The organism is Bacteroides sp. An269, from assembly GCF_002159755.1.
In the GTDB taxonomy this organism is placed as follows: Bacteria; Bacteroidota; Bacteroidia; order Bacteroidales; family Bacteroidaceae; genus Phocaeicola; species Phocaeicola intestinalis.
Window position 1 is genome coordinate 1 of record NZ_NFJG01000023.1, and the last position, 43712, is coordinate 43712.

At 44.3% G+C, this 43712-nt stretch carries 40 protein-coding genes; 31 read left to right on the forward strand and 9 right to left on the reverse strand.

Translation table 11 applies throughout. The features are described 5' to 3' along the window. The 6 genes from B5F71_RS06665 to tssD (B5F71_RS06690) all read right to left on the reverse strand — a co-directional run. A partial coding sequence (locus B5F71_RS06665) for a hypothetical protein (RefSeq protein ID WP_143269857.1) occupies positions 1-210 on the reverse strand: 210 nt, incomplete at its 3' end. 81 nt (positions 211-291) lie between these two features. Next, the gene (locus tag B5F71_RS06670; RefSeq protein WP_174490712.1) at positions 292-1668 is read right to left on the reverse strand and encodes a DUF5458 family protein; all 1377 of its coding nucleotides are present in this window, start codon (positions 1666-1668) and stop codon (positions 292-294) included. Further along, positions 1665-2138: a hypothetical protein gene (locus B5F71_RS06675; RefSeq protein ID WP_087208649.1), complete on the reverse strand. Its 474-nt coding sequence runs from the start codon at positions 2136-2138 to the stop codon at positions 1665-1667. The genes B5F71_RS06670 and B5F71_RS06675 overlap by 4 nt, the downstream gene beginning before the upstream one ends. 45 nt (positions 2139-2183) lie before the next feature. Beyond that, positions 2184-3542 (reverse strand): hypothetical protein, encoded by a 1359-nt coding sequence (locus tag B5F71_RS06680; protein ID WP_087208651.1) that lies wholly within the window; start codon positions 3540-3542, stop codon positions 2184-2186. 11 nt (positions 3543-3553) lie between these two features. Then, entirely contained in the window at positions 3554-5365 is a 1812-nt protein-coding gene (locus B5F71_RS06685; RefSeq protein WP_087208652.1) for a phage baseplate assembly protein V, read from the reverse strand. 119 nt (positions 5366-5484) lie between these two features. Then, entirely contained in the window at positions 5485-5883 is a 399-nt protein-coding gene (gene tssD, locus B5F71_RS06690; RefSeq protein WP_013617107.1) for a type VI secretion system tube protein TssD, read from the reverse strand. 263 nt (positions 5884-6146) lie between these two features. On the opposite strand from tssD (B5F71_RS06690), the gene B5F71_RS06695 reads away from it, so the two are divergent. From B5F71_RS06695 to B5F71_RS06825, 26 genes are all read left to right on the forward strand, one after another. Then, positions 6147-8627: an ATP-dependent Clp protease ATP-binding subunit gene (locus B5F71_RS06695; RefSeq protein WP_087208654.1), complete on the forward strand. Its 2481-nt coding sequence runs from the start codon at positions 6147-6149 to the stop codon at positions 8625-8627. A gap of 14 nt (positions 8628-8641) precedes the next feature. After that, a complete protein-coding gene (gene tssD, locus B5F71_RS06700) occupies positions 8642-9064 on the forward strand; it encodes a type VI secretion system tube protein TssD (RefSeq protein ID WP_013617109.1) in 423 nt (140 codons plus the stop codon). A 14-nt stretch (positions 9065-9078) separates the two neighbouring features. Then, the gene (gene tssD, locus B5F71_RS06705) at positions 9079-9492 is read left to right on the forward strand and encodes a type VI secretion system tube protein TssD (RefSeq protein WP_087208656.1); all 414 of its coding nucleotides are present in this window, start codon (positions 9079-9081) and stop codon (positions 9490-9492) included. Between the two features lie 12 nt (positions 9493-9504). Continuing rightward, a complete protein-coding gene (locus tag B5F71_RS06710) occupies positions 9505-10590 on the forward strand; it encodes a hypothetical protein (protein WP_087208658.1) in 1086 nt (361 codons plus the stop codon). Between the two features lie 401 nt (positions 10591-10991). After that, positions 10992-11285, forward strand: a complete 294-nt coding sequence (locus B5F71_RS06720; protein ID WP_087208661.1) for a hypothetical protein — start codon at positions 10992-10994, stop codon at positions 11283-11285. Between the two features lie 14 nt (positions 11286-11299). Continuing rightward, a complete protein-coding gene (gene tssD, locus B5F71_RS06725) occupies positions 11300-11704 on the forward strand; it encodes a type VI secretion system tube protein TssD (protein WP_087208663.1) in 405 nt (134 codons plus the stop codon). Beyond that, positions 11701-12141 (forward strand): type VI secretion system tube protein TssD, encoded by a 441-nt coding sequence (tssD, locus tag B5F71_RS06730; RefSeq protein ID WP_087208665.1) that lies wholly within the window; start codon positions 11701-11703, stop codon positions 12139-12141. The genes tssD (B5F71_RS06725) and tssD (B5F71_RS06730) overlap by 4 nt, the downstream gene beginning before the upstream one ends. A 5-nt stretch (positions 12142-12146) precedes the next feature. Next, complete coding sequence (locus B5F71_RS06735; RefSeq protein ID WP_241148570.1) at positions 12147-12596, forward strand: GPW/gp25 family protein; 450 nt, start codon at positions 12147-12149, stop codon at positions 12594-12596. Positions 12597-12604: 8 nt separating this feature from the next. Then, entirely contained in the window at positions 12605-14449 is a 1845-nt protein-coding gene (locus tag B5F71_RS06740; protein ID WP_087208668.1) for a type VI secretion system baseplate subunit TssF, read from the forward strand. A gap of 14 nt (positions 14450-14463) precedes the next feature. Then, positions 14464-15342 carry a TssN family type VI secretion system protein gene (locus tag B5F71_RS06745; RefSeq protein ID WP_087208670.1) on the forward strand — a complete coding sequence of 293 codons (879 nt, stop codon included), beginning with the start codon at positions 14464-14466 and terminating at the stop codon, positions 15340-15342. Positions 15343-15353: 11 nt separating this feature from the next. After that, positions 15354-16514, forward strand: coding sequence for a hypothetical protein (locus B5F71_RS06750; protein WP_013617119.1), 1161 nt, complete (start codon positions 15354-15356; stop codon positions 16512-16514). 19 nt (positions 16515-16533) lie between these two features. Then, complete coding sequence (locus B5F71_RS06755) at positions 16534-17496, forward strand: type VI secretion system baseplate subunit TssG (RefSeq protein WP_087208672.1); 963 nt, start codon at positions 16534-16536, stop codon at positions 17494-17496. Between the two features lie 21 nt (positions 17497-17517). Further along, positions 17518-18018: a type VI secretion system TssO gene (locus B5F71_RS06760; RefSeq protein WP_087208674.1), complete on the forward strand. Its 501-nt coding sequence runs from the start codon at positions 17518-17520 to the stop codon at positions 18016-18018. An 11-nt stretch (positions 18019-18029) separates the two neighbouring features. Then, on the forward strand, positions 18030-18539 hold the full coding sequence (locus B5F71_RS06765) for a type VI secretion system transmembrane protein TssO (protein WP_087208675.1): 510 nt from the start codon (positions 18030-18032) through the stop codon (positions 18537-18539). Between the two features lie 5 nt (positions 18540-18544). After that, positions 18545-19450, forward strand: coding sequence for a PKD domain-containing protein (locus B5F71_RS06770; protein ID WP_087208717.1), 906 nt, complete (start codon positions 18545-18547; stop codon positions 19448-19450). Between the two features lie 6 nt (positions 19451-19456). After that, on the forward strand, positions 19457-21946 hold the full coding sequence (gene tssR, locus B5F71_RS06775) for a type VI secretion system protein TssR domain-containing protein (RefSeq protein WP_087208677.1): 2490 nt from the start codon (positions 19457-19459) through the stop codon (positions 21944-21946). Between the two features lie 24 nt (positions 21947-21970). Next, positions 21971-22723, forward strand: a complete 753-nt coding sequence (gene tssD / locus B5F71_RS06780; RefSeq protein WP_087208679.1) for a type VI secretion system tube protein TssD — start codon at positions 21971-21973, stop codon at positions 22721-22723. Between the two features lies 1 nt (position 22724). Next, the gene (locus tag B5F71_RS06785) at positions 22725-23273 is read left to right on the forward strand and encodes a T6SS effector amidase Tae4 family protein (protein ID WP_087208682.1); all 549 of its coding nucleotides are present in this window, start codon (positions 22725-22727) and stop codon (positions 23271-23273) included. An 8-nt stretch (positions 23274-23281) separates the two neighbouring features. Beyond that, the gene (locus B5F71_RS06790; protein WP_143269858.1) at positions 23282-24043 is read left to right on the forward strand and encodes a hypothetical protein; all 762 of its coding nucleotides are present in this window, start codon (positions 23282-23284) and stop codon (positions 24041-24043) included. A 16-nt stretch (positions 24044-24059) separates the two neighbouring features. Further along, complete coding sequence (locus B5F71_RS06795) at positions 24060-24944, forward strand: translation initiation factor 2 (protein WP_087208687.1); 885 nt, start codon at positions 24060-24062, stop codon at positions 24942-24944. A gap of 12 nt (positions 24945-24956) precedes the next feature. Beyond that, the gene (locus B5F71_RS06800) at positions 24957-25337 is read left to right on the forward strand and encodes a hypothetical protein (RefSeq protein WP_087208719.1); all 381 of its coding nucleotides are present in this window, start codon (positions 24957-24959) and stop codon (positions 25335-25337) included. A 46-nt stretch (positions 25338-25383) separates the two neighbouring features. Continuing rightward, the gene (locus B5F71_RS06805; protein ID WP_087208689.1) at positions 25384-26256 is read left to right on the forward strand and encodes a hypothetical protein; all 873 of its coding nucleotides are present in this window, start codon (positions 25384-25386) and stop codon (positions 26254-26256) included. A gap of 415 nt (positions 26257-26671) precedes the next feature. Then, positions 26672-27601, forward strand: coding sequence for a hypothetical protein (locus B5F71_RS06810; protein WP_087208691.1), 930 nt, complete (start codon positions 26672-26674; stop codon positions 27599-27601). Between the two features lie 1192 nt (positions 27602-28793). After that, complete coding sequence (locus B5F71_RS06815) at positions 28794-33230, forward strand: ATP-binding protein (protein WP_241148571.1); 4437 nt, start codon at positions 28794-28796, stop codon at positions 33228-33230. A gap of 44 nt (positions 33231-33274) precedes the next feature. Next, on the forward strand, positions 33275-35452 hold the full coding sequence (locus B5F71_RS06820; RefSeq protein WP_087208694.1) for an AAA family ATPase: 2178 nt from the start codon (positions 33275-33277) through the stop codon (positions 35450-35452). After that, positions 35449-36555 (forward strand): hypothetical protein, encoded by a 1107-nt coding sequence (locus B5F71_RS06825; protein ID WP_087208695.1) that lies wholly within the window; start codon positions 35449-35451, stop codon positions 36553-36555. The genes B5F71_RS06820 and B5F71_RS06825 overlap by 4 nt, the downstream gene beginning before the upstream one ends. Positions 36556-36572: 17 nt before the next feature. On the opposite strand, the gene mobC is transcribed toward B5F71_RS06825, so the two are convergent. The 3 genes from mobC to mobA all read right to left on the reverse strand — a co-directional run bounded on the left by mobC (position 36573) and on the right by mobA (position 40396). Further along, positions 36573-38603: a conjugal transfer protein MobC gene (gene mobC, locus B5F71_RS06830; RefSeq protein WP_087208697.1), complete on the reverse strand. Its 2031-nt coding sequence runs from the start codon at positions 38601-38603 to the stop codon at positions 36573-36575. Positions 38604-38744: 141 nt separating this feature from the next. After that, positions 38745-39989 (reverse strand): conjugal transfer protein MobB, encoded by a 1245-nt coding sequence (gene mobB, locus B5F71_RS06835; protein WP_087208699.1) that lies wholly within the window; start codon positions 39987-39989, stop codon positions 38745-38747. Then, positions 39974-40396 (reverse strand): conjugal transfer protein MobA, encoded by a 423-nt coding sequence (gene mobA / locus B5F71_RS06840; protein ID WP_087208700.1) that lies wholly within the window; start codon positions 40394-40396, stop codon positions 39974-39976. The genes mobB and mobA overlap by 16 nt, the downstream gene beginning before the upstream one ends. Positions 40397-40657: 261 nt before the next feature. Between mobA and B5F71_RS19800 the strand changes: the two genes are divergently transcribed. The 5 genes from B5F71_RS19800 (at position 40658) to B5F71_RS06870 (ending at position 43552) form a co-directional block, all read left to right on the forward strand. Next, positions 40658-40957 (forward strand): hypothetical protein, encoded by a 300-nt coding sequence (locus B5F71_RS19800; protein WP_143269859.1) that lies wholly within the window; start codon positions 40658-40660, stop codon positions 40955-40957. Further along, on the forward strand, positions 40954-41316 hold the full coding sequence (locus B5F71_RS06855) for a DUF3408 domain-containing protein (RefSeq protein ID WP_087208706.1): 363 nt from the start codon (positions 40954-40956) through the stop codon (positions 41314-41316). The genes B5F71_RS19800 and B5F71_RS06855 overlap by 4 nt, the downstream gene beginning before the upstream one ends. A gap of 369 nt (positions 41317-41685) precedes the next feature. Continuing rightward, complete coding sequence (locus B5F71_RS06860; protein ID WP_087208708.1) at positions 41686-42456, forward strand: AAA family ATPase; 771 nt, start codon at positions 41686-41688, stop codon at positions 42454-42456. A 14-nt stretch (positions 42457-42470) separates the two neighbouring features. Further along, complete coding sequence (locus tag B5F71_RS06865) at positions 42471-42890, forward strand: DUF3408 domain-containing protein (protein WP_087208710.1); 420 nt, start codon at positions 42471-42473, stop codon at positions 42888-42890. Then, the gene (locus tag B5F71_RS06870) at positions 42878-43552 is read left to right on the forward strand and encodes a DUF4122 family protein (RefSeq protein ID WP_087208712.1); all 675 of its coding nucleotides are present in this window, start codon (positions 42878-42880) and stop codon (positions 43550-43552) included. The genes B5F71_RS06865 and B5F71_RS06870 overlap by 13 nt, the downstream gene beginning before the upstream one ends. The last annotated feature ends 160 nt before the right edge of the window (positions 43553-43712 follow it).

A 43712-nucleotide genomic window follows, 5' to 3' on the forward strand; every position in this document is an offset into this window, starting at 1 on the left:
AGGCGGCGTGACCGTGGGGTGCGTGTCGATGCCCACGGACAGGTCGCCGAACTTGGCCACAGGCATGCCCGGCACGGAAGGAAGAGCTCCTGCCAGACCTGACTGGAGCCTGTCCAGAGCCGCTTTCGAGGCCGTGAAAAGGTCGGAAAAGCCCCGTCTGACGCTGTTGCTATCAACGGCGTCAGCTATATTTTTGAATACATCTGACATAGTGAGAATTTTTTAGGATGTAAAAAGGAGAGTAGCTGAAGAGCCCCGCCGGACCCTTCAGTTACTTCTAAAAATACTCATTTATGCATCCTGTGCATAATCGCTGTTCCATTCATTTTCATCATCCCCCTTCGTTCCCTCCAGCTTGATGACAAAGCTCTTTGCCGGGAAATAGGGAGTCAGGTGAATGTCGAGGAAGATACGGTCCTTCTGCTTCGGGTCTCTCTCGAAGCGCAGGATCTTGAATTTTTCAATCAGGCGTCCGGGACCTTGTATGCTGTCCAGGAAATTGCTAATCTGCCCGCGCAAATCCCTTTCAGCCTTGCTGTTCCAATTTTCGAAGGCACGGCGGTTGAGAAAATCCATCAGGACCTTTGTCACCCAATCGAACACACGTACCACCGAGTAGGTCTGCAAGCCCAGATTGTCACCGTTGAACAAGGTCTTTGCCGAGAAAGCCATGACTTTGCCGTATTCCTTTACCATCGGTATCAGACCAATCTTTTCTATTTCGGAGATTTCGCTCTTCTTCAGGTTGAAAGCCACGCTGTCCACCTCGCTCATAGAGCCGTACTTCTTTCCGGCAGTGACCTGTGCCATCACGGTTTTGTACACACTGCCAGCCAGTGCAGCCGAAGGTGGAATCAGCAAGTCCTCGGTTTCTCCCAATTCGGTATAGCGTCCACGTCCTACCAGATAGTTGCATGTCATGCAGACATTGGACTTATAGACATCGCCACCTGTCAGATTGGAATCGAAGAACATCTCAATCACATCATCCGGTTTTTCAAGGTCTGCAAAATCAGTGAAAATCATAACCTTGTTGTCATGCGCTATTTTTGCCCATTTCTCCACCACCTTGTTGGAACCCAGGTATCCGGGGATTACCAGCAGTGAATAATTGGTACGTAAATCCAAACGGTCATAGTTGGCACGAAGCTCGTCGGCAATAGCATCGATAAAGAAAGAGTTGTCCAAATCGGTAAGCTGCGCCATGGAAGCGTTGACAATGGATACGTTCTTAATCTTGTCAGCATCCGTATTCTTGTAGAAAAGCATGACCGTGCGGTATGATTTTTCCAATTGTTTCACTTCTTCTACCGCCTTCAGCTGATTTTGAGAGAGCAGGTCAGAGACGGCAGCAGACTTTTTCTGGCACAAATCCACCATTTCGCTGATGGACTTGCCGTCTTTCAGCATATCTATCCACATCTCAATCCTTTTTCTCAGTTCCTTACGCTCGTTAGCCCGTTCCCGGTCAGTAAGGAATATATTCCGGCGTGCCTTACGTTCCGGATTCAAATTCTGTATGCCGTCCACCGAAGATTCCAAGACGTTGAAACCTCCGAACTTTGCCAAAGCCTGTAACTCCGCATTCAAGTTTTTGGTTTGTACCGCAGCCTGCTGTTGCTGTACTGCGGTTTCCTTCTGTGTGTTCTGTTCGCTCATGGTTCTCATTCATTTACAGGGTTAGAGTTCTCATTTTCCTTTAATTCGTCCAACATGATAGACAGTGTATTGACGAACGCCTTGCGTGTAGCCGGGTTTTCCAGAACCCGTTGCAGCACCTTGTTAGACCGTAACGACTTCTCCATCCTGTCAGCAAACTGTTTTTCCGCATTCAGCCCCGACAGGAAAGGACTCTGTTCCGTCATTTTCTTCACGGAGAAATCTCCCACATTGTGGAAACGGAAGTTCTCTTCAACAGGAGCCCCTTCCGCATCAGCGAACTCTATATCAATTTCCGGCTGGAAATGTGCAAAGACTTCGTCAATGCTAGTCAGACCGATGACCACTTCGGGAGCTACCGGTTCGTCCTTTGTCAATTGTTCAACCAATAATGTCCGGTTCTGTGGAATTTCCGCAATACCTTCGGAGGCATCCATTTTCACTTCATTTCCGCCTATTCCGTAATTTCCTAAATCCATACTTAATCTGTTTTATAATTAAAAAAATATGTTAGTAAATCTCACTCATCCGAAAATCTTACTTTTTCTTCTGGCTTTTGCCTGCTGCATGGCTGGACCCTCCACCAGTTGTTTCCAATCTTCTCCCAGCCATTCCTGAAGCTGCCCTTCCAAGACCTCCATATCAATCGGCGCACGTACCTGCCTGCCAGTGTGGAGCGCCAGATATGCCGCATAAGTAAACGTGGAGTTCCGTCTGATTTCTTCGGAAAGATAACTCCCGGCTGCCAAAGCAAGCAGAAAATACTCGAAAGCCTGATTCAGCTGGCCTTCCTCGTAGCGTAAAAAGCCACACATACGATAACCTTCCATGACATAGTAGGGATCTTTTTGTCCGATAGCTTTCTCCGCCAGTCCCTCATACAGTGCAATTGCTTCCTCCCGTTTTTTCTCTGCCGTCAGGACAGCCGCTTTCATGGAAGTTGCCATTTTCCAGTAGCTATATCCAGCCGCTTCGCCATTATCCATTGCCTTTTCCGCTTCCCTGATCGTATCGTCGCTGTACTTTATGCTATGTTTGTATTCCCGAATCGCATAACACGCTTCAGCGGCGATGAACAGAGCGGATGTCAATATATTCGTATCCTTCAACTCCCCGGCAACATCCAGCAGTTTCCGGATTTCCTTGTCCAACAATTTCCAATCCTGCTTTTGTGTGCAATCCATGACGGCACTCACCTGCTGTTTGAACCGGTTTTCGGGTGCAATCAGGTCATTGCCCGTATCGCTCCGTGCCATCCGGTTATGCAGGGCCGCCGCCATATCGAACTTTGGGCAGATATAAATTACAGCCGGCGATTCATCCAGATTGACACTTCTGTTTTTCTTCATGTCAATGGTCGTTAACCGGATTCCCTGCGGAATCCCTTCTTCCAAGACCTTCTTGAACCATTCGGTCCTGGAAAGCCCCCTTTCCTGTCCCGGAGGAAAATAGATGCAGAAACAGGCATTCTCCAATCCGGATATACATGCCTTGAAACGCAACATCTCTTTCCACAGATTGGCTGCCGTATGTTCGACAGACGTGTCCGGGACATATTCTTCTTTCAACAGCCCATCGTGCCGCAAGGCCTTGATGATGTCGTATTTTTCCTCCACTTCTTCTGAGAACCAGCCGGCATATTCCTGCCATAGCTGTTCGGTGTATTCATCCCCGCTTCCCTCATACGGCGTGTCAAACCGGAAGAAAATATCCTCGAACTGTCCGACAGGCGAGCGTTCGATTTCCAAGAACCTGTCAACCAAATCCACATCGTTCTGTCCGACAATCCATATAGCCAGTTTCCAGTCCTTCTTATCGGCAATATCCGCCCAATAATCGACCGCCTTAAAGTATTCCTGTACAACAGACGCAGATGCTCCCATATCCTGAGGTTTTATGAGTTGAACTTTATGATTCCTCCTGTTACCGCTACATCGGCTGTGCCTTCGATTGACAAGTTTGTACCTTTGACTGTGCCTTTCTGAGTACTCAAGTCATATCCTTTGGAAGCCTCCTGCTTGATATTGGTTCCACTGCTGCCGATTATCTTCTTTTCACCGCTGAGTATCATGTTCTCACCGCCTGACAACAGTGTAATGCTTTTCCTCCCTTCAATGGAAATCGTATCAGACTGCAAGCCGATAGACCTGCCATCCATGATAATAACCGACTCTTCTTCGTTGGTGACTGTCACCGTTTTCTTTGCCATGATATTAATCGTATCTTTCCCATCCAGAACAATAAGCTGTTTCCCAGTCTGGTCCATAATGGTGATACTTCCCGTTTCATCATCAAAAAGAATGGTGTTTCCACTTCGGGTGATGATACTTTTCAGTTTGTTGTCCTTGTCTCCGCCCTTTCCCGAGTCCTTGTGAAACATGGCTCCGGTTACATAAGGACGGTCCGGATTGCCGTGTTCATAACCGACCATCACCTGGTCCCCGACTTCCGGAACAAATACCCATCCCCGGTTTTTGGATACCGCATCGCTTGTTCCCGCATTAGGGCTCTGTACCCTGATCCAATTGGTCGTTTTTCCCTTTTTCTGCCAATCAAAGACAACCTTCACGCGTCCCTGTCCTTTTTCGTCATCGTTCTTCTCCACCGTTGCCAACTCAGGCAATGCCAACGGCATTTTCACATTGGGCATAGGGATATGTGTCATTTGATCCGGGATGCCGACAAAACTATTCATATAATGTCCGTCCCGATTCACCTCGTGGGTGATTTCAGTAATACGGAATTTCCCTAAAGGAGACAATTTCATCCTATCCGGAAAAGCCACGTCAATAACCTCTCCGATCCGGATCCGGCATGTTTTTCCGATCCCCTTTATATTCAAGAGACCGGCACCGGATGAATTCTTTACAATTTTCATTTGTTCGTCCAATCCCGCCTTGTCTGTGATATGCGGATTTGCCGCAGAAGTGGTGCGGGCGCTGTAAGCCTTTTCCGAACAGCCATGAGCAATGGACTGGAGGTCGTTCATTCCTTCCGGTTTAGCGGGCGTATCTGCCTTATGTATTTTGTTCTCCTGCGCTACATAATCGTATCTGGCAGATTTCCCCGGTACCAGATTGGCTACCAACCTTACTTCTTCCAAGTCCACGTCATACAAGATCTTCTTAGGGTCGTCCTCCTTGTCCGGCTTGCCAAAATAAGTTTTGGCGCCATCGTAATAAAACCATTCCCCATACAGGGCCGAAAGGCGATTCATAAAATCAAAGACACTTTCGTTGTATTGTGCCATGTAAGGGATAGGCAAATCATATTCAGGATTAGAGACCAGATTGACTTTTCCGTACTCCTGTGTCACTTCCTTTATAATGGCGGATAAGGTCTGATCCGTCCATGAGTCGAGTGTCTTGTTATTTTCATACAGTATAGTAGGGCTTGCTCCATGAATAGCCACTCCGCCCGTTTCGCCCACACTTCCAATCATTTCCACCTGATTGATAATCCCTTCGAAATCATAGCTTTCTCCGGTCTGCTTGTGGACGAATGAAATATTGGCAGTCTCCCCAATGTAATTGATGAATTTCTCCGGAGTCTGCTGAAAGGTGTTGTTAGGCGACAGATAGTTTACAATTATAGTAAACGTGTGATGCCGGTTGAAACCTTGATGAAGGCGTAAAGAAACGAATTTTTGTTCTTCCCCCTTCACGGTTACCTTGGTGGCTACCAAATTCAGAAAACTTGCTCCCATACTTATTAATATCTATTTAATTCCCACTTATTAATCCGACTGGTCGGTATGTTTTTGAGTGCCGAAATAACCGGAATTGGTATATTCCGGCACTCCAAGAATTTGACTAGAAACAACGGTTAGTTGTTTTCCGGCCAGTCTTGTACAAATGTAGCATCAGCCATCTTCACTGTTTGAGCAGAGATGGAGAATTTGATTGTCATTGGGTATGAGTTCGCTACATTCAGTGCCTCCTCGTACTTCACAATATACCCGTTCTCAAATACCAGTTCCTTCATCTTGGCATCCTCGTCTGCTTTCTTGAAGACGATGTTTCCGTTTACAGGCTGATACTGCTTGAACATTTTGTCCAGTACAATCGTATCCGGAGTTGATTCAACCTCGACATTAATTGTACCACCATAGATGTCAGATGCCGGACGACCCTTAGGATCCACATCACGGTTGAACTTGACATCCCATCTCAACACATCAAACTCTTTCGAGTCCGAGAACTTAAATGACGCTTTAAATGCCATATTCTCAATGTTTTAAGTTAATAAAAATGTTAATTCTGAAATTATCCCTCATCCATGACCGGTTGCCCCGTCATTTTTGACTTCTAATTTCGGTGCTCAATTTATGGCATTTTGCTGAAATAACAAAGCGTTTTAGGAAAAATTTTCGATTTTTCTCGAAAAAATGCCCTCAGGCATAAAAAAAACGCTCTAAAAGTAGCGGATTTTCGTTTTTTGCCTTATATTTGCGGTGTTCTCCTGCGCAATTTTAAATCTTATTGATTATGGATACAGGAGTTGGTTTCATTAATCTTGATGATTCTATAAAAATTGCGCTTAACATAGCACAGGCAGTGGCCCGTGAAAATGCGAATGAGTATTATACCCCTTCGCATTTATTGAAAGCCTTACTTCATAAGGAAGTAGGGCTAAGAGATTTTATATTAAGTATAGGTAAGGATTTAGGCTATCTGGAAGAATGGGCGGATGTCCATATCGAGCAATGCCCGAAATCCACCCAGCTGTCAGAAATCAAGCCTTCGGAAAAGATTGGCAGCCTATTCCGTGCTGCCGATGATGTGCGCATAGAGCTAGGGCTGTTCGATATTAACCCTATATGTGTATTGGCTGCCCTGGCAAAGCCGGGAGTCGCCTTTTCGAGCGACCAGCTCAAATCCTTTCCCATACTGGAAAAGGATATCCGTTCCATATATAATAATGAGCCGTCAGGCAACCCTCCCGTTTCCATGACGGAAAGTCCTGTCTTGTCACCCAATTCATCTTCATCTTCCTTTTTAACCAAATACTGTATGGATCTTACCGCTGCTGCGACGAACAGCCTGCATCCGGTAATCAACCGTGACCGCGAGAACCGCATGATCATGGAGATTTTAGGCAGCCTCAGCAAATCCAATGTGCTGATTGTCGGCGATGCCGGGGTCGGGAAAACGGCTTTAGTTTATGGGCTTGCGTGGGATATCGTGAACCATAAAGTACCCTCCTTCCTGGAAGGAGCCCGTATCTTTGAACTGGATAATGCCTCACTCATAGCCGGAGCGACCTATAAAGGAGAAATTGAAGACCGCCTGAAAAATATCCTGAAAGAACTTCGCGGCATCGACAACGCTATCCTGTTTATTGATGAAATCCATGTATTGCTGGATAGCCGGCAAGGGAATTCGGGCGCCGGAAATGTGCTGAAACCCGAATTGTCGCACGGTAACCTGACCGTGATAGGCGCCACTACCATTGACGAATACCGTAAGATCATCGAGCCGGACCATGCCTTTAATCGCCGTTTTGAGGTGATACAAATCAATGAGCCGGACATGAAGTCTGCCATTCAGATGCTGCACTCCGTACAGAAACAGTATGTGGACTACCACCATGTAAAAATCAGCGAGGACGCAGTAGCCGAATGTGTGCGCCTTGCCAAACGGTATGTGAAAGACCGCCGTTTGCCGGATTCTGCCATAGGGCTGCTGGACATGACACTCTCCGCCATTAAAATGGTGAATGAAACAGGCAAGAACGATGCGGAAATCCTGCTTGGCCAATTGAACGAAATTGAGCAGGCGGAAAAGGAGCCTGTAGAGAAGGAAGAAGAACTGAGGGACCTGATATTTCTGATGCACAACAAGCTAAGCCCTATCCTGCTGGGAGTCATACCAGAAGAGACGGATGTCCATGAATTGCAGAAGTATGAAGAACTGGCAGCTTATCTGAGAAACGCATTGAATGCCATTCTCCGGTTTGCCGAGAAAGAAATAGAGCAGGTGGAAGTGTATGAGGTTGCTGCCGTTGTTGCCAGCAAGACAGGTATCCCTATCGGTAAAATACAGTCCCAGGAAAAAGAACGCCTGCTCAATATGGAGGAGTATTTGCGGCGCAGGGTCGTCGGACAAGACCGGGCATTGAAGACATTGACGGACGCCATTCTGGAATCCCGCAGCGGCATGAACAAGCCGGGGCAACCTATCGGCTCCTTCTTCCTGCTAGGACCCACCGGAACCGGAAAGACCGAACTCGCCAAGGCATTGGCAGAAACACTATTCAACGACGAGAAGTCCATGATCCGCTTTGACATGTCCGAATTCAAGGAAGAACACTCTGCCGCCCTGCTATACGGTGCGCCTCCGGGATACGTGGGCTATGAGGAAGGCGGTATGCTGGTCAACAAGATACGCCAGCAACCATACGCCGTCGTACTATTTGACGAGATAGAGAAAGCGCACCCTTCCGTATATGACATTTTCCTACAAATCATGGACGAAGGGAAACTGCATGACCGGCTGGGAAAGGAAGGGGATTTTTCGAACTCCATTATCCTGTTCACCTCCAATGTGGGAAGCGAGTGGCTGACAAGACAGCTGGAATCGGGCAATGTACCGACCACCAGCCAGATAATGGAAGTGATGGGGCAGTATTTCCGCCCGGAATTCCTTGCCCGCCTGTCTGAAATTGTCCCATTCTCCCCTATCAGCGAAGATATCCTATTGAAAATATTCGATATACAATTCAACGGGGTCAAGAAACTACTGGACAAACAGGGTATCAACATCATCATCAGTGATGATGCCCGAAAGATGCTTGCGCATAAGGGATTTACTCCCAAATACGGCGCACGCCAAGTGGCCGGCGTAATCCGTAACTATCTGCGCAGACCCATATCGCGCCTCATTATCAAAGAGGAACTTTGCCAGGGAAAGACACTGGAGGTCGGCCTGGATGAACGAAACGAATTAACCTTGAATATTCACTCCTAAATTTTGTATGCACTATGTTTGGATATACAGTATTCTTAAAAATCGGCAATCTGGCAGCCACCTCGCTGACAGATATGTATAAGGACAGTTACCAACTGATAGGTTGTGAATTCGGATTCGCCCAAGGGATAGATGTCAAGGGACAGGTGCAGACGGAAGTCAAGGGCGGAACCTTTTATGTGACCTATCCCCACCTGCCCAACCGGGACATGATCCAGTGGATGCTGGATGCGCGCAAATACCAAAGCGGCGCCATCGTCGTGCATGATAACCAAGGCTCCGCGCTTGAGAAGATACTCTTTGAGAAAGCGACCTGTGTGGATATGGAAATCAGCTATATCCGGCAGGGTAAGGGCTATATTGCGACCAAACTGACCGTACAGGCACAGAAACTGATGTTCGGTACAGAAGAATTTGAAAACCAGTGGGTACTCTAAAAAAAGAAAAAGTTATGGGACTCTTTAATTTTCCACAAGTGGACAGCGATGTGAATGTCATATTCAGCATTGACGGCGACGAATATGCGGTAGAACAGTTCAAGATAGGTTTCCACCAGCCTGTTGACGGAAACAAGAACCAACCGGAAGGAGAAGTGCGCGGAGGGCGAATCATGATTGTCCTTTCGCAAACGGTGAAAAACAATATCTACGGATGGGCCATCAAGCCGTGGGTGAAAAAGAACGGGGCGGTGCTATTCAAGACTGGTACGTCCGGGGTGATATTTGAGGTGGCGTTTACGAATGCATACTGCATAAAATTACATAGAATAATTAATATGGGACAAGGATTATTAACAACATTGGTTCTTTCTCCAGAGAGTGTAAACGCGAATGGTATTGAATTTGATAATAGATGGGTGAAATAAATAACTATAATTATGCCTGAATACAATGACAGAACTCAAACATTCATATCGAAAGATGATTTCTTTCAAATGAATAGAATGGATATTATTTATACAGGATATGTTGAAGGACTTGGCTATGCCTTTGAAGAACAAATATATCTTGATGAATCATTATATAGGAGAGATGGAAATTATTTTTTTTATTCGAAGTCCATACAAAGAATAGATTATTCTCCAGAATCATATATAAGAAGTTTACATTTGACAGAAGAGCAAATTAAAAATGCTATTTGTTTTTCCAATCTTGATGGAACTTTTTCTGTAAATATGGGATTTGATACTTTTGGTAAAAAAATAGTGAAAGTTTCTAGTTTAAATGATGTGGAGGTTTTACTTAATTATAATTGTGTTCCTGCAACATTAACTGTGGAAGCTAAGGGAATGGTGAATAATGATTATAAGATTGAAAAATACACTATTCCTTTGAAGGATTTTAATATCTATTATGGTGAACAACTTACTTCTGATATATTAAAGACATTTGATTTGACTAATGCTTTTATTGGAGTTCCTGTTGGCTGGCTGGAAAGTAAATGGAATATAGAGAATGCAGCAAATCGTAGATTTAGACGTGATTTGTCAAATGAAATTAGTAAATCATTAAGAAATAATGGATATAATATAAAATCAAGTGCAATAAGAAAAAGTTTGGGAAAATTTTTAAATAGAGCTGGTAGGGTTGGAACTGCATTAAGTGTATTTTCTACAGGTGTAAATATGTTTAATAATGGGAATGTTAAAGCTTCAGATATTTATACTGTGGTAACAGGACTTTGCGCAACAATACCTGGAGTTGGTTGGGCTATTGGTGGTGTTTTCTTTGCAGCAGATATTGTGGGACTTTGTCTTTTTGATAAAACAATAGGTGATATGATAGATGAAGAATTGGATGGAGGTGTACTTTGGGGGAATGATTATGAGGTTGATCCTATACAAAATATTGCTCCTATACGGAATAAGGAAGAATTGAATTTCTCTACAGATTTTTATAATCCGTATTTTGTTATGCCACAAGATAATACAAGAGTTGTGTCACCTTTTATTTATAGAAAATAGCATGATGATTGATTATATTTTTTATAGGTTATATATAATGTACAAACGACATGGAGATCCTCCAATATTAAGTACATGTATTTTCTTGTCATACATAGTTGGAATAGCAATAGTTATATTGTTTTTTTGCATTAAAAAATGGGCTGATATTCATAGCGTATATATTTATTTTTTAAATGGAATTCCAAGCCTCATTTTTTTGATCGCACCACTATTCATTTTTGTTACTTTTTGTGTTATAGTGTACCGTAAAAAAAAAATAGAAAATCTAATGAAAAAGTATCAAGGTTGTGTAAGGAATAAAATTATATCTAATTGGATGATTTGGTGTATACCAATTTATGAAATGATTTTAGGGGCGTTGATATATTATTTTCTAATTAATTAGTTACTATAATAAAATGAAGCAATATAAAACATTAATCATTTATACAATCTCCAATGATCCATCAAAGAAGTCATTTGAAGAAGAACTGGAGAAATACGGACTGGAACGGATAGGAACGCAGGACATCTTCGCCCTCCCGTTGGAGGAATACCGGACGAAGGTGCAGGCATTCAAAGCCTACCTGCGGGCCTATGTACGCAAACATCTGGACAGTCAGGACATGGTGCTATTCGTAGAGTCACGCATGAACGAGGAACGTACCCTGACCGCCATGCTGCAAACCAATCTGACGAGTGAAGAAGAATAAAATAATATAAGGATATGAGTGCACAATCGTATATCAAGTTCTGGACCGCCGAACCCTCGGAGCATGAGGAAGTGCAGGCATACGAGCTGCTGAGTTATGAGTATGACTTTGAGAAACAAGCCCGTCCGAACGGGCAAGTAACCGGCAAACCCCAAGGAGGCAGGATGCGGGCAAGCGTCGCGGGATTTCCTACGGAAGAACTGCTGGAATGGATGTTCAATTCAAGAATCCTAAAAGAAGGAGAGGTGATGAACACTTCCGGCATGAGCGGTACGCCCAAGGAAGTTATCCGTTTCAGAGGCGCCCAATGCCTTGAACTCAATGTGCATTCGACAGTAAAAGAAAGCCGGACTTCGCTATCCATCCATTTCAGGGAAATGGAAGCGGGTGATTCGTGTCACTTAAACTTGAAATCATGAACTGGTTTACCTCTTTGTTCAAACGAAAAGACTCCGCCGTGCCAGATGACCGGTACGTGATGCGGCTGACCGTCTGCCACGAGACCTACGCGGTAGAGGAGTTTGACCTGAAATTCAAGCGCGATACCGACCGCAACGGACTGCCGGAGGGTGAAGCATACGGCGGCTTTGTCACCTGCACGCTTACCGGCATGCCGGGGGACGGACTGCTGAGATGGGCCGCGTACAGCAGGATGTACGAGGACGGAGACCTGCGGATTTACCGGAAAGACGAACCCGACCAACAGGCCGCATTCGCCTTGCGGTTTACGGAGGGCAACTGCATCCGTTTCCGGCGAAGAATAGACCATACCACCCATGAGTGCAGCATCGTCCTGCTGTTTGCCGCGAGAACACTGAAATTTACGAACGAGGAATTTGAAAACGAATGGCGCTGACGTATATGGAAACGAAATTTTGCAAACTGCCTTTGGACTTTGAGGCCCTGCTGAACGAAGATGTGGGAAACAACCATCTTGCCTCGTGCAACGAGATTGATTCGATTGACCAATTCATCGAGTTGCTGATCAGTACGGCCCCCGGAGAGCATACCTTTGACAAGGAGTTCGGCTGTGAGATATTTTATCTTGACTTTGAAAGCATTGTCTCCCATACCCGTTGGGAAGGACAATTCTCAGAATACATTACGAAGGCAATCACCCGATACGAAAAGCGTCTTACGAACGTATATGTACGGGTCAGCATAGATGACGCGACCCGACAAGACAGCGTATCCGGCGTTTCGACCATCAAGAAACGCGTTCAGGTATATGTGTATGGCACTCTGGTACACACAGGAGAGAAGCGGTGCTTTTATTATGTAATTTATTTAGGTCCCATTTCAACCAGATAACAAGGTATATGAGCATAGAGAAATATAACAAGGAACAGATCAGGAACCGTATGCTAAAGTATGCTGCGACTTTCTGGGGAATCAAAAAAGCCGAAAATTTTGATCCCGTCGTCAAGCTCCTGCTGGAAGCATTGGCCAATGAAATGTATATGCTGGGAGAAGATTTTACCGCCATTGAAACAAGGCTGCTGGAAAAGACCGCCCGGATTCTGACACCGGGTATCCTGACCTCCCCCTTCCCCGCACACGGCATCGTACACGCTTTTCCCATTGAACCCGTTTATCTGATCACCCGGGAATCGGGCATGTATTATGAAAGCGACTCACTGATCCGGAAGCTGTCGACAGGAAGTATTTCGTTTTATCCGGCATGTGATACACTGCTACATAGAGCCGACATAAGATATATGGTCTGCAATAGTCTCCTGTACCGGATAGACCATACCCTGGAAAAAACCATGATTGCCCGTACGGAATCCAGAATGACTCCGCGTACCGTTTGGCTCGGCCTGGCTGTGGACGAATCCATTACCGACCTTCGGAATTTCTCTTTCTATCTTGATTTTCCCAATCTTACGGAAAGCTATGAATACCTGTTCCTGCTTCCCTGTACGGAATGGTCCGTCAAGGGAGAACAGGTTGTCATGCAGCGGGGAATCTACGAAAAGGACGATATACAAGATAATCCCTTCCGTGCGTTTTTCCAGAACTATGATGCGATGTTCCTCATAGACAAGGAAATCATGGAAATCTACAATAAACATTTCCTGAGCGTCCGGCAGTCTTTCCCGCTTGATGATTCCTGCAAAGAGACATTGCCTGAAGAACTGCATCCTTGTTTCAAGGAAGCCGTGCGGGAAAAGATGCAGGACAGGCTGGTCTGGCTAAAAATACAATTTCCCGCCCATTTCACAGCTGAGGTTATGGATGAACTGCAAGCGGGAATCAATATCGTGCCCGTTGAAAACAAACTGTTGCGTGAACAAGTGAGCACCCTTGAAGACACTTTCAGGGTGATTCCCCTGCGGACGGAAAATCATGAATCCCTGTTGTCCGTACATAGTGTGAAAGACTCGGACGGGAAAAGCTATCATGAGCTTCTGTACCCGGAGGGAAATTCCAAGACGGGCTATGGCACGTATTCCATCCGCAAAGGAGGGTGCGAACGGTTTGACTCCCGTTCTGCCAAAGAACTGCTATGCTATCTGCTGGACCTGCTGGATGATGAAACCCATGCATTCGGTTCCGTTTCGAGCATCAAGCTACAGGCACTTGCCACCCAAATGGAGCAACTGGTGGCACAAATGAAACAAACAACCGATAACATGAATGAGTTCAGAGAGACGCCCTACTATCTGATGATCGACCAATTGACCGGTAAGGGCCAGGTTACCGTCAAATACTGGACCACCAACTGTGAGATAGGGAACCAGATACAAGCCGGCGTGGATCTGTCGCCCAATACCAACACCTATCTGGAGCCAAGGACACTTGCGCTTGTCAGCACCACCTATGGCGGCAAACAGGCTCCCAAGAACCGGGAACGCATAGACATTTACAAATACGGTTTTATTTCACATGGCCGTGTATTGACCCAGAATGATATTATCAGTTTCTGTAAAAAAGAACTCGGAGAGCTGTTGGTACGTACAGAGATTAAGAACGGAGTGGAAATCAGCCCGATGCCCAGTGAAGGACTGATACGGACCAAAGAGGTACACTTGATTCTCAAAGAAAAGCTGGACGACCCGTCACAGGAAAAGCAGATGAAAGACAATCTGAGAACCAAGCTTTCAGCCTGTTCGCCAGATACATTCAATTACCGGATATTCATCGAATACAATAAAGCCTAAATAACTTATAGCATATGGACCCAGTTACCCAACATCTCATTTCATCGTATCTGCTGATGCCCCTGCTTACCGTAATTTTCGGGATAGCAGCCTATTTTGTCGCACGGAAGAACAGACTATTGAACAACAAGAGACTGATTGTTTATCTGCTCGTGTGCAGTATTGTACTTGCCCTGCCCGGCCTGTCCGGATTTATGGACTACAATTTCATGCCTTATATCTATATCCTGCTGGTTATCCTGTACTGGATTGGCGGGTATTACAACCGATACATCCTGCGCAAAGTGTTTTCTTCGGGCAAGGAGATGCCCTCTTTCGGCATACAGTGCCTGATGACAGTCACGGTCGTGCTGTTAGGTGCCGGAATTTTTTCGGTCGTCTTCAACCTCTGCAACGAACTTCAATACGGGGTATGGGCTTCGACCTGCATACTGCCTTTTGTATTTCCCCTTCTATATACCCAGACGGTAAAAAGCTATTTTGACATACCCGTAGAAATCTATAAAGTGTGGAAATACTCGGAAGAATACGATTCAGAAACCCTGTATATCAACCGCGAACGAAGTATCGTCATCGACGTGGACATTTTCCGCAGGGTAGACGACCCGGTGTCGGAACGTATTACCGGCAAGGCCTCCGATGATGTCATTTTCGGGCAATGGTTCCAGCGCATGATTGATGACTGCAACCTCAAATCGCCTTCTTCGCCCATTGTTTATCAAAATGAAGGCGGGGCATATTATGAATGGGTATTCTATACCAAATCCTCTTTTTTCAGAAAGAGGTTCTATATTGACCCGGAACTCACGCTTGCGGAAAACAAGCTGAAGATGCATGATGTGATTATCGCCAAACGGGTAGCGAATGAACTAGTAACATATAAAGAATATTAAAACGCAATACTATGGCAGGAAATCAAAATAAAAGGGGCAGCTATCCGCTTGTGAACTGGGCGGACGGCATGCCGGTCAAGAAGGAACACTTCGTCCAGCAGGAAAACCATTTTACACACCGTCTGTGCGAATACCAGTCGTATCATCTGAACCGCACCAACTACGGGCTTTTACCCTTCAAGAAGGGGGAACCCGTTTCCGGAGATTTCAGCATCACGGAACTTGTCACGGGAACTTTGGAAGTCCGTCTGAAACGGTGCTATGCCATTACTTCCGGAGGATACCTGATTGATTATGACGCAGGAGACAATGATGAACTGACGGCCAGTTTCCATATTTCTGCCGATGAAATGGAAGACAAAGCCCTGCGATGGGACGTCATCCTGATGGCCGATCCGTTCGAGCACCGTCCTTCAGGTGTCCCGGATGAAAAGGAATTAAGTCCGCGGCAACCCAACGCATTGCCTAAATATGCGTTGAGCGTACTGCCAACAGGGCAAACCAACGGAGGCGAGCTGGGCAGGCACTTCCTGCTGATCGGTCGTTTGCGCAAGAACGGCAACCGCTGCGAAGTGGACGGTAACTTCATACCTCCCTGTACCAGCATGTCCAGCCATCCTGACCTGAAAAACTATTACACCAAATTCGGGCAGCTTGTCGATTCCATCGAAAAAGCCTCATTCGATATACTCGCCAAGGTGGAAAATGCGGAAAAGCAAACGGCACTGGCCACAAACATCGGCATGTTGTGCCGCCATATCATGCTTTTCATATCCGACATTTATTTTTCCTACCGTAATGAAGGACAATACTATTCCCCCTTGCGTTTTCTGAATGTATTCTCCACACTGGCCCACCACCTGTACGTATGCCTGAGTTTCATGAGCAAGGAGGAGAAAGAGGACCTGTTGAAATACTTCAATGAATGGAACGGCATCACTCCCGGTGCATACGAAGGGCTGTTGCGGGAAAATTGCGGCTTGCTGTATGACCATCACAATATCCGTCAACTGATGGTAACAACAGAGCGTTTCCTATACCTGTTCAATGACTTGTGGACCACCCTCAGCCGCCTTGAATACATTGGCAAGCATAAGGAGAACATCGTGGTTGCCGAACGCTCCAGACACCCCAAGGAATCCAGCGAGACACGTTGGAACATTTTGGACTAACCTGAATACCCGAAAAGTTATGGCAGAAGAAACTGACAAAATCGTATGTTTTGACGAACGCCCCCATTCGTTCAATTTGCCGGACACCGATTTCAAGGCGGAAGTGGTGGCCAGCGGACTGAAAGAAAGCGGCTACGACGCGGAGCGCACCCTCATTTCCAGATTGGGGGATATACGGCGTGGCTTTTCGAAAGACATCCATGATGCCCACTCGGAATATTCCCAATACGACCTGACAGATTACCTGTATCTCTACGTGAACAGGCGGAGTATTTATGACACACTGCCTGAAGGCATTTTTCATAAGAACCTCTACCAGTCAGACAAAAGCTCCAAAGAGCAGATACTGGATGAAATCCGGATCCACCGGGACGAAGAGTTCTATGCCCGGCGCTTTTTCAAGCCTTTCGAGATAACCCTGGACTATATGCTGGTGAGTTTCCAAAACAAGGAACGACGTATCGATGAAATGAACGTACATCCGGACTTTGTAAGCATATTCTCCGACCAGTGGCCGGTGCTGAAACTGCTGCCGGTCCATCTGGCGATTATGCTTATCCGCATGCTTGCCTATATGGAACAGATTACCGTCAGTCCTTCCCAAATAAGCGAGTGCATGAGCATGCTGACCGGAGTGCCTATCCACCTGCAGAAAGGTGAGAAAAGCGTGGTGGAAGCGGACCCGCATCTTGTCCCTAAACTGGGAGAATGCCTTTTGGGAGACACCATGGTCCTGGGGAACCGTTTTGCCGACGGCACTTACCAAATGCTGTTGGAAATCGGCCCGCTATCGGCACAGAAAATGGAGACCCTATTCTCCGATACCATTGACCACCAGATACTCTGCGACCTGATGGACCTGTTCCTGCCTGCCGACAAAGAAATACAAGTCCGTTATATCATACAGCAGGAGGACGCCCAGTTCAAGTTGGGAAATCCAACGGAACAAGGAGCCTATTTAGGAATCAGCACTTATTTGTAACCCATAAAACACCTATCCGATATGAAACCGAGAAATAATACGGAAGTAAGGAAAGCCTATCTGAAATTTTCCTGTTACCTGACAGGTTGCGTCATTCTTGCCGTGGCCATATTTGCCAGTTTCCTTAAAACGTCCAGTACGGAAGTGAAACGGATCACGGAACAGACATTGAAGTATGACTATGTCTATGCCAAAGAACTTTCGTTGTCAAACAGCGTGGATTCGGTCTATCAGTACATGAAGCTGATGAACACCTCGCCACAGATTAACGATGTCCTTCTGCAAAGCGTTGTCAGCGTGCGGAAAATGAACCTGTTGAAGTACATGCAAAGTATGGATGACAAGGATTGCAGGCTTTACAAGCAACTGCTGGGAAACATCAACATGTTCCTGAGTGTAAAAGACTCCATCCGCCTGCTAAGCATCCAGGAAGAGATGGTAAAGAAAGACCTGATGCAATGTATCCAAGACAACTGGAAGACACGGCGCAATCTGAATGTCGGTTCCAACAGCAACAAATAAAACTGCATATTATGAATGACAATAAAAAAACACTGAACAAGCGGGAGACCCTGATGGGGCATATTTATGTATTCCTGTTCTTTTTCGTAACAACCGTGGTATGTTGCCTGGCAATATTCATGTGGAATTCGGATTTCAAAATGTTTGAAGAGAAGGAGTTCGTGAAAATAAAAATGGACCGCATTAAAGATTTCCAACAGGAACAAGCCGGCAGCCAACTGGCCATAGATTCCCTGTTCCGTAAAATCGAGACCTTCGAACCGGGGGTACATGCCCAATATGAAGAAGACGATATCCACTACCTGATAAACAACCTGCGCAACACATACGAAAGAAACAGCTGGGACAAACGGTACAAGCTGTTTATGCACATAGCCGACTTTTATGCCATGTGGTTGGCAGACAAAAAACAATTGTGGAGTATCGAACAAAACATACAACTGTTCAAAGCCAATCTGGAAGAATGCGAGATCGGATTGCAGAAAAAAGAAGAAGACTTGCGTTCAGGCACTAAAAAATGAATGACATGGGAAAGATTTATACCAGAAAGATTCTGTTTGTAGCGGCAGCCATGCTGCTGTGCATACTTATTGCCGTGCTGATCCGGATATTTTTCTCCAGCCGGACCGTGCGGATGACACTGACCCCCATAGAAGTGGAGGTCGGAGAACCTATCTATTATGCGGACAGTACCCGCAGGGCAAACTCATGGCTCTGGGAGTTCGGCAACGGGGATGTATCACACGAACGAAACGGGCAATATGTGTTCAAAGAACCGGGGCGTTACCAGGTACGCCTGCAAGTGGACCATTCGCTGGAAAAGAAGCAGATTATCACCGTACGGAAGAAAACAAACACTTACGGGAGCGATCAGCTTGTAAAAATGAAAGTTCCGGCAAGCGCTTTCCAAGGTGAAATCGTGTCTTTCAAAGGATACGGCCCCTCGAAAGAGTGGCGGTGGCAATTCGGCGAGTCAGGAATCGTTGACTCCCGAGAACAAAATCCGCTCTATGCCTATTCGGAACCAGGCGAATATGAAGTGCTGCTGACTACGGAAGACACACAATACCCCGTACGGCACACGATTAAAATCCTTTCCCAGTACACAGAAAACGACTCTACGGACGTGCTTGTCATTATCGGGAACGATATCCGAGAACATTTGCAGGCCATCGTGGACGGCAGACCGTTCAATACCCATTATAACTATATCCTGAAGAAATATCTCTGTGGAAATCCGGACATAGCCGTCACAGTCAACAACCATAAAAAGAATGACTTCTATTCTTACTGCCAGGGGCTGAAAATCATTGCGCGAAAGAAAACCGTGATTGATGAAGTGTTTGTCGATATGGGCGATGACCTGAACAACGAATGCGTCATGCAGCTAATGGTGACCCAACACGAACGTTTTTCCGAATCAAAAAAGTAACGAGCCATGAAAAAGAACTTTATATCGCATCTGCTCCAGACAGGGTGTATTTTCAGCATTGCCTGCCTGACAGCCTGCGGGCCGGTACACCGTTTTACACGGGTGAAGAATGTTCCGCGCGAATATGTGCGGAACTATTCGGTGGAAGGAGTGAAAGCCCCCCGCAGCCTGTCGCTGTTCAAGCATCATCCGTGGATTGTCTTCGCCAAGGAACAAGGGACAAGCTATCTGAGTCCGAGCGGAAAAAACGAGATGCAGACCGTAGAATACATGGATGCCTTTCTGGTCATCAAACGGAAAGGGAACTGGCTCAAACTGATCCAATATAATCCCGCCATTCTGAAGAACGGGAAGCTGAAAGAATGGAAACAGGCCCAGTATTGCGGCTGGATGAACCAGAACGACCTGCTGCTGACCCGGAGCGGATTTACCGATGTCCTCACGGGATTCAAGAACAAGCAAGTGGTCATGCTGAGCGACACCGTGGCATTGGCCAACCCCTCAGCGTATTTTGCCAATGATTCTGTGAAACTGTTTGAAAATACCGACCTGACACAGGAAGCCGGCAAGATTCCGTTTTGCAGTATCGTGTATCCTTATAAAACGTCGGAGGACAAGGGATGTGTACTCGTGGCAAACAAACCGCAGCTTGACGCAGACAGCATAGGACAGACGGCTGTCGGATGGATAGACAAACGACTGCTGACCGCTGCCAGGCAACAACTCCATATAGATATAGCCTCGCTGCCGGACAGTACGCTCATCTTCAAAGACAGGGAACGAAAGGACACCTTGCAGCTGTCGGCCGGCGACATGAGGCAGAAACTGGAATTTGCAGAGAGCCAGCCTGCCATACAGTACAGTCCTGTATTGTTTTACAAAGAGAATGACACGAGCCTGTGTTTCAAGACACAGATTCCGATGCCGGTCATTGACAAACAGGAAAGCTATGTGCTGAACGTAAATGGCAATCCGATTTATTACAGCACTTTCAAGAATAAGATAGAGAAGGACTTGCAGAAAATAAACCTGGTGTTTGTACTGGAAGGAAAAGAGAACACCATCCAGCAGTTTCCTGCCGTGGTGAACGCCATTCAGGGATTGCAGTCGCAACTGGTAAATGACGAGAGCTTTTCTTTCAGGTTTGGCGCCGTACTGACCTTCAACGAACCGGACAGCCCGACAGACCCCATCTGCAAACTGACTCCCGACTACATGGAACTGCTTGACTTCCTTTCCGCCAAGGCACGTAACGCCAAGCAACTGAAACCTACATACGGACGGTTCGGCAGCTGGTCAGGTGTTCAAATCGGGGTGGAACAGTTCAACAAATGCCCAGACGAGACAAACATCCTGGTCGTCATCGGCGACAAAGGATTCAACAGCGAATGGGCGGACTCTACTCTGGTGAACAAGCTGGTGAAGAACAACTGCCGCCTGCTGGGTTTCCAGCTTTACGGAGGAGAGCCGGACAACTTCAACAACTTTGTGCTGCAAATCGGGAACATGATAGACTGCTCGGCACCACGTATCAGCCGGAAGAAACAGGAACTGGTCGTATATCCCGAGCAAGTCCGGAATGAAAACGAATACGCGGAAGTGGGCCATAACACCTATTGCCTGGACTTCCCCAACCGGAGCATGACACAGGGATGGCTGGTGTTTCCGCAAAAGAACGAATCGCTGGAACTGGAAGGGCTGACCTCCGCCTTGGATTCCATGCTGCTACAAGTGAAGTTTGACAACACCCTGCTGAGCAATAGCCTGACAAGGGCATTCGACGAAGTGGGAACCCAACGGTATAAGGCGGACTCGACTATGACGGACTACTACCACATCCGCCAGGCAGGGGTGCAACCGATATTGTCTGTGCTTCCGGGTGTCGAACCAGCCTGGAACCTACCGGCACAGCCTGTCGTGTTACCAGACTCGCTATCACGGACACTGAACTATTATCTGCTTGCCAACGAAGACGAGTTCAAGCGCCTGAGAAAATATGTGGAGGAACCCGCCAAGCTGATTGTGGACTATAAATACGAGGCCGTCAAGAAGAAAAAACAGGCGAAAGTGGACATCTGCGACTGCCCGGACGACTACTTCGAAACAGATACCGAAGAATCCACCGTACGCGTGAAGACGGACAGCCTAAACGTGCCGGAATATGCCTCTACCCGCCGTGTGCGGAGAAAGCTGGTGCGGCATTTCCTGTCAGAACGCAACACGGATAAGTATTGCAAAGTGAAGAGGAAGGCCTTTTTGAGAATGCCCATATCAGCAGCCTTGCAACGGTTTACCTCCTGTCCGGCGGATTATCCGTTTTTTGAGGTGTACCGGGTCAAGGACCTGAAAGACAGGGATATGATTACGGACGTGGAACTGGACAAGCTGATTGAATACTTCAAGGAAAAGAAGAAAATGCTGGACGAAGCCGCCGGCAAGTCGTTCAAATCCAACGGGCAGACCTATTACTGGATCAGCCGTGAGCTGTTACCCTAATCGTTCATTTGAAACTTTACAGTTATGATTTATCAGGCAATATTAAAAATCGGAGGCAAAGAGATACCGTTGCTCTATTACAGCTACCGGTGTCATCTCCGGCACTGTGACGATCCGAATTTGGGGCGAATCATACAGCTGCATATACAAGTTTGCGAAGAAATAGGAAACCGGGAAAATCTGCCGGTTGAGGGAGACCTGATTACACTCATGTTTGAATGCAGCGGTGACGAGCAGTTTTTTTATGACTGGCTGAACGAAGGATCCATGCACTATGGGGAAATTCATTTCATCTATAACGAAAATGAGGTGGTGGATATTTTCCGGTTTTGGGACTGCTTCTGTTTGAAGATAGAGGAAAGCATGAGTGCCGTGAACTCTCCGATGGTGATGACTGTGTACCTGTCGCCGGGGATTATCAAGAGGAATAATCTGGAGGTTAGAGAAAAAGTGTGGAAAATCAGTGACATCATGCAAAAACAGTCTATCTCTCCTATTATGCAAATTAAGGATAAAGGAATCACTGAAGTTTATTGGACGTATAGTAAAGATTTTATTCGTTTGAAAAAGAAATCAAGACATTATATTGATCTAAATTTACATATTAAAACTCATGGATATATGCCCGGCGAATGCATAGCCATATCAATAAAAAGAAATGATTTAACTTCTATTGCAATAGAAACGAATCAAATACAGATTATAGGACGAGTTAATAATAACAATGAAGTTATTATTGAAAATGTTTTTGAGAAATATACTTTAAATTTGCGTTAGAATGGTAGATATTATTGTTGAAGTTGAAAGTTTTAAATCAACTTCATTGCAAATAAATAGACCTAAATGGATTGATGTATATAAACATTATCCCAAAATAAATGCAGGTTTATTAAATGAAAACGATGAACCTGCGGTTAGTATTTTTAAAAAACTCTTTGGTGAAAATTATGATAGACGGGTTTTTATAAATGCTTGTGCTACAAGAGTGTCTATTGCGTTATTAGGTGCGAATATAAAAGTAAAAGGAGATTTTGTCATACAGAAAGGTGAATATAAAGGGAAGGGCATTATAACAAGTGCTATTAAACTGTTAAAATGGTTGTCTTCTGATTCAGTCTTTGGAAAAGCTGATATCGTAATTAATTCTCCTTCTTGCTTTAATGATGTTTATTCGAAACTTAAAGAAAAAAAGGGAATCTACATTCTTGAGTCTAATAATTATAGATGGGCAAGCGGACATGCGACCTTGTGGTATAATGGAAATGCAATAGGCAAACATAATTATTGGAATCATGCAAAATCAATTCATTTTTGGGAATTAAAATAAGAAAATATATGAAAATAATCATTTTAGCTTTGTTACAGTTGTTATCTGTAGCTGTTGGATTATCACAAAATCGAAATGTTTTTCAACGAGAAGTCAATTGTATAAATAAGATGCCACTTCGCGTTGCATATCTTACACTTATTGATAGTCTGGGACGATGTGTAAATGAAGAATTCTTAGACTCTGAAGATATGTGTCATTATGCACTTGTAGGAGAGATAAACAGTGATATGAACGTATTATCTACTATATATTTTGATAATCAAAATAATATTAGAAAAATCATAGAATCTTGGCCAGACGGTGGATATCTTAAAAAAATTATATATTATAATGAAAAAGAAAAACCTATATATATGATTTATTGTAAGGATGCAGAAATTTATGGGAAAATATATTGCGATGAACATAATTCCGATACTAAAAAATCTGCTACAAGATGTAGTTATAACAAATTTAAACAAGTTGAAATGGGATACTCTATAAATGAAATCAAAAATATTAGCAATGTTTTTTTACAAGAACATTTTTATACCCCAAGAATTAATTTTAAAATAAAACCTGGAGACAAGGGATTTCTTTGCAGCTCACATATATACATGTCTATTAAAGGGAAATTAACGCAAGTTGGAGCAGATAGCATACAAATTAGCTTTGGGATGCCTATTATTATAAATTCTATAAAGAAAAAGTGGTGTAAAATTTCTTCTGTATTCAATTCTTTCATTGGTTATATACCTACTGATGATATAGAAATAATAAAACCCTAAAAATAAATTAGATAATATGAATACTCTACTTGATAATTTTCATATTTCGTTGATGTTTTATATGTCGATTAACGATAAATATGACTATACAATGGACTATATGGAAAACGTAGCCCGGAGCTTCACCAAGAAGTATCCAAGCTACCTTATCCATAAGAAAAGCGAAGACAAGATAAAAGCCTTTTTGACCGACAGGGTGAAGGCTAAAGTGGAAACCTTTGCCAATGCAGAAGCAAAGAACGTGGCAGTGACCGAGGTGCGTGAAATGTCAGACCTCATCGCAGAATACGAGGGAACGGAAAACTCATCCCCTTATGGAACGCATCCGACGGATACCCCCTCTTTGGGAAGCACCGGTGTAGAGCTTGCCATGAGCGTGGGCACAAGGATGTCAGACATCCGTCCCGTTAATGTCGCCAAGCCCGCAGGCGCATCAGGGAAGCCCAAGATAATGAAGCGAAGCGTCATCCGTGTAACAGTGGAGCTGGAAGTGCTAATGGAAACCAAGCAATATCTGCAATTCCTGCAACAGGTTCAGGATCTGTTCAGCCTGCATGAATTCCCCAACTTGAGGTGCCGCGTGATGTGCAGCCAGAAAAAGGTGATAATCAACGAAGAGCCTTCACCTGTTGAGGTGAAGGTGGTAGAAGATAGAAAATATCAACGCTGGTTTGTTGCCTTTACACTGTTGATGATATGTTGTGTAGGTGGAATCATAACCCTGTTCTTTTCCATTCCGAACCTGTATAAACAGAACATCCATTTCCTGCGGAACGATACGATACATCAGGACTTTTCCATATCCAACAGCATGATAGACCTGGATAATGTGAGCCTGATTAAAAACGGCGGGAAAGACACGCTTATCATCAAAGACAAAAAACTGATTATTGCCAAGTAAAAAGGAATGCTTATGAATCCAATGGAAATACAACACCTTAAGACAGCCCTGTCGCAAAGCGGATGTCCGGAAGACCTACTGGCGGACTATCTGGACTTTCTGCAAAACGGAGGACAACAAGTGGAAATTGTACGGAACAACATCACCCAAGTGTTTCAGAAAGAAGCCCTCTACCGGCAGCGAAGACATGAAACCATGGAGGGAACAGTAACCTTTCGGAACAAGGAGCAACATGGGACCGGGAACTCGGACACGGGCGTGTTTATCGGGATAGAATTTATCCGCTGTTGTTTCACTCATGGTATTCCGGCACGGATGCTGAAGGTCGTGAGGGAGCATGGAGAAGTGGTGGAGTTTGTTGTGGGGTTTGGGATAAAGTCTATGTGTCTTTAGTTTATAACTATAGGAAGAAGATGTAAAACAGTTTATACAATACTATATGGAGGCATATTTAAAGAACAAATTGCAGGTAGAAATTGTGAATGCATTGAAGCAGTGCATAAAAGGACTTACGAATCCTGATGAACCTGCATACATAGCAGCACTCGTTAATCAATTACCTTCTCACTTAGAAGCTATACTCAACCATACTTTTCCCACATTGAATTTCAAAGTTGGAGGCTGTTTCCTCCATCAAAAGCCTATTGCAGAATTTTGCGAAAAAAAATCGTTAGGATACAAAAAGGATCCTGAGATAGGAGATTTACTCATTGTATATAAAAAAATACATGGTGCAGAAGTCGTATATAACGCTTTGCTACTACAAGCCAAGAAACTGAATGGAAATACGGACAGTATTTACCATCATAAAATTGGTTATAATGATATGCATCAGCTATTTTTATATACCCATTGGCCTAAATTTATATATCGAAAAGCCAATAACTTGAACGGAAGGAAAAGAAGCGTAATACCTAAAGCCATAACGGCAGGTGCCCAGTATTTGTTGATAGATAGAAATGCTGTTTGTACACCGTTTTGGTGTGCCATGCCCAATGATATACTCGTTGCATCAAAATGTCTGGCCTCACAATTGGTAGATTTTGTTGAATTCCAAACCGGACGGACTTTTGTCAAGTGTGCCCCCAGAGACAGCTGGTCACAAATGATTTGGGATTTGCTGAAAATTTCATTTCAATCTGTATTTAATAAATCCAAATATGGATATGTAAAGGCCTCAAGAGCTTCTGATGAGATTTCTGATTTTTTGGATCTACCCCAAAAGCTTACCCTGTCAGATAATAATAATGTTGGAATTCCCATTCTTTGTATCCAAAGTGAAGAAAAAGAGGGCAATGATGAATTGAAATGACAATAGGCCAGATATTCACCTGTCAATCCTTGGCCTATGAGGGATGGTTAAATGAAAACAAGACCAATTATTTTTAAACTTCAGGTTTATTGCCTCTAAAACAATAGGTACCCCCAATCGTAGAGCTCCCAGTACGGGTACACTTGATGTAGTGGAGATAACACTGTTAGTAATCAGCGCATGTATCGAAATGAGATGCTGCAAAATCATCTATCCACAGTAGTCAAAGACACGACTTGTCAAAAGGTTGTGTCTTTTTTTACCTCACATATTGAGCGTTTTGTGTTTTTTTTGTATTTTTGCAAACCGATTGGTCGGTATTTGTTGGGGCAGGCTAATATGGAAGGAATCAACTAATGTTCCATTTGTCTATCTCCCTATCTAGCAATAGTGTTAACTTTAATATTGAAACAAGATGAAAGATGTGATTAATACTCTTGAGAAATTCAAGCAATACAGAGAAAGAAAAATATGCGAATACATTCGTGAACATTCTTTGTTTTGCGGAGTTCCTGTGCAATGGCTTACAACAATATGTATTGTTTTGGGTTGTGCCGTCCTATGCTGGGTGATATTATTGGTTTATGGAATAATATGTGATCATTTTCATTTAATGTTAGTTGGCTTTAAACAGAATTCATTGTTTCACTATTTTATTAGTCTTATAGACTATTCTGCAAATTATAAATATAGATTAGTACTAGGGGGATACTTATTGATCCTCTTTTCTTTATTGTTTGCTTTTTTCAAGAGGAAGCTTCGCAATTCAAAAGAAATCGAAGCCGTTATGTTAAAATGTTCCATTGAATTGATGAGATATGAAAAATCCATATCGGATAAAATAAAATCAGCAAATTTAAACTTTGAAAAAAGATCCAAAGAAGAGGATGTGAAATATCTTGAGAATAGGAAACAGAATTTAAAATCAGCCTGTTTAAACCGCCAAAAAGTGACTCTGACTAATTTTTATGAACTTCGGGAAGAAATCAGAATTCTTTCAGAAGAACAAGAAAACCAAAGAAACACAGTAAACAATAATGAGAAAATTTGCCAACTAAAGAAGAAACAAGCTGAAACTTTAGAAAAATGCTATAATGACTGCTTGCTGTATAAACAAGACATAAATAAAAACCAAATAGAAATTGAAATATTAGGATCTCAAATAAATAACATTCAAAAAGATGCGGAAAACCATTCAAAAACAGAGGAAGACCTCAAATTTAAAGATGCTATTAATACTATCAATGCAGATATAAATTCAGGAGATATAAATAGTTTTTACAAAGATTCATTAAAATCATTTTTTTACGACTTACTAGGAAAAGCATCGCAATTAAAGATATAAAAGCACTATGAAACAACAGTATGCCAACCCTTTTGACCGGTACTCATCACGTACCAAGCGTTTGAACTATTATCTTCCTTTTTTACGAGAGAGACGTTTTACGAATAAGCAAAATATTCATGAAGCTTTTATTGGAAGAGAAGATATTTTGTACAGGCTAAGGAACTGGATTACGAATAAAGACAAAACCGGTTCGTTCTTAGTGGCTGGATATAGGGGGATGGGGAAATCTTCATTTGTTGAAAAAGCATTATACGATATCACCAGACAACGACGGAGAAGCAGTAAAATTGAATTCATATTCTTTATACTGCATTTGATAACCATTGCTTTATTTTGTTCCCTCTTCATAATAAAGCCTATTGATAATATTCATTACCTTTTTATTGGGCTTGCAGCATTAGCTATGCTCTCTATTTTCTGCTATGTAAAAAAATATCACATAAGATATTGTTGGGGATATTTTTGCTTGTATTGCGGTCTCGTCAAGCACATTATCCAGCATGGAGAATGGCGCAAGAATAGCACCAGTGATATAGGGAAATCTATAAAGGAATGCATTGCAGAATGTTGTGGCAGGCTTCGAAAAATAGACAAAGAAGAGCGTAGCCGCCTGAATAAAATCATTTTCAAAGATTATAGAAGAAAAACGGCCCAGCGAATAGCCATCCAAATCAATTTAGGGCATGAAATCCTCACAGAAAGAGACATACTGTGTCTAATAGCCAAACGAATAAAAGCAGAGGTGGAAAATTTCGTTTCCAACAAACATCTGTATTTTCTGCCCGCATATTTTTACATTTTAGTATGTTGTTTTGCCACATTGGGAATCATGAAGCAATTAAACGGCCCTATTAAAGAGGTAGTCCAAAAGATTTATGAACAACAAATATCCCCATCCTCTTCTACTTCTGAAGTTCATATTGCAAATGCCTCTGATATGGCAGCCAAAGGAGAGGTGTCTTTTATCCACTTACAAGAAAACAGCAAACCCGGTTTCTTTCAAACACTTACTTCTTATCTCAAAACCTTTTTCATACAACTAAAAGAAACAAGCAATGGCTATATTATTCTTTTCAAAATAATCTGTTTTGTTCTAATTTATCTATGCATCAGAAAACTACTGCGAATTACGTTCTTGTTCATTCCAGGAATCAAGCAATATGTATGGATAAGAAAACAATTGAATACTTTGAATGACAGAATCCATACCGTAATTGACGAAGAAACGCCCCCATTAGCCGAAGGCAGCCAAGGTTTCATCAACATCACTTTCGGGAAACGAAGGAAGAAAAACTATCCAATTGCGGAAGTACGCGAGATAGAAAGCGAACTGATAGACATATTATCGCATTTTGACCGCATTATCAACGCATATACGCTCAAGTTTGTCATCGTATTTGATGAGTTGGACAAGATAGATCCGGAGATGAGCAACAAAGAACCGGAAGATGAGCTATTCGCGACATTTGAAGGTACTGCCAATGGCTTTTCCGGGGATTCCAGTTCCCGCAAAAGGAAAGACAATGTGCTCCGCCTCCTTGCTAATATGAAACATTTTATTTCTACAGCACGCGCCAAATTCATATTCATATCAGGGCGTGAGCTGTACGATGCTTACCTTGCCGGATTGTCTGACCGGGAATTCGCCATAAGCAGCGTTTTTAGCGGTGCAATTTATGTGGACAGCTTTCTGACATCAAACCGCACACAAATGAATGTCATCTCCATGACTGAACAATATCTGTGCAAAATGCTCCTGCCTAAAAAATATCTGCGGAACAAAATGAAAGAAAAATATTACCGATACGGCATAAGCACCCCTGAATATCCTTCGTTGAAATGGTATTACAGGTACCTACGTGAGCTTGAAAAGGATAATCCTTCTTCCAGTGCAGCAGAAGAATGGCGGTTGAAAGGAGGAATCGTATTCCTGCATTATTTCTCCATTTATCTGACCCATATCAGTAATGGGTCACCACAGAAAATTCTTTCTTATTTCCGCATGTATGTGAGGACTGAAGATAACCTATACCGCAAAGGAAATAAATCCCCTTATATCTATGGATGGAAAACACGTGACAAACGTAAGCATCCAAGCAAGAACTATGTGTTGACCTTCAATTATGTCAATCAACGGAAAATAGCTTTTATCTTCTATATGGCTTATCCTATCATGCAGGCTATCATCAACAATGCCAGCCAATACGGCGACAAACTATTGATATCCGCATCGTTTCTAATGAATCATATCTATAAATACCACAGCTACAGTTTTTCCTGGAGAAATCTGGAGCAGGCACCCGAACTGCTGGAAGTGTACCGTACCCCAGAGTTGCGCACCTTCATCCATACGATTTTATCCTATATGGTGCATACCCATATGACCAACATTCCATCAGGACTGTATAATTTTAAATTCAGGAAAAGTGTAGCCAGTGAAATTGCCATATTCTCCAAATATTCAGAAGAGATAGCCGCTATATTCAACTTCACACTGGATGAGTCTCTTTCAGTCAAGAAGCATTTCACACGTATGCTCGTGCATTATTCCAATATGCTTAAGCAGACGAATTCAAACTATGAACATTATGCCATCATTCTATCAAGAATCCATCAGGTACTGGGTGACTTGCAAATGACGGACGAAAATTATCTGGATTCAGCCTTGGAATACCGGAACAGCATAGCCTACCTGAAAGATTTGCTTCACCAGAAAGAGGCATCTGAACAAATGGCTTCGGGAGATATCATCCTTCCCCTTATCCGGAATATGCTGAAGCTAGGGCTAACCTATGAGCACCGTAAAACCAACAATTCCGCATACGTTATCTACTACGAACTGATTTGCATGCTGATTGATTTCAGGTATGTGGACGAAGCGAAATTAGGGCTTAAACTCCGTGTGGAAAAATCACAAGACTGGCGAGATAAAAAATATGTACTCTATAAAGAACATGAAACAGGTACCCCCAAAGGGATAGATCCCAACTATTTTGCCACCAAACAAGATGAGATTGAAGAAAAGAAAAATTTCGAGAAAGAGATAGAAACCCAACTGTTGCCTACCCGTGAACATTTGACCGACCAATATGAAATGCAGGGCGATGAACTAGTGACCGGCCTGTCACGGATTCTGACTCCGGAGAAAAGTAACCTGATTTTCCGGTTGTCCCTTTTGGAAGACCTTCGGCTTGTTTACCAAGCTATCCTTGCCAAGCTGTTCGTATTGGAGAAAGTCGAACTGGGAGGAATTACCAAAGCCAATGTGGATGTGGCAGAATCGGAATTCCGTTATTTGTATCGAGTGACCAATGCCAAAGACAAATTCATCATTCTAGTGGATTTCTTCAGGAGACTTGCCGAAATCCTGTACTACAAAAACGGACTCATCAACCGTAATTCAGACCGATTTGTGACCGGGCTTTATTTCTGGGGGTATGAGTTTGACACCGACATTGAAGAATTCTGCCGGGATAACGGACTAAACATCAAGACACAACAATCCATAGAACGCGTTATCAACAGAATATTATGGAGCGATTTAGGCAACGATATCGCCGGATGGAAAGATGTGGATTACACGGAACAATGGGACAGAATAAAAAAACGTCTCATTGATATTGTGGACAAGATGAAACTGGATGATGAGCCATTGAAATCCTATAAAGAGGATACAAAAAAATTCCTCAGGAACTGGAACATTGAAAAATCTTATGTGAAAAATTTGTCCTACTTCAAAGTTGATAAATGTAACAGACATCGGAAAGAAATGCTCCAAAAAGGATGTTCTGTTCCTTGCTTCTCCTGCCGATATTACAACCGAAGCATGCATATCCTGCTGGAATATTTCTTCGGGGAAAAAGTGAACATTGAAGATAAGGTATCCAAAGTACGTGCTTTTTTGAAAAAAGCTAACTGGTCTCCCCAGACCTATTCTCTCAGGCCCAATTATCTGCAGACCATAGCCATCACATTGGACGGCATGGGCAATGTACTGCTCAGCTGCTCAGGGAAAGATTCGGAACTTACAGAGGACTTTTTAAAACAACTGGCAGAATTATCTGACAGCAATAAAGAATTTGAACGAATGGAGGAACTGACCTCACTGGAAAAAGCGATATTGTATTATTGGGCAGCCGCCAGATACTATAAAAGAGGTTCGTTCCTGAAAGACGCCTCTATCAGTATGAAGAAAATCCTGTGCCTGCTGAACCGATATATCATGGTAGAAAAAATGCTTCCTTCGCATACAGACCACCGGATACCAGTCTTGTCCGAATATCTCTGCAAAATCATTGATGTGGTAACACGAAAAGCCACTTTATACCTCTATGCCCACAATGAGAATATCAGTATAGCGGAGATACAAGACCTAAAAGGATTGTTCTCTCTGAAACCATACGAAGACATTTCCCTGGAAAAGCTTTCCCTTTATCCGGATATAGAAGAAATCATCATGCTTTCCACGGAACTAAAACTATATATTTACCGACACTTCAAATACCGACCCTCATTAATGCCTAAAGATTTCAGCAAGGCCGAAACTTTGAACATACTAAAACTATATTCTTACCGTCTGTCATCTGCTTACAATATAGAACGAACCGTCCAACAACTGATTGTGGAATCCCGCATGAAAGCCATCTGGAACTATATGTTCATAGACTATCTGTTTGACGGCATCGATTTAATGGAATATCATGTAGCCAAAGGACAACGAAAAATAAGGTACAGGACTGATACCCCCATTGTATTTTATAAGAAATTCGCCCGTTTCTTAAAAGAGCCTTTGAAAAAGAATAAATTGGAACTGTTTGGCATGAATCTGGAAGAATGCGGCATGACGGAAGATTACCTGACTGTAAAAGATAAATTGCAATTAATTGAATTCCTTTTGAAAGACTCCATGTTCTGCTTGCAACGAATATTGTCCGTACTAACGACCAATACCAACCAACTGCTGCACACAAACAGTTATATTGCAGAAATCTACCGGATGATGTTTGCCTGGACACAAATCTTCAAATTCCTGTATTTCGCATACGAATACATGGACGCGGAAGAGGCTGTACAAAATAAGATTCTTATAGCCCTAAACTCTTTCATCACATCCCGCCACATTTCTATGGAAGAGCCCTTGACTGACATGGAAGAAAGAAGGAACATGCAGACTATCAAAAAAGTTTTGGAATTATGTGTCTGTGAAATCGGAAGCGAAGGACTTGAGCCCGATTTCGGAACTTTAGGCACCGAATTTTATAACCACATCCTGTCGGTCATTGAACCGACCAATTTGCGGTATATCATCAGTAACTATCCGGCAGAAATGGCCCTGATGTATTACAGAAAAACAACAGAAATGCATACGGAAGGAAATGCATATAAAGAGATGGTTGCCGGGCTGTATTATCTGGATGATGACCTGCAGAATGATACCGAGCAGTTCTATATGGCACTGGAACGCTATCTGATTAACTGCGGATACATAGACTGCATGTCGAAAGCCATAAAGGATATTTATAGCAAGGCGTATATCTATACTGCGGAATGCTATGAAAATGGCGATCCGAACATTCCCCGACCGGAATACCAGAATGTGGATCCGATATGGGGGATGAATATTTGATGCTAAAATAATATTATTCAATTCGTTATTAAAAGATATATAATATGCCAGCAAAGTTAGACATTACAAAGCCCTTGCGGCTTATTGGAATTCAAATTTTTGAAGATACTTTGAGTGATGTAAGAAAGGCTTTAGAGCCAGGATGGTACCCTTTTATTAAATGCAAACGAGATATAGGAACCTCCAAGGATTCATACCCAGAAATTTCTGATGACGAGTGTCCACAAGATTATTACAGAATAAATGAAGATTTACCCAAGATTTCCATTTCTGCAATAGTCGGGAAAAACGGTTCCGGTAAATCATCATTATTGGATATTTTGTATCGCATCATTAATAATTTTGCTGAAAATACGTTTTTGAGGAAAGGGCTGGACGAGACCAACGAAATTGGGCATGCCCAAGGCATTTCAGGTCGGCTGCATTTTGAGCTGGACGGAGTGCAAAAATTCATAGAATGCAATGATTTTGGTACAGACTATTATGAGATAATAGACGGACAGCCCGAAAAAATACAAATTCATGGATTGACTGAAAAACAACGGGATGCTATACTTAATGGATTTTTCTACACAATCAGCGTAAACTATAGTCTTTATGCATTTAATCCTTCGGACTTCAATTCAAAATTCCGACCAAAAGATAATAGTAACGATGGTGATTGGCTCAATTATTTATTCCACAAGAACGATGGCTATTATATTCCATTGGTATTAACTCCATTCCGTGACAAGGGTCAGATAGACATAAATAATGAAAACAGCTTAGCACAGCAACGGATTGAAATTTTATCTCTTATGTTTCATTCACAAGGGAAGGAATTTCTGGATGAATATCAACCGATATACTACAAGTATAAATTCAATCCACAATATAAAGAGTTAAAGCAACAAAAACTATTGGAGAAACCTATCAGGAATGAAATACGAGATGGACAAGACCTGATTATCGCTCAAATAGAAGAACTTTGGAAGAAAATTCTTATTGGCAAATGGAACATTGATTTGGAGCAAAATAATTCCAAACGCGATGAAATAGCTTTGTACTATCTGGCATATAAAACACTTAAAATATGCTCTACCTATCCTCACTATAAAGAAATGTCAGATTGGGATTCTTTGATGAAAATGCAGGAACCTAAAATGATGATTGATAGTAGGACTGGAAATGAACGACCTGTCATTAACAAAGATGGCAGTAAAAGAATGTATGTAAAAGAAAGCAACATATTAACGTGGTACAAAAGTCACATCCAACATTTATTGAATGTCATCAAAGATATAGCCGAAAATTCGAATAGCCATATCACCTTGAAAATTCATCAATGCTTGAATTATCTTACTCAACATACGTATCTAAAAGGTGAAGACTGTTTGGATGTGGACAAAGATTTATTGCAAGGTAAAAAATACGAGACTTATGATGATATGATGAAATTGCTGGCACCATCCTTTTTTATCACAGAAGTTGTTTATCGGAAAATGGATACAAAAAGGATGGACCAAAAAGATAATAGTCAAGAAATCACCTTGCAATCCATGAGCAGCGGTGAAAAACAAATGCTGTATAGTTTAAGCTACATATTTTATCATATAAAAAATATCGCCAGCATAAAGAGTGAAAATGGCAAACGTGTAGTAGGTTATCACCATATCAATCTGATATTTGACGAAGCAGAATTGTACTATCACCCAGAATATCAACGACAGTACATAAAAAGACTGTTAGAACGCTTAGCCATGTGCCATATCAACCGAACAAATATCCGTAGCATCAACATTATAATCGTTACACATTCACCATTTATTCTATCAGATTTGCCAGAAACCAATATTTTATTTCTGGATAAAAGTGAAGAATATACAAATGAAAAAACGAGTACAACTTTAGGAGCCAACATTTATGATTTATTGAAAAATGGATTTTTCCTAGAATATGCTATTGGCGATCTAATACAAATGAAACTGCGTGAAATATTAGATCTGTATTATGAGGATGATATGAATAAGCAACAGCGAATATTTGTGGAGAAAAAAGACCATATTAAGTTCACAATAGATCATTTAGGTGAAGAATATATTCGTAGTAATTTCAACCAAATTTACAAACAATTGGAGCAACGAATATTGCATAAGTCACAAGAAGAACAGATTCGTGATGAAATTCGTTATCATGAAGAACAAATTAATTCATTGAAGGACAAATTAGAAAAGAAGAAATGAGAAAAGTAGCATATCAAAATAGGAATATCCTTAAAACTTACATGCAAATTTTTCAACCGACACTAACGAAAATGCAAACTAGTTGGGAGAGTTTGCGAAAAACCAATGTCGAACTACAACAATTTCCAGCAAATATTCAGGATATACTAATTGGAAATTTTCATCAATTAGTACAATGGTACAATTTGTTTATGAATTGGTCATTATCCATAAGAGAAAAATTGAATAGTAGTTTAGAAACACTATTTAATTATGATGACTGGAGTCAAGAAATAGCTGAGTTTTTCAAAGACCCACAAAATGGCTTCAGCATCTCATCATGCCATTATTGTGACATGGCTTATATTAATGTATTCGAAATAGATCCTGATGCAGATGCTATTTATTTTTTGAATACTGCATCTGATGAAGAATTAAAAGCAAAATTAAAGGTAAAATCAGATAATACCATTGAGAAGATTAAGCAAGCGCGTATATTTCATAGTAAAAATGACTTTAAAGCATTAAAAACAAGATTCGCTCCAGATAAATATGAAAAGACTTTTAAACCTAATTATAAGTATCGACATCACTTTGACCTTGATCATGTGCTACCCAAATCTAATTGCAGATTGGTTTCGCTTTCCTTGTTTAACTTCGTACCAAGTTGTCAAATCTGCAATCAAAAGTTGAAAAAAACAAAGGTATTAAGAGACTTATCAGGCGCTCCATGCGAAAAATTAAGCCCGACAAGCCCTAATTTTGACTTTGACAGTAATGCAGAATTTCATATTATACCCAAACAAGGTACAAATCCGGGACGTATCAGACCTGTACTTCACCCTCAAGATTTTGAACTAAAAATATTATGCAAAGACCCTGATTATGAAAATTTTGTCAACTTATTCAAATTAAAGGAGCGTTACCAATCTCACATAAAAATTGCATTGCATTGGATGGAAATGAAAATTGATTATACAGATGCACATATTCAAATGATGGCAAATTCATTACAACATTTTGGTTATAGTTTTGAAAAAATCAAATGTGACATTTTCCAAAAAGACCTTTATGACAATGGAGAAATGAGTTTTACGAAATTAAGGAATGATATGTTGAAATAGCGTGATAGCATACCATTTTAATCTTTAGATTCTTCATCATTCTCTTTCAGCCCCAACCGTTCACGTAGTTCCGGGTCTGCCTTGATACGTTCCATTTCCTCATTGACAATCGCCTGTGCGTCTGCCTTGATGCGGTCGTAGTTGCGCTGGATCTGCTGGAACATGATATCGTTGCCGTCCTTGTCCCTGAAAGCGTTGATGACAGGTATCTTTTTGTACGCTTTCTCTTCGGCACTGACCCTGGCGTGGTCCACAACAATCTCGGCATGGAAAATCTTCTGGTCAATCTTCTCGCCGAAGTTGTCCGACACCGAACCGACAAAGGTACCCTGCGAGAGGTTGGCAATCTTGGATGCCGGAATGAGCGAATCAAGCTGGGTATTGATAGACGTAGATACGTCCTGACGGTTGATGGAAACGGACTGCCGCTGCTGGAGCACCTTGCCGAAGCGTTCGGAAAGCGTCTTTGCCGTTTCTCCCACCACCTGGCCGCTGAAGATGTTACCTACCGTATTCTGGATGACCTTGGACTCTTTTTCACCATAGTCCCGGTTAAGCTGACTGAAATCCTGAAAACCCAACAGGACAGCCACCTTGTTACTTCGGGCGGTGGCTATCAGGTTGTCCAGCCCGCGGAAGTAGATGGTGGGAAGTTCGTCAATAATGACCGTGCTCTTCAACTGGCCCTTCTTATTGATAAGCTTGACGATGCGGGAATTGTACAGCCCCAGGGCTGCAGAATAGATGTTCTGGCGGTCAGGGTTATTGCCCACACAGAGAATCTTGGGCTCCTGCGGATTGTTGATGTCCAGCGAAAAATCGTTGCCCGTCATCACCCAATAGAGCTGCGGGGAAATCATACGGGTCAAGGGGATTTTCGCACTGGCTATCTGGCCCTGAAGCTGATCCTGCGCCCCGCCTTTCCAGGCATCCATGAAGGGGGAAAGATAGTTCTCCAACTCCGGATAAGAAGTCAGGATGGTAAACAGGTCGGAATACGGCTTGTTCAACAGTTCGACGGCATGAGGGAACGTGCAGTAGATGCCTCCTTTGAATATTTTGAGGTACCAGATAATGGCTGCAAGAAGGATAATCGGAGACTCCACGAAGAAGTCGCCCTGTTTTTCAATCCAGGTACGGTTCAAGTTGAGCATGATTGTGTAGCTTGCCTCGTACGCATCGGATATGTCCGTCATAAACTCCGGATTGATGGGATTGCAGCGGTGCGAGCGGCGCGGGTCGTCAAAGTTGATAACGTAGAACTTGGGAGTGACCTTATACTTGTCCGTGTTGTGCAGCAACGTGTTGTAGGCAATGGTTGAGAGGTCGTCGAACTTGTAGTCGTACAGGTAGCAACTGAAGCCCTTGGAAATCATCTGGCGGATATAGCTGTTGACCACCGCATAGGACTTTCCCGACCCCGGCGTGCCCAGCACGATGGAGGCCCGGAAGGGGTTGACCACATTGATCCACCCATCATGCATCCTGCCCCCGTAACGGAAACGTGTAGGCAGGTTGACGGAATACTCGTTTTCCATCAGCCGGGTTTCCTGCATGAAGCTCTCGTTCTCGATGTTGAAGCGGTCCTCCATCAGCCGATGTCGGAACAGACGGCTCATCCACAAGCCCGCCTTCAGCAGGCAGAGATAACCGACAGCGAGAGTAAAGACATACAAAACCGTGACCGCCCCGTGAGGGAGGGAGAGATCCAGCAGCCACCAGTTGAGAAAGAACAGCACCGTCCCGGCGAAGAGTGCCGCACTGATTCCTTTCCAGGTAATCTTTTCCCCTTTGACACCTATCGTGCCCAGGCAGGAAATGGCCAGCAGCAGGACCACCGCCAGCTTGCTCCAGAGGATGCAGTTGAAGATTCCCGTAGTGCGGTTGAAATTCAGCAATATCCTGTCTACCACCTCCAATGTCAGGTTCCAGTGGTAAAAACTCGGATAACAGTACACATAGACATGTATCACCAATAGAAATATACTCACGGCTCTGCCGAAATCCATGATTTTGGCAAGTGCCCTCAAATCGTCTTCCTGTTGCATAAGTTCATATATGGTTGAATAATGGTTCTGTTTCTTGAACTGTCAGAAGAACAGACTGGATGAAGCTAAGCATTATCCTACATAAGTCCGTAACTGATGTACCATCAGTCCGGGACTGATGTGGGATGAGTCCGTAACTTATCACAGCCCCCTTCCTTTACGCTTCTTTTTCCGTTTCATACGGCGGCGGAAAGCCTCCTCCTCGTAATCGACCGCCGGATTCTGTTCCATGGAGAGGATGCCGGCCGCCTGTTCCAGCACGCTGCCCTGTTCCGGACGGTGGCTGCGCCAAAGCTCGGCAGAGGGATCCGTCCGCGCAGGAGCCGGGATGCCTTCCCACCAGCGGAAAAGTTCGTTGAACACGTTAGCCGAGAACTCCCTGCCCATGCGCGAGCCGTTGAACACCTCGCGGCGGTCACGGTCGATGAAGGTCACGCCGTATATCCTGCCGGACGCGTTTTCGCGGAACACTACCCCGATATGCTGCCTGTCCAGCATCCTGACCAGCTCCTCCCGTGAGCGGGCGTTGCGCATGACTTCCGCCACCTGCCGCTGTATGGACGGTGCCCACCTGCCTTCCCTGAAGTCCTTCGCATGAACCAGCATCCTCCTGTCCAGCCCTTCCTTCCCGAACCGTTTGCCGAACCGGGAACTCTTGAATGGCGGGCTGACCACCTTCCCGTCATCATCCGTTGCCGCATACACGATGCCAGTATAGGGCCTGCCGCCGTATTCGCCCCGCACCAGCTTCGCTTCAATATTGAGCGTGGACAGCAACGCGCTGTATTCGCCGAAGGTCTGGAAACGGTAACCCTCCAACACGGCTTTCAGCGTATTGCCTACCTGGTGGCGCACGTCACCTGACGAAGCATTCACTTTCTTCAGTTCCGTTCCCCACTCACGCTCCTGTACTTCCGCACTGTTGCGCAGACCGAAATCCTGTTCCAATTCACGGCAGGTTGTCATGGACCGGCGGTGTTCGTAAGCGTCACTGATTTTCCGTCCCTCATCGTCCACGCATACGCTGACGATGTGGATGTGCGGATTGTGCGTGTCGCCGTGCCTGAACACGATGTAAGGCTGACCACCATAGCCCATCTTTTCCATGTACTTTGCCGCCAGCCCTTCCAGTTGTCCGTCCGTCAGCGTATCTTCCGGTGCCGGACTGAGGGCGATGTGCAGGACCGGCTTTTCGGTACGCCGGTTCGCCAACAGGTGGTTCTCGAAGGAGAGCAGCGCCAGCCGCAGGTCCCCGCCCGGCTGGTCCGGACGGTCGGATATGATGCGGTTGCCTGAAAGAACCTGTGCCGTACCTGCCGCCACCTTGCTGAAGTTGTAGGCAAGCGCCCCATAGAGGCTTGCCCCATGGCTTATCTTTGCAACCATTTCTGCTGGTATTCTTCGGTGAGCGCCATCACTTTCCTGCACACGAGTATCAGTTCCAGGTTGGACTTCTCCAGCCGGTAGAGCAAAGCCATCGCCCGCTTTTCTCCGAAGTTGTTGCGGATGGAACGTACCACCTGGTTGTAGTTGTTGCCCACCGCCTGGAACTGCCTGTAGAACTCAGTCAGCCGGACGTAATAATCCATGGTCGCCTTGTCCACCTTCACCACTTTGAGTGTGCCTCCAAAGACGGCCTTCTTGATGAAAAGCGTGCGGTCCCTGGCTCCCGATTCCTCCAACAGTCTGTCGAACTTCGCCTTTTCCGCCGCATTCAGGCGGAAGCTGTATTTGTAGTCCGCTGGATCGTTTTTGGGCTTCCTGCCTGTCCTTGTCCTTGTGTCTTTACCCATATATATTTCCCTTGTTTTCGACTTTGGAGAAAAACGCCCGCTCCGGGCGGGCCGGAGGTCTTTGTCGGGCAGAAGCATTTCTGTCGGACAAAGACACAACTTGCTCTGTTCGTTTGAACAGAGAATCCGCCTTCGCCGGATTGCCGTGCGACGCTTGCGGAGCATGGCAGGCCGGTGAAGCGCATTTTCCTCTTCCATCATGATTCACGGCGCAAAATTAGTCCCTTTCAACGGGCTGTCAAACAGCCGTTTGCCTGACATGTGAAGACATCTGACGCCGTATCATGCCAAAGCATTCCACTGATAACCCATGGGACGGAAATACTTCCTACTTTTGACGTGACGCAAGGGGGCATGCAGTGCTATGCATCCGTTCATGTACTGCCATACGGACCGCCATACGCAAGATATGGCAAGGATGTCTTGCTTCCAGCATTGCATGGATGCCATGTATGCGGCAATGCCGGACGGGATGCACCGCCATACGAAACACATTGCCCTGTCGCGTGCTATAAGAGCGAATTGGAAAACGAATATTCACCTAAATTCAAGAAGTTATGAGAAAGAAGAAAAGCCTGTTTGAAAGCCTGTGCCGGAAAAAGGAAAGCGGCGGCACCATTCTGGTAGAGCAAATAACACTCGGTGCCATTCCGGATGACCGGGAAGGAAACACAGTCGAAGACTTGCGGATGCAGGAAACCTATGAAGACCTCTTCCTGAACCGCAACGAAACCGTGCACCGCAAGCAGACTTACATCAGTTGTGAAACCTACTCCCTGCTTGCCCGCATATTGCCCATGGTCAAGGAAGGAATGACCGTGCCCGCCTTCCTGGACAATGTGCTGGCTCACCACCTGAAAACCTACGGGGCAGAACTGGAAGAACTGTTTCACCGCAAGCTGGGCGATGTGAAATTCTGAGTGCAGCCTTGCAACAGGTATCGTGACATGGTACAGCCACCGTTGCATCACTTGCCGTAACACAGTACATACAGGGATGCAACAGGTACGACGGTGCATCGGATATGTCAATGCCTGTAACCTGTAATGCCCTGCATCCCTTCTTGCAAGTATGGCCCTGATGCATTCCATATTATATTGCATGGATGCATTGGTGGCAATCCTGCCATGCATTCTTTATTGCCATACACTTTGCCATATATACAGTGTCCTATCGTATAGGCCGCATTGTACCAACGGGCGCTGTGTATGCGGCAAGGCACTGATGCAAGGCATTCCGTATGGCAATCCTTATCTGCAAGAATAACCAATCAACCCAAAGAAAATACAATGGAAAAGAAGAAAGAACCTTTGTTCGTTGCCTTGAGCAACCAGAAAGGAGGCGTCGGCAAGTCCACGCTGACGATACTCCTTGCCAGCTATTTCCACTACCGGAAAGGCAGAAACGTGCTGGTCGTGGACTGCGACTATCCGCAGCACAGCATCCGCGACATCCGGGAATGGGATATCAAGACAGTGGAAAAGAACGAAAAGCTTCAGGGAAAGCTGCTGGAACAGTTTGAGGGAAGCGACCGGAAAGCCTATACCGTGCTGACCTCCACCCCCGAAGACGCCAAGCAGACCGCCTACGAATTCCTGGACCGCTCAGAAACCGCCTATGACCTTGTGCTGACCGACCTGCCCGGAACGGTGAATGCCGCAGGCGTATTCCGCTCCCTGGTGAACATGGACTATCTGTTCGTGCCGGTGACACAGAACCGGATGGTCATGCAGAGCAGCATGAACTTCGTGCTTGCCATCCGGGAACTGCTTTCCCGCAATGACAGTTTCCCGCTGAAGGACATCCGCCTGTTCTGGAACTGCATGGACCGCCGGGTGTCCAAGGAACTTTACCGCGCCTACACGGAAATCTTCCGCCACTTGAAACTGAAGACGCTGGAAACCGTGTTGCCGAAGGCGGAACGCTTCAACCGGGGCATCTGCACGGACGGCCAGGTATTCCGCAGCACGCTGTTCCCTCCTTCGCCTTCCCTGCTGAAAGGAAGCCACATCGACCTGCTTGCAGATGAACTGGAAACATTACTTGGACTTACTGACTAAAGATACAGCATAATATGGCAAACAGAAACCGTAAAATATACGATGTGGACGAGGATGTCCTCAAACGGGTAGTGGCGGGGGATACGGCCGCCCTCGAAGAAATGACGGACAACGGCGCATCCCCTTCGCCTAAAAGGAAGGACACAAAAGACGGGGAAAAGGAAGCAGCATCCCTTCACGGGACACCGCCGGAACAGGAAGCGTACCGGAAACGCTTTCTTGCGGAACGCCTCAAGGGCACCCGGCGGCAGACCTACATCCACGATGCGCTGTACCGAGCCATCGCGGGCGTATTGCCGGTAATCGCACCGGACCTGTCGGTGCCCGCTTTCGTGAACAACGTGCTTTCGGACCACCTGAAGCAGTATGAAGAAATTATCAATGGGATTTATAATGAAAAAGCCACTCAAAAACCTATACAATGGAAGAAGTAATCTATCTGTCGGTACGGACGGCCTGTGCCGCCTATATCTTATATAAAGTATGGCAAACGAAAAGCCAAGTCAAAAGAATCTGTGATACGCTGTATGCCGTTTCCTCCTCCGCCCAAGCGGAGGAAAAAGAAACACCAGCTTCTGGACCGCCTCCGGAAGCGGATGTGATGGGCGGTACACAGTCCGTCTATTTAGACGAGAACACGGGCGAAACGGGAGCCCCTTTCCTGAGCCTGCCTCTGGAGAAGGATTTTATCGGCGAAGAAACAGAAACGCCGGATGAGGACGTGGAATGTACGCTGGACCTGGAACGGATGCGCCTGTTGCAGGAAGAACAGGAGGAACTGGATGCCATGAATATACCCACGGAAGCCGTGTCGCAACCGGTAACACAGGCGGACCTGGTGAACATGGCCGACGTGCTGTTCAACCGGAACCGGGCCAGGGAAAACGAGGAACAGTCGTCCCGTGCCGCCCTTACGCTGCATGCGATACGTGAAACGGAAATGTTCGCGGTCATTGAGGCGCAGGTGGAAAACAAAGAGGTCATTGAGGAACTGATGGAAAGGTATCTGGATGAAGAGGGGAATCCGAAGCCGGTCAGGCACGGCACTCCTCCTAAAAATGAGTCCAGAAAGGATTGGAAAACACTGATAGCGTAAATAAGAAGCTGTTTTGAATTTCTCCAAAAAGTTTTTCTTGGCTTGATGTACCCGTTTTCGTGTGTGCTTTGGGCGATTTTTTGGTCCTTTTCGCTCCTGTTCTTCGTCAGATAGCCCGCTATCTTCCTCATCACAGAAGCGAAAATGCCTCAAAAACTCA

Excerpts from the sequence above, each read along its gene's own strand:
- B5F71_RS06670 (WP_174490712.1), bottom strand. The coding sequence starts at position 1,668 with ATGAGAACCATGAGCGAACAGAACACACAGAAGGAAACCGCAGTACAG.
- B5F71_RS06675 (WP_087208649.1), bottom strand. The coding sequence starts at position 2,138 with ATGGATTTAGGAAATTACGGAATAGGCGGAAATGAAGTGAAAATGGAT.
- B5F71_RS06680 (WP_087208651.1), bottom strand. The coding sequence starts at position 3,542 with ATGGGAGCATCTGCGTCTGTTGTACAGGAATACTTTAAGGCGGTCGAT.
- B5F71_RS06685 (WP_087208652.1), bottom strand. The coding sequence starts at position 5,365 with ATGGGAGCAAGTTTTCTGAATTTGGTAGCCACCAAGGTAACCGTGAAG.
- tssD (WP_013617107.1), bottom strand. The coding sequence starts at position 5,883 with ATGGCATTTAAAGCGTCATTTAAGTTCTCGGACTCGAAAGAGTTTGAT.
- B5F71_RS06695 (WP_087208654.1), top strand. The coding sequence starts at position 6,147 with ATGGATACAGGAGTTGGTTTCATTAATCTTGATGATTCTATAAAAATT.
- tssD (WP_013617109.1), top strand. The coding sequence starts at position 8,642 with ATGTTTGGATATACAGTATTCTTAAAAATCGGCAATCTGGCAGCCACC.
- tssD (WP_087208656.1), top strand. The coding sequence starts at position 9,079 with ATGGGACTCTTTAATTTTCCACAAGTGGACAGCGATGTGAATGTCATA.
- B5F71_RS06710 (WP_087208658.1), top strand. The coding sequence starts at position 9,505 with ATGCCTGAATACAATGACAGAACTCAAACATTCATATCGAAAGATGAT.
- B5F71_RS06720 (WP_087208661.1), top strand. The coding sequence starts at position 10,992 with ATGAAGCAATATAAAACATTAATCATTTATACAATCTCCAATGATCCA.
- tssD (WP_087208663.1), top strand. The coding sequence starts at position 11,300 with ATGAGTGCACAATCGTATATCAAGTTCTGGACCGCCGAACCCTCGGAG.
- tssD (WP_087208665.1), top strand. The coding sequence starts at position 11,701 with ATGAACTGGTTTACCTCTTTGTTCAAACGAAAAGACTCCGCCGTGCCA.
- B5F71_RS06735 (WP_241148570.1), top strand. The coding sequence starts at position 12,147 with ATGGAAACGAAATTTTGCAAACTGCCTTTGGACTTTGAGGCCCTGCTG.
- B5F71_RS06740 (WP_087208668.1), top strand. The coding sequence starts at position 12,605 with ATGAGCATAGAGAAATATAACAAGGAACAGATCAGGAACCGTATGCTA.
- B5F71_RS06745 (WP_087208670.1), top strand. The coding sequence starts at position 14,464 with ATGGACCCAGTTACCCAACATCTCATTTCATCGTATCTGCTGATGCCC.
- B5F71_RS06750 (WP_013617119.1), top strand. The coding sequence starts at position 15,354 with ATGGCAGGAAATCAAAATAAAAGGGGCAGCTATCCGCTTGTGAACTGG.
- B5F71_RS06755 (WP_087208672.1), top strand. The coding sequence starts at position 16,534 with ATGGCAGAAGAAACTGACAAAATCGTATGTTTTGACGAACGCCCCCAT.
- B5F71_RS06760 (WP_087208674.1), top strand. The coding sequence starts at position 17,518 with ATGAAACCGAGAAATAATACGGAAGTAAGGAAAGCCTATCTGAAATTT.
- B5F71_RS06765 (WP_087208675.1), top strand. The coding sequence starts at position 18,030 with ATGAATGACAATAAAAAAACACTGAACAAGCGGGAGACCCTGATGGGG.
- B5F71_RS06770 (WP_087208717.1), top strand. The coding sequence starts at position 18,545 with ATGGGAAAGATTTATACCAGAAAGATTCTGTTTGTAGCGGCAGCCATG.
- tssR (WP_087208677.1), top strand. The coding sequence starts at position 19,457 with ATGAAAAAGAACTTTATATCGCATCTGCTCCAGACAGGGTGTATTTTC.
- tssD (WP_087208679.1), top strand. The coding sequence starts at position 21,971 with ATGATTTATCAGGCAATATTAAAAATCGGAGGCAAAGAGATACCGTTG.
- B5F71_RS06785 (WP_087208682.1), top strand. The coding sequence starts at position 22,725 with ATGGTAGATATTATTGTTGAAGTTGAAAGTTTTAAATCAACTTCATTG.
- B5F71_RS06790 (WP_143269858.1), top strand. The coding sequence starts at position 23,282 with ATGAAAATAATCATTTTAGCTTTGTTACAGTTGTTATCTGTAGCTGTT.
- B5F71_RS06795 (WP_087208687.1), top strand. The coding sequence starts at position 24,060 with ATGAATACTCTACTTGATAATTTTCATATTTCGTTGATGTTTTATATG.
- B5F71_RS06800 (WP_087208719.1), top strand. The coding sequence starts at position 24,957 with ATGAATCCAATGGAAATACAACACCTTAAGACAGCCCTGTCGCAAAGC.
- B5F71_RS06805 (WP_087208689.1), top strand. The coding sequence starts at position 25,384 with ATGGAGGCATATTTAAAGAACAAATTGCAGGTAGAAATTGTGAATGCA.
- B5F71_RS06810 (WP_087208691.1), top strand. The coding sequence starts at position 26,672 with ATGAAAGATGTGATTAATACTCTTGAGAAATTCAAGCAATACAGAGAA.
- B5F71_RS06820 (WP_087208694.1), top strand. The coding sequence starts at position 33,275 with ATGCCAGCAAAGTTAGACATTACAAAGCCCTTGCGGCTTATTGGAATT.
- B5F71_RS06825 (WP_087208695.1), top strand. The coding sequence starts at position 35,449 with ATGAGAAAAGTAGCATATCAAAATAGGAATATCCTTAAAACTTACATG.
- mobC (WP_087208697.1), bottom strand. The coding sequence starts at position 38,603 with ATGCAACAGGAAGACGATTTGAGGGCACTTGCCAAAATCATGGATTTC.
- mobB (WP_087208699.1), bottom strand. The coding sequence starts at position 39,989 with ATGGTTGCAAAGATAAGCCATGGGGCAAGCCTCTATGGGGCGCTTGCC.
- mobA (WP_087208700.1), bottom strand. The coding sequence starts at position 40,396 with ATGGGTAAAGACACAAGGACAAGGACAGGCAGGAAGCCCAAAAACGAT.
- B5F71_RS06855 (WP_087208706.1), top strand. The coding sequence starts at position 40,954 with ATGAGAAAGAAGAAAAGCCTGTTTGAAAGCCTGTGCCGGAAAAAGGAA.
- B5F71_RS06860 (WP_087208708.1), top strand. The coding sequence starts at position 41,686 with ATGGAAAAGAAGAAAGAACCTTTGTTCGTTGCCTTGAGCAACCAGAAA.
- B5F71_RS06865 (WP_087208710.1), top strand. The coding sequence starts at position 42,471 with ATGGCAAACAGAAACCGTAAAATATACGATGTGGACGAGGATGTCCTC.
- B5F71_RS06870 (WP_087208712.1), top strand. The coding sequence starts at position 42,878 with ATGGAAGAAGTAATCTATCTGTCGGTACGGACGGCCTGTGCCGCCTAT.